The sequence below is a fragment of the Oceanibacterium hippocampi genome, assembly GCF_900172325.1.
Classification (GTDB): Bacteria; Pseudomonadota; Alphaproteobacteria; order Sneathiellales; family Sneathiellaceae; genus Oceanibacterium; species Oceanibacterium hippocampi.
Genome location: NZ_FWFR01000001.1, coordinates 734318 through 789564 on the forward strand (window position 1 = coordinate 734318; position 55247 = coordinate 789564).

At 67.2% G+C, this 55247-nt stretch carries 53 protein-coding genes and 1 other RNA gene (2 of these 54 running past the window's edge); 25 read left to right on the forward strand and 29 right to left on the reverse strand.

All coding sequences use genetic code 11. The annotated features are described in order from the left end of the window. Together OCH7691_RS03400 and OCH7691_RS03405 are read right to left on the reverse strand one after the other, a co-directional pair. Window positions 1-595: the 5' portion of an HlyD family secretion protein gene (locus tag OCH7691_RS03400; RefSeq protein ID WP_085883471.1), read on the reverse strand. The gene continues 578 nt to the left of window position 1, outside the view; the window shows 595 of its 1173 coding nt (coding positions 1-595); its start codon is at window positions 593-595; its stop codon lies beyond the left edge, outside the window. Between the two features lie 63 nt (window positions 596-658). Continuing rightward, on the reverse strand, window positions 659-1138 hold the full coding sequence (locus tag OCH7691_RS03405; RefSeq protein WP_085882000.1) for a MarR family winged helix-turn-helix transcriptional regulator: 480 nt from the start codon (window positions 1136-1138) through the stop codon (window positions 659-661). A gap of 136 nt (window positions 1139-1274) precedes the next feature. Between OCH7691_RS03405 and OCH7691_RS03410 the strand changes: the two genes are divergently transcribed. Both OCH7691_RS03410 and OCH7691_RS03415 read left to right on the forward strand, forming a co-directional pair. Further along, a complete protein-coding gene (locus OCH7691_RS03410; protein ID WP_085883472.1) occupies window positions 1275-1742 on the forward strand; it encodes a flavodoxin family protein in 468 nt (155 codons plus the stop codon). A 68-nt stretch (window positions 1743-1810) separates the two neighbouring features. Continuing rightward, window positions 1811-2236: an HIT domain-containing protein gene (locus OCH7691_RS03415; RefSeq protein ID WP_085883473.1), complete on the forward strand. Its 426-nt coding sequence runs from the start codon at window positions 1811-1813 to the stop codon at window positions 2234-2236. A 149-nt stretch (window positions 2237-2385) separates the two neighbouring features. Here OCH7691_RS03415 and OCH7691_RS03420 read toward each other — a convergent pair whose 3' ends face one another. After that, window positions 2386-2703 carry a hypothetical protein gene (locus tag OCH7691_RS03420; RefSeq protein ID WP_085882001.1) on the reverse strand — a complete coding sequence of 106 codons (318 nt, stop codon included), beginning with the start codon at window positions 2701-2703 and terminating at the stop codon, window positions 2386-2388. Between the two features lie 131 nt (window positions 2704-2834). Here OCH7691_RS03420 and OCH7691_RS03425 point away from each other — a divergent pair, with 131 nt between their 5' ends. Beyond that, window positions 2835-3299, forward strand: coding sequence for a YtoQ family protein (locus OCH7691_RS03425; RefSeq protein WP_085882002.1), 465 nt, complete (start codon window positions 2835-2837; stop codon window positions 3297-3299). A gap of 3 nt (window positions 3300-3302) precedes the next feature. On the opposite strand, the gene OCH7691_RS03430 is transcribed toward OCH7691_RS03425, so the two are convergent. Beyond that, window positions 3303-4589, reverse strand: a complete 1287-nt coding sequence (locus OCH7691_RS03430) for a DEAD/DEAH box helicase (protein WP_217807771.1) — start codon at window positions 4587-4589, stop codon at window positions 3303-3305. Window positions 4590-4888: 299 nt separating this feature from the next. Here OCH7691_RS03430 and OCH7691_RS03435 point away from each other — a divergent pair, with 299 nt between their 5' ends. Continuing rightward, on the forward strand, window positions 4889-6562 hold the full coding sequence (locus OCH7691_RS03435) for an isovaleryl-CoA dehydrogenase (protein ID WP_085882004.1): 1674 nt from the start codon (window positions 4889-4891) through the stop codon (window positions 6560-6562). 40 nt (window positions 6563-6602) lie between these two features. On the opposite strand, the gene OCH7691_RS03440 is transcribed toward OCH7691_RS03435, so the two are convergent. Next, on the reverse strand, window positions 6603-7133 hold the full coding sequence (locus OCH7691_RS03440) for a winged helix DNA-binding protein (protein ID WP_085882005.1): 531 nt from the start codon (window positions 7131-7133) through the stop codon (window positions 6603-6605). Window positions 7134-7150: 17 nt separating this feature from the next. Then, window positions 7151-10798 carry a hydantoinase B/oxoprolinase family protein gene (locus OCH7691_RS03445; protein WP_085882006.1) on the reverse strand — a complete coding sequence of 1216 codons (3648 nt, stop codon included), beginning with the start codon at window positions 10796-10798 and terminating at the stop codon, window positions 7151-7153. Window positions 10799-11038: 240 nt separating this feature from the next. On the opposite strand from OCH7691_RS03445, the gene OCH7691_RS03450 reads away from it, so the two are divergent. The 7 genes from OCH7691_RS03450 to OCH7691_RS03480 all read left to right on the forward strand — a co-directional run bounded on the left by OCH7691_RS03450 (window position 11039) and on the right by OCH7691_RS03480 (window position 17748). Next, complete coding sequence (locus OCH7691_RS03450) at window positions 11039-12007, forward strand: TRAP transporter substrate-binding protein (protein WP_085882007.1); 969 nt, start codon at window positions 11039-11041, stop codon at window positions 12005-12007. Between the two features lie 113 nt (window positions 12008-12120). Then, window positions 12121-12663: a TRAP transporter small permease gene (locus OCH7691_RS03455; RefSeq protein ID WP_085882008.1), complete on the forward strand. Its 543-nt coding sequence runs from the start codon at window positions 12121-12123 to the stop codon at window positions 12661-12663. A gap of 3 nt (window positions 12664-12666) precedes the next feature. Further along, window positions 12667-13971, forward strand: a complete 1305-nt coding sequence (locus OCH7691_RS03460) for a TRAP transporter large permease (RefSeq protein ID WP_085882009.1) — start codon at window positions 12667-12669, stop codon at window positions 13969-13971. A 151-nt stretch (window positions 13972-14122) separates the two neighbouring features. Then, window positions 14123-15160 carry a TAXI family TRAP transporter solute-binding subunit gene (locus tag OCH7691_RS03465; RefSeq protein WP_085882010.1) on the forward strand — a complete coding sequence of 346 codons (1038 nt, stop codon included), beginning with the start codon at window positions 14123-14125 and terminating at the stop codon, window positions 15158-15160. Between the two features lie 94 nt (window positions 15161-15254). Next, window positions 15255-15875 (forward strand): cysteine hydrolase family protein, encoded by a 621-nt coding sequence (locus tag OCH7691_RS03470; protein WP_085883474.1) that lies wholly within the window; start codon window positions 15255-15257, stop codon window positions 15873-15875. A 97-nt stretch (window positions 15876-15972) separates the two neighbouring features. Continuing rightward, the gene (locus tag OCH7691_RS03475; RefSeq protein WP_139839500.1) at window positions 15973-17355 is read left to right on the forward strand and encodes a leucyl aminopeptidase family protein; all 1383 of its coding nucleotides are present in this window, start codon (window positions 15973-15975) and stop codon (window positions 17353-17355) included. Window positions 17356-17415: 60 nt separating this feature from the next. Further along, a complete protein-coding gene (locus OCH7691_RS03480; protein WP_085882011.1) occupies window positions 17416-17748 on the forward strand; it encodes a MarR family transcriptional regulator in 333 nt (110 codons plus the stop codon). Window positions 17749-17759: 11 nt separating this feature from the next. On the opposite strand, the gene OCH7691_RS03485 is transcribed toward OCH7691_RS03480, so the two are convergent. From OCH7691_RS03485 to OCH7691_RS03525, 9 genes are all read right to left on the reverse strand, one after another. After that, window positions 17760-18593: a helix-turn-helix domain-containing protein gene (locus OCH7691_RS03485; RefSeq protein ID WP_085882012.1), complete on the reverse strand. Its 834-nt coding sequence runs from the start codon at window positions 18591-18593 to the stop codon at window positions 17760-17762. Window positions 18594-18690: 97 nt separating this feature from the next. Then, entirely contained in the window at window positions 18691-19620 is a 930-nt protein-coding gene (locus OCH7691_RS03490) for a 2-hydroxyacid dehydrogenase (protein WP_085882013.1), read from the reverse strand. A gap of 2 nt (window positions 19621-19622) precedes the next feature. Further along, on the reverse strand, window positions 19623-21245 hold the full coding sequence (locus OCH7691_RS03495) for an ABC transporter ATP-binding protein (RefSeq protein ID WP_085882014.1): 1623 nt from the start codon (window positions 21243-21245) through the stop codon (window positions 19623-19625). A gap of 11 nt (window positions 21246-21256) precedes the next feature. Beyond that, on the reverse strand, window positions 21257-22321 hold the full coding sequence (locus tag OCH7691_RS03500) for an ABC transporter permease (protein WP_085882015.1): 1065 nt from the start codon (window positions 22319-22321) through the stop codon (window positions 21257-21259). Window position 22322: 1 nt separating this feature from the next. Then, window positions 22323-23432, reverse strand: a complete 1110-nt coding sequence (locus OCH7691_RS03505) for a microcin C ABC transporter permease YejB (protein ID WP_085882016.1) — start codon at window positions 23430-23432, stop codon at window positions 22323-22325. Between the two features lie 52 nt (window positions 23433-23484). Next, on the reverse strand, window positions 23485-25347 hold the full coding sequence (locus tag OCH7691_RS03510) for an extracellular solute-binding protein (protein ID WP_085882017.1): 1863 nt from the start codon (window positions 25345-25347) through the stop codon (window positions 23485-23487). A gap of 50 nt (window positions 25348-25397) precedes the next feature. Continuing rightward, window positions 25398-27227 carry an extracellular solute-binding protein gene (locus OCH7691_RS03515; protein ID WP_085882018.1) on the reverse strand — a complete coding sequence of 610 codons (1830 nt, stop codon included), beginning with the start codon at window positions 27225-27227 and terminating at the stop codon, window positions 25398-25400. 124 nt (window positions 27228-27351) lie between these two features. Continuing rightward, window positions 27352-28131, reverse strand: a complete 780-nt coding sequence (hisN, locus tag OCH7691_RS03520; RefSeq protein ID WP_085882019.1) for a histidinol-phosphatase — start codon at window positions 28129-28131, stop codon at window positions 27352-27354. Window positions 28132-28160: 29 nt separating this feature from the next. Next, window positions 28161-28706, reverse strand: a complete 546-nt coding sequence (locus OCH7691_RS03525; RefSeq protein WP_085882020.1) for a c-type cytochrome — start codon at window positions 28704-28706, stop codon at window positions 28161-28163. Window positions 28707-28851: 145 nt separating this feature from the next. Here OCH7691_RS03525 and OCH7691_RS03530 point away from each other — a divergent pair, with 145 nt between their 5' ends. Then, a complete protein-coding gene (locus OCH7691_RS03530) occupies window positions 28852-29604 on the forward strand; it encodes a 3-deoxy-manno-octulosonate cytidylyltransferase (RefSeq protein ID WP_085882021.1) in 753 nt (250 codons plus the stop codon). A gap of 33 nt (window positions 29605-29637) precedes the next feature. Beyond that, complete coding sequence (locus OCH7691_RS03535) at window positions 29638-30540, forward strand: prephenate dehydratase (protein WP_085882022.1); 903 nt, start codon at window positions 29638-29640, stop codon at window positions 30538-30540. 25 nt (window positions 30541-30565) lie between these two features. On the opposite strand, the gene nudC is transcribed toward OCH7691_RS03535, so the two are convergent. Then, complete coding sequence (nudC, locus tag OCH7691_RS03540) at window positions 30566-31516, reverse strand: NAD(+) diphosphatase (protein WP_085882023.1); 951 nt, start codon at window positions 31514-31516, stop codon at window positions 30566-30568. 136 nt (window positions 31517-31652) lie between these two features. Here nudC and ffs point away from each other — a divergent pair. From ffs to recR, 4 genes are all read left to right on the forward strand, one after another. Then, an RNA gene (gene ffs, locus OCH7691_RS03545) (signal recognition particle sRNA small type) lies at window positions 31653-31747 on the forward strand. Between the two features lie 101 nt (window positions 31748-31848). Further along, the gene (locus tag OCH7691_RS03550) at window positions 31849-33720 is read left to right on the forward strand and encodes a DNA polymerase III subunit gamma/tau (RefSeq protein ID WP_085882024.1); all 1872 of its coding nucleotides are present in this window, start codon (window positions 31849-31851) and stop codon (window positions 33718-33720) included. Between the two features lie 3 nt (window positions 33721-33723). Then, window positions 33724-34047 carry a YbaB/EbfC family nucleoid-associated protein gene (locus OCH7691_RS03555; RefSeq protein ID WP_085882025.1) on the forward strand — a complete coding sequence of 108 codons (324 nt, stop codon included), beginning with the start codon at window positions 33724-33726 and terminating at the stop codon, window positions 34045-34047. 25 nt (window positions 34048-34072) lie between these two features. Continuing rightward, a complete protein-coding gene (recR, locus tag OCH7691_RS03560) occupies window positions 34073-34675 on the forward strand; it encodes a recombination mediator RecR (RefSeq protein WP_085882026.1) in 603 nt (200 codons plus the stop codon). Between the two features lie 8 nt (window positions 34676-34683). Here recR and OCH7691_RS03565 read toward each other — a convergent pair whose 3' ends face one another. After that, window positions 34684-35937 carry a DNA recombination protein RmuC gene (locus OCH7691_RS03565; RefSeq protein ID WP_085882027.1) on the reverse strand — a complete coding sequence of 418 codons (1254 nt, stop codon included), beginning with the start codon at window positions 35935-35937 and terminating at the stop codon, window positions 34684-34686. Between the two features lie 156 nt (window positions 35938-36093). On the opposite strand from OCH7691_RS03565, the gene def reads away from it, so the two are divergent. The 3 genes from def to truA are packed head-to-tail and all read left to right on the forward strand — an operon-like array spanning window position 36094 to window position 38299. After that, entirely contained in the window at window positions 36094-36618 is a 525-nt protein-coding gene (gene def, locus OCH7691_RS03570) for a peptide deformylase (protein WP_085882028.1), read from the forward strand. Next, on the forward strand, window positions 36618-37544 hold the full coding sequence (gene fmt, locus OCH7691_RS03575; RefSeq protein WP_085882029.1) for a methionyl-tRNA formyltransferase: 927 nt from the start codon (window positions 36618-36620) through the stop codon (window positions 37542-37544). The genes def and fmt overlap by 1 nt, the downstream gene beginning before the upstream one ends. Window positions 37545-37549: 5 nt before the next feature. Continuing rightward, entirely contained in the window at window positions 37550-38299 is a 750-nt protein-coding gene (gene truA / locus OCH7691_RS03580; protein WP_085882030.1) for a tRNA pseudouridine(38-40) synthase TruA, read from the forward strand. 4 nt (window positions 38300-38303) lie between these two features. Here truA and OCH7691_RS03585 read toward each other — a convergent pair whose 3' ends face one another. From OCH7691_RS03585 to OCH7691_RS03605, 5 genes are all read right to left on the reverse strand, one after another. Beyond that, complete coding sequence (locus tag OCH7691_RS03585; protein ID WP_085882031.1) at window positions 38304-38882, reverse strand: hypothetical protein; 579 nt, start codon at window positions 38880-38882, stop codon at window positions 38304-38306. A 3-nt stretch (window positions 38883-38885) separates the two neighbouring features. Next, entirely contained in the window at window positions 38886-40061 is a 1176-nt protein-coding gene (gene dapE / locus OCH7691_RS03590; RefSeq protein WP_085882032.1) for a succinyl-diaminopimelate desuccinylase, read from the reverse strand. Window positions 40062-40135: 74 nt separating this feature from the next. After that, window positions 40136-41875, reverse strand: a complete 1740-nt coding sequence (locus tag OCH7691_RS03595) for a caspase family protein (RefSeq protein WP_085882033.1) — start codon at window positions 41873-41875, stop codon at window positions 40136-40138. Window positions 41876-41942: 67 nt separating this feature from the next. Continuing rightward, a complete protein-coding gene (gene dapD, locus OCH7691_RS03600) occupies window positions 41943-42788 on the reverse strand; it encodes a 2,3,4,5-tetrahydropyridine-2,6-dicarboxylate N-succinyltransferase (RefSeq protein WP_085882034.1) in 846 nt (281 codons plus the stop codon). Between the two features lie 96 nt (window positions 42789-42884). Beyond that, the gene (locus tag OCH7691_RS03605) at window positions 42885-43586 is read right to left on the reverse strand and encodes a pyrimidine 5'-nucleotidase (RefSeq protein WP_217807772.1); all 702 of its coding nucleotides are present in this window, start codon (window positions 43584-43586) and stop codon (window positions 42885-42887) included. Between the two features lie 158 nt (window positions 43587-43744). Between OCH7691_RS03605 and OCH7691_RS03610 the strand changes: the two genes are divergently transcribed. Both OCH7691_RS03610 and OCH7691_RS03615 read left to right on the forward strand, forming a co-directional pair. Beyond that, window positions 43745-45469 carry a sensor domain-containing diguanylate cyclase gene (locus OCH7691_RS03610; RefSeq protein WP_139839501.1) on the forward strand — a complete coding sequence of 575 codons (1725 nt, stop codon included), beginning with the start codon at window positions 43745-43747 and terminating at the stop codon, window positions 45467-45469. Further along, entirely contained in the window at window positions 45462-46721 is a 1260-nt protein-coding gene (locus tag OCH7691_RS03615; RefSeq protein WP_085882036.1) for a DUF2336 domain-containing protein, read from the forward strand. The genes OCH7691_RS03610 and OCH7691_RS03615 overlap by 8 nt, the downstream gene beginning before the upstream one ends. A 64-nt stretch (window positions 46722-46785) precedes the next feature. Here OCH7691_RS03615 and OCH7691_RS03620 read toward each other — a convergent pair whose 3' ends face one another. The 7 genes from OCH7691_RS03620 to rpmH all read right to left on the reverse strand — a co-directional run bounded on the left by OCH7691_RS03620 (window position 46786) and on the right by rpmH (window position 53053). Further along, window positions 46786-48714 (reverse strand): PhoX family protein, encoded by a 1929-nt coding sequence (locus OCH7691_RS03620; protein WP_085882037.1) that lies wholly within the window; start codon window positions 48712-48714, stop codon window positions 46786-46788. A 134-nt stretch (window positions 48715-48848) separates the two neighbouring features. Beyond that, the gene (argB, locus tag OCH7691_RS03625) at window positions 48849-49802 is read right to left on the reverse strand and encodes an acetylglutamate kinase (RefSeq protein ID WP_085882038.1); all 954 of its coding nucleotides are present in this window, start codon (window positions 49800-49802) and stop codon (window positions 48849-48851) included. A 19-nt stretch (window positions 49803-49821) separates the two neighbouring features. Continuing rightward, window positions 49822-50523 (reverse strand): ribosome biogenesis GTP-binding protein YihA/YsxC, encoded by a 702-nt coding sequence (gene yihA / locus OCH7691_RS03630; protein ID WP_085882039.1) that lies wholly within the window; start codon window positions 50521-50523, stop codon window positions 49822-49824. Further along, window positions 50484-52220 carry a membrane protein insertase YidC gene (gene yidC / locus OCH7691_RS03635; protein WP_085882040.1) on the reverse strand — a complete coding sequence of 579 codons (1737 nt, stop codon included), beginning with the start codon at window positions 52218-52220 and terminating at the stop codon, window positions 50484-50486. Before yidC ends, yihA begins: the two co-directional genes overlap by 40 nt. A 24-nt stretch (window positions 52221-52244) precedes the next feature. Beyond that, window positions 52245-52523, reverse strand: coding sequence for a membrane protein insertion efficiency factor YidD (yidD, locus tag OCH7691_RS03640; RefSeq protein WP_085882041.1), 279 nt, complete (start codon window positions 52521-52523; stop codon window positions 52245-52247). After that, complete coding sequence (rnpA, locus tag OCH7691_RS03645) at window positions 52520-52903, reverse strand: ribonuclease P protein component (protein WP_085882042.1); 384 nt, start codon at window positions 52901-52903, stop codon at window positions 52520-52522. The genes yidD and rnpA overlap by 4 nt, the downstream gene beginning before the upstream one ends. 15 nt (window positions 52904-52918) lie before the next feature. After that, window positions 52919-53053: a 50S ribosomal protein L34 gene (gene rpmH, locus OCH7691_RS03650; protein WP_085882043.1), complete on the reverse strand. Its 135-nt coding sequence runs from the start codon at window positions 53051-53053 to the stop codon at window positions 52919-52921. Window positions 53054-53293: 240 nt separating this feature from the next. Between rpmH and OCH7691_RS03655 the strand changes: the two genes are divergently transcribed. The 3 genes in view from OCH7691_RS03655 to OCH7691_RS03665 are tightly spaced (at most 18 nt apart) and all read left to right on the forward strand, a layout consistent with a single transcriptional unit that may run on beyond the window. After that, window positions 53294-54217 (forward strand): DUF547 domain-containing protein, encoded by a 924-nt coding sequence (locus OCH7691_RS03655; protein ID WP_085882044.1) that lies wholly within the window; start codon window positions 53294-53296, stop codon window positions 54215-54217. Beyond that, on the forward strand, window positions 54201-55004 hold the full coding sequence (locus tag OCH7691_RS03660) for a TVP38/TMEM64 family protein (RefSeq protein WP_217807774.1): 804 nt from the start codon (window positions 54201-54203) through the stop codon (window positions 55002-55004). Before OCH7691_RS03655 ends, OCH7691_RS03660 begins: the two co-directional genes overlap by 17 nt. A gap of 18 nt (window positions 55005-55022) precedes the next feature. Beyond that, window positions 55023-55247: the 5' portion of a dihydrolipoyl dehydrogenase family protein gene (locus OCH7691_RS03665; protein WP_085882046.1), read on the forward strand. Its footprint extends 1194 nt past the window's final position; 225 of the gene's 1419 nt are visible here — the first part of the coding sequence; the start codon lies at window positions 55023-55025; its stop codon lies beyond the right edge, outside the window.

Here is a 55247-nt window from a genome sequence, read left to right on the forward strand (position 1 = left end):
CTGCCCGATAGCTCGCATGCTGTTCGACCGGGCTCGCCGGGTCGCCGCCCAGCTGGGCGCGGATCTGCGCCAGTTGCTGGTCGATGATCGGCAGCTGCAGGCGGGCGACATCGAGCGCGTGGCGGGCCGTGTCATACTTGCTCTCCGGCGTCGCCCGGCTCTTGAGCAGCGATGCCTGGCGCTCGAACTCGCGCTGCGCGAAGGCGATATTGGCTTTCGCGAGACCACGCTCCTCGACCTTCTGGCGATAGACCGCCTTCAGGTCGGCGATCTGGTCGCGAACGCCGGCGAGCTTCGCCTCGGCCTCGTCGAGGGCGATCCGGTAGGAGCGGTCGTCGATCCGGAACAACACGTCGCCTTTCGCCACATGCTGGTTCTCGCGCACCGCGACCTCGGTCAGAAGGCCGGTGACCTCGGCGCTGATCATCACCTTGTCCGCCTTCAGGTAGGCATTCTCGGTCCCAACGAAGCGGCTGCCCGTCAGATAGACGTAACCCCCGGCGGCAATCACCAGCAGCGGACCGAGCAGAAGCATGAGCGGGCGCAGCCAGCGACGCCGCCGCCGGCGCGGCGGATCGGCGAGCGCCGGGGTCATCGATGGTTTCGATTCGATGGGGCGATCCGGCCCGGCCGGGCCTGTCACTTCCTGTTCCATGGTTCACGCAGACCGGTTGTACCTGCTGGGCGGGCAGCCCGCGCCGCGCCCCTCGGCGTCGAGCAGCCGCTCCTTCATATGTTCGAGGCCGGAAACGAGTGCCTTCCGCTCCGCCTCGGACAATCCCTCCATGGCCTCCTCGCGGCTTTCGCGGGCGAGCGTCCACATCTGATCGAGCAGCGGTTTCGCCTTGGCCGTCAGGAACAGGCGGAAGGCGCGCCGGTCGGCGGGATCGGGGCGCCGTTCGACCAGTTCCGCCTCGGCCAGCTTGTCGATGAGCCGGGCCAGCGTGATCGGCTGCACCTCCATGCTCTCGGCGAGCGTCGCCTGATTGACCCCTTCCTGCCGCGCCAGGTGGAAGAGCGCCTTCCACTGGGCCTGGGTCAGGCCATGCTCCTGCGCGCGGCGGAGGAAATTGCGGCGCAACAGGCGGGAAACATCGCTCAGCATGAAACCGACGGGCGGTTGCTCTCTTGCGGTCATTCGACGGGGCGTCCGGCCATGAGACTGTGGAGTAGTATGTGTTCAATATAGTAAGCTATGCGTATCAATTTTCAAGAACGGTCGGACGGCCGGATTCACCCTCGGATTGATTCACCCGCCGGCCCATATGGGAATCATGACTGACAAGCTTCTGCTGATCGTTGCGCATGCCCCGTCCGAGAATACCCAGCGGCTGCGCGACGCCGTGCGGCGCGGCGCCGGCCATGCCGATATCGAAGGTGTCCGGGTCCGCGTGCTGAGCCCCTTCGAGGCCGGGCCCGAGGATGTCCGGGCAGCGGATGGAATCATCCTCGGGACAACCGAGAATCTCGGCTACATGAGCGGCGCGCTGAAGGACTTCTTCGACCGGATCTATTATCCCTGCCTCGAGGAGACCCAGGGGCGCCCCTACGCGCTCTATATCCGCGCCGGCCACGACGGTACCGGCACCCGCCGCGGCGTCGAGACCATCGTCACCGGCTTGCGCTGGCAGGCGATCCGCGAACCCCTGCTCTGCCGGGGTGAGTATCGCGAGGCCTTCGAGGGCGAATGCGAGGAACTCGGGACCCTGATGGCGGCCGGCCTGGAAGCCGGGGTCTTCTGATCCCGCATCCCGTGACCAGCCCGCGTTCGGTGCTTGCGCCGATGTTGCCGGCGGGTCAGCATGGCGACATGTTCACACTCGATCCCCGTCTTGAGGCCGACACGGTGCCGTTCGGCGCCTTCCCGGTTTCGCGCCTGTTGCTGATGCGCGATGCGCGCTATCGCTGGTTCATTCTGGTTCCGGAACGGGATGACCTGCGCGAGCTCCATCGCCTCTCGGTGGCGGATCGTCATGCCGTTTCCGACGAGACCGCGGCGGTCGCCGACATGCTGGAACGGCTCTGCGCGCCCGACAAGATCAACGTCGCGGCGCTCGGCAACATGGTGCCGCAGCTTCATGTTCACGTGATCGCCCGCCATGTCGGCGACCCGGCCTGGCCGGGGCCGGTCTGGGGCCGGGGCGAGGCCGTCCCCTATCGCGACGAGGAAGTCGAGGCCTTGCGGGAGCGGGTCACCGGGGCGCTCGCCGGCAGCGGCTTCACGCCGGTCGGCTGATCGCGATTTCCCGGCTGTCGAGACCGACTTCCAAGGCGACACCATAGGCGATTCCGTCGAGCGGCGGGGCGAGGATCTCGAGCAGCGAAGGCGGCGGCATCGCGGCATAGGCCGCCTTGGTTTCCGGGCGCGGGTAATAGACCAGTCCGTCATGCTCGCCTCAGGCGACAGGGCGAAAAGGAGAAATCCTCCGCCGGCATGTCCGGATGCCAGTCGATGCCGCGCAGGGTGAGGAGCGGATCGACGAAGGCGAAGGTGAGCGGCGAGGCGTCGACATTGATCGTCGCCCGGGCGAATCGGCGAAGGTCCAGTCCGCGCGCCAGGAAATGCGGAAACTGCGCGTTCAGGCTGCCGCCGAGTTCCCGGTACTCCCGCGCGCCCGAGGCGGCGCCGCGGCCCGCCACGACGCGCCCGGCAACCCAGTCCGGCGCATGGCGGAGGGCCGGCGGCGGCGTTTCAGCGGTCATGACCGTCTGTTCCGGCGGCCGGACATGTATCGATCATCATGGGAAACGAGGGTCGCGGACTCGACGCCGGCAGGCAAGCGGCTTATCCAGAGGCGGAACCCGAGCACCCGAACCATTCGAGGACCGTCCCGATGCAGCCATTGACCGTCTATCTGTCCGGCGAGATCCACACCGACTGGCGCACGCAGGTCGCGCGCGGCGCCGAGGCCGAGGGCCTCGACATCGAGTTCACCATGCCCGTCACCGATCATGAGGCGAGCGACGATTGCGGGGTCGCCATTCTCGGCGGCGAAGAGACGCCGTTCTGGAAGGACCACAAGGGCGCGAAGTTGAACGCGATCCGGACGCGCACGCTGATCGAATCGGCGGACATCGTCGTCGTCCGCTTCGGCGACAAGTACAAGCAGTGGAATGCCGCCTTCGACGCCGGCTACGCGGCGGCGCTCAACACGCCGCTGATCGTGCTGCACGATCCGGCGCTGACGCATGCGTTGAAGGAAGTCGACGCGGCATCGCTCGCGGTCGCCGAGACGCCGGCGCAAGTTGTCGAGATCCTGCGCTACGTCCAGCGGGGCGAGCTCCGCCGCGCCGGCTGATCCTCAGGCCGCGGCGCGATCCGGCCGGCGGTTGTTGCGACCGCCGTTGTTGCTGGACCGATTCGGCCGGGCACCGTTGCCGTAGGGCTTGTTGCCGCCCGGGCGTCCGCCGCCGCGGTTGTTCTTGCCGCGTCCCGGCGGCGGCGTGAAGACCTTCGAGGGCTCGCCGCTGGCCACCGCTACCGGCTGCTTCAGCAGCTTCTCGATGGCCCGGAGGTAACTTTCCTCCGACGGCTCGCAGAGCGAGATCGCGATGCCCCGGGCGCCGGCGCGCGCGGTGCGGCCGATCCGGTGGACATAGTTCTCCGGCTCGTTCGGAAGCTCGAAGTTGATGACATGGCTGACGTTCGGCACGTCGATGCCGCGGGCGGCGATGTCGGTCGCGACAAGGATCCGCGCGTCACCGTTCCGGAACCGCTGCAGCGCCCGCTGACGGGCATTCTGCGACTTGTTGCCGTGCAGCGAATCGGTGCTGATGCCATGCTTCTCGAGCTGCAGGGCCAGCCGGTCGGCGCGATGCTTGGTGCGGGTGAAAACGATCACCCGGTTCAGGCTCTCGTCGGCCAGGATCTCGCCGAGCAGGCTCTGCTTGCGCCCGGCATCGACGTAGTGAACGCTCTGGTCGATAAGGTCGACCGTGATCGCCTTCGGCGTCACCTCGACCCGCTCCGGGTTCTTCAGGATGCGTGCGGCCAGTTCGGCGACGCTTGCCGGCATGGTGGCCGAGAAGAGCAGCGACTGGCGCCGCATCGGCAGGGCCTTCAGGATCTTCTGGACGTCCCGCTGGAAGCCCATGTCGAGCATCCGGTCGGCCTCGTCGAGGACCAGGTGGCTGACCTCGTCCAGACGCAGCGAACCATGCTCCATATGGTCGAGCAGACGGCCCGGCGTGGCGACCACGATGTCGACACCGCGCGACAGGCTGCGGTTCTGGTTCTTGTGCGGCACGCCGCCGAAGATCACCGCATGGCGGAGGCCGACATGACGGCCATAGGCACGGATCTGTTCGCCGATCTGTACCGCGAGCTCGCGCGTCGGCGCCAGGATCAGTGCCCGCGTCGTTTTCGGCTGCGGGCGGGCCGGTTCGGTGATCAGGTGATGCAGCAGCGGCAGGGCGAAGGCCGCCGTCTTGCCGGTGCCGGTCTGGGCGATGCCCAGCATGTCCCGTCCTTCAAGAAGAAGCGGAATCGAGCGGGCCTGGATGGGGGTGGGTTCGGCGTAGCTGAGATCGTTAAGCGCACGCAACAGGGGCTCGGCGAGACCGAGCGCCGTAAAAGTCGTGGAATCCAAAAAACTGTCCTTGTTCAGAAACGGCATGGGGCGGCGGCATACAAGCCGCAAACGCGCCATGTACCCAACCTTTTCACGCGCTTCTGAGCAGGCAGGTGTTCTAGGGGATGTGACGAGATGAAGGCACTGGAATGGGTCCGGCGCTCTTCGCGCGATCTCGAAGACCCTCGCTACATGCGCGTTCGCACCTGCAATGTCAAGCTGCATCGCAGCGAAGCCCGGCCGCTCGCGCCGGCACGCTTGATCCGTTCGGGTTGTCGCGCCAGTGTGATGGAGACCAATTCCTGGAGCGACGAACCATGTCCGATGCCGCGCGCAAGGCCGTGTTCACCACCCACGAAGTCCTCAACCAGCCGCCTCCCTTCGAGGACGTCAATCTCTTCGATGGCGACCTCGCGCTCGGCGAGGCGCTGAGGCGGGAAGGCGGCGACTGGGCCTGGGCCGAGGCCTCCCGCTTCGGTGCCCGCTGCGGCAGCGCCGAGACGCGTGAACTGGCGCGGCTCGCCAACCGGCATGAACCGGAACTCAAGCTCTTCGACCGTTTCGGCCACCGCATCGACGAGGTCGAGTTCCATCCCGCCTATCACCGGCTGATGCAGACGGGGATCGGCGCCGGCTGTTCGGCGCTGGCCTGGGATGCCGGCCGCGACGGCGCCCATGTCGCGCGGGCGGCGCGCTTCTATCTCCACAATCTCGCCGAGAACGGCACCGCCTGTCCGATCACCATGACGCATGCGGCGCTTCCGGCGCTCGAGAACCAGCCGGAGCTTGCCGCCGAATGGCGACCGGCGATCCTCTCCCGCGACTATGACCCGCGCTCCCTGCCGGTCGCCGAGAAGGCCGGCGCGACGATCGGCATGGCGATGACCGAGAAGCAGGGCGGTTCGGACGTGCGCGCCAATTCGACCCGGGCGGAGCGGGTGGCCGCCGGTGGTCCCGGCGGCGAGTATCTGCTGACCGGCCACAAGTGGTTCTGCTCGGCGCCGATGTGCGACGCCTTCCTGACACTCGCCCATACCGAGCAGGGGCTGTCCTGTTTCCTGGTGCCGCGCTGGCTGCCGGACGGCAACCGCAACCGATTCCTCATCCAGCGCCTCAAGGACAAGCTCGGCAACCGCTCCAACGCGTCGAGCGAGATCGAGTACGACCGGACCTGGTGCCGCATGATCGGCGAGGAGGGCCGCGGCGTCGCGACCATCATCAACATGGTCCATCATACCCGGCTCGACTGCATCATCGGGTCGGCCGCGATTATGCGCGGGGCGGTCGCAGAGGCGCTGCATCACACCGCCTACCGGAGCGCCTTCCAGCGTCACCTCATCGAACAGCCGCTGATGCGCAACGTGCTTGCCGACCTGGCGCTCGAGCAGGAGGCAGCGGTTCAGCTCTTCATGCGTCTCGCCCGCGCCTACGATCAAGGGACCGCGGCCGGGCCGGAGCGGCTGTTCGCTCGGATCGCCACCGCCGTCGGGAAATACTGGGTCTGCAAGCGGACCCCGGCGGTCGCCAACGAGGCGCTCGAATGCCTGGGCGGGGCCGGCTATGTCGAGGAGGGTCCGATGGCACGGCTCTACCGGGAAGCGCCGCTCAACGCGATCTGGGAAGGCTCGGGCAACGTGATCTGCCTCGACGTGCTGCGTGCGATCCAGCGCGAGCCGGAAAGCCTCGAGGTATTGCTCGGCGAGATCGCCTCTGCCGCGGGCGCCGACCGGCGCTTCGATGCGGCGCTTGCCGCACTGAAGGAAGAGTTCGCCGACCTGGCCGGCCTGGAAGGACGCGCCCGCCGGGTCGTCGAGAGGCTTGCCGTGACCCTGCAGGCATCGTTGCTGATCCGGAACGGCCCGCCGGCGGTTGCCGACGGGTTCGTCGCGTCGCGTCTTTCGGGTGATGGGGGGGCGCTGTTCGGGTCGCTCCCACCGGGCCTGGATATCGATGCGATCGTCGAGCGCGCCCGCCCGCAGGCGGTCGATTGAGACGCCTCGCGTCAGGCGACCGTCGGTCCCGTCCTGTCGGTCAGAGCGAGGTCGCCGCGCGCGCCGCCTGATCGTAGAGCCCGGAGAGTGCCCGGAGCCGGTCGGCGAGATCGCCGATCGATTCGTTCTCCAGCCCGATCGCGCTGAGCGAGGCGATCAGGCAGTTCTCGCGGATATCCCGGTAGCGCAGGCAAAGCTCCCGGCCGAGTTCCGAGGAGATGTAATAGACTTCCTTGCCGCTTCGCCGCCGGTCGACGAGGCCGGCCTTCACGAGCTTCTTCAGCGAGTAGGTGATCGTGTGGCTGTCCTCGATATGCAGCACGAAGCAGATGTCGTTCAGGCGCTTCTCCCGCTCCCGGTGGTTGACCGAGTGCAGGACGAGGATATCGAGGGAACTTAGTTCCTTGTTGCCCGACGCCTCCATGCAGCGTTGAACCCACCGCATGAAGGCGTTCGAGGCGACGATCAGTCCATACTCGAACTCGGACAGCTCCGCCGATTCCTCGGACATCAGATGCGCCGAGGACACGATCGGTTGCTTTCGGGCGCTGGCCGCTTTCTCAACACTCATGGGATGTCGTTCTCCCGTTATTCTCCCGACGGGGCGCCATAGCCGCCGCCTCCCGGCGTTTCTATCACAAAGACATCCCCTTCATTGACCCGTATTTCGGCGGTGGGGCCAAGTTCCTCCACCGTGCCGTCAACGCGGACGACGTAGTTCCGGCCGGCGCTGCCCGCCGCGCCGCCCTCCAGGCCGAACGGCGCCACGGTCCGGTGCGACGACAGGATCGCCGCCGTCATCGGCGCGCGGAAGAGGATCCGCCGCACCGTGCCGTCGCCGCCGCGATGGGCGCCATCACCGCCCGAGTTGCGGCGGATCCGGAAATCGTCGACCAGCACCGGGTAGCGCCATTCCAGGACCTCCGGATCGGTCAGCCGGGAGTTTGTCATGTGGCATTGCACGGCGCTGGCGCCCGGATGGTCGGGGCCGGCCCCGGTACCGCCGGCGATGGTCTCGTAATACTGGTAGGTCTCGTTGCCGAAGGTGAAGTTGTTCATCGTGCCCTGCGCCCCCGCCATCCGGCCGAGCGCGCCGTAAAGCGCGTTGGTCACCCATTGCGAGGTCTCGACATTGCCGGCGACGACCGCCGCCGGATAGCGCGGCTTCAGCATCGAGCCGTCCGGGACTACGAGGGTGAGCGGCTTCATGCAGCCTTCGTTGAGCGGGATGTCGTCGTCGACGAGGGTGCGGAAGACGTAGAGCACCGCGGCCCGGGTAATCGCCTCCGGCGCGTTCGTGTTGCCGGGACGCTGGTCGGAGGTCCCGGTGAAGTCGATGATCGCGCCGCGCGCCGCGTGATCGATGGTCACGGCGACGCGGATGACGCTGCCGTCGTCGACACGAAGCTCGAAGCGCCCGTCCCGCAGCCTGTCGATGACCCGGCGAACCTGCTCCTCCGCATTGTCCTGGACATGCTGCATGTAGGCCTGGACCGTGGCGAGGCCGAACTGGCGGATCATGCGTTGCAATTCGCGCATGCCCTTTTCGTTGGCGGCCACCTGGGCCTTCATGTCGGCGATGTTCTGGTCCGGGTTGCGGGCCGGGTAGCGCCCGCTCTTCAGCAGCTTCCGCATGCTTGCTTCCTGGAAGATTCCGGCCGCGACCAGGGTCAGGTTGTCGATCAGCACGCCCTCCTCCTCGACGCTGGTCGAGAGCGGCGGCATCGAGCCCGGCGTCGTGCCGCCGATATCGGCGTGATGGCCGCGGCTGGCGACATAGAAGAGCACGTTCTCCCGGCCGCGCGCCTCGGTTCCGGCGCCGAAGACCGGGGTGATCGCGGTGACGTCCGGCAGGTGCGTGCCGCCGGCATAGGGGGCGTTGGTGACAAAGACGTCACCCGGCCCCATCTCCGCGCCGTGCCGCTCGATGACCGCGTGCACGCTCTGGCTCATCGAGCCGAGATGGACCGGAACATGCGGCGCGTTGGCGACGAGCTGGCCGTCCCGGTCGAAGATGGCGCAGGAGAAGTCGAGCCGTTCCTTCACGTTGACCGAGTAGCTGGTGTTTTCCAGCGTCGAGCCCATTTGCTCGGCGATCGACATGAAGAGATTGTTGAAGATCTCGAGCATCACCGGGTCGACCTCGGTGCCGACTGCCATGTCGCGGCGAAGCGGGGTGACGCGGGTCAGCACGAGATCGCGGGTGGCCGTCATTTCCGCCGCCCAGCCGGGCTCGACCACGTTCGTGCCGGTCGCCTCGACGATCACCGCCGGGCCGGAGACGCGGGCCCTGGAGGGAAGCGTCTCCCGCCGATAGACCGGGGCGTCGTGATCGGCGCCGCCGGAATGGAAGCGGATCAGCGCCGCCGGCGCGACGTCGTCCTCGGGCTTCTCCCCGCCGATGACCGCGCCCTGCGGCCCTTCGTTGCCGCCGACGACCTCGACCGAGATCGCCTCGACGACCAGCTCGGTATCGGCAACGACGAAGCCGAAGCGCTGGCGATGGGCTTCCTCGAAATTCCGCCGGGTGCCGTCGGCGCCGTCGAAATCGACCAGCAGCGGCGCATCGGTGCCTTCATATTTGACATGCGCCTTGCGGAGCACGGTGAGCGACCCGGCCTCGACGCCCTGGTCGAGGATCTCGCGGCGGCCGTCTTCCTCGAGCGCTGTATAGGACGGCTCGAGGGCCGCCGCCAGGCCCTTGTCTAGGCGTTCCTCGACCGCCTGCTGGCGCATCGTCGAGAGATCGGCGAGACCCATGCCGTACGCCGACAGAACGCCGGCGAAGGGATGCAGGAAGATCCGCTTCATGCCGAGCGCGTCGGCGACCAGGCAGGCGTGCTGTCCGCCGGCGCCGCCGAAGCAGCAGAGCGTGTAGTCGGACACGTCGTAGCCGCGCTGGATCGAGATTTCCTTGATCGCGTTCGCCATATTCTCGACGCCGATGCGGAGGAAGCCCTCGGCGACCGCGCGCGGATCGCGGGTGTCGCCGGTCGTCTCGCGGATCTCCTCGGCCATGGCCGCGAACTTTGCCCGGACCGTTTCCAGGTCGAGCGGCTGGTCCGCGTCGGGGCCGAACACCTGCGGGAAGAAGGCCGGGTCAAGCTTGCCCAGCATGACGTTGCAGTCGGTCATGGTGAGCGGCCCGCCGCGCCGGTAGCAGGCGGGGCCGGGGTTGGCGCCGGCCGATTCCGGGCCGACCCGGTAGCGGCTTCCGTCAAAGCGCAGGATCGAGCCGCCGCCGGCTGCCACCGTGTGGATCTGCATCATCGGCGCCCGCATGCGGATGCCGGCGACCTCGGTTTCGAAGGCGCGCTCGTACTCGCCGTCATAATGGGACACGTCTGTCGAGGTGCCGCCCATGTCGAAGCCGATGATCTTCCCGAAGCCGGCCATCGCGGCCGTCTGAACCGCGCCGACGATGCCGCCGGCCGGCCCGGAGAGGATCGAATCCTTGCCCTGGAACAGCGAGGCATCGACGAGGCCGCCGTTTGATTGCATGAACATCAGCCGCGCCCCGCCGAGTTCGCTCGCAACCCGGTCCACGTAGCGCCGCAGGATCGGCGAGGTATAGGCGTCCACCACGGTGGTGTCGCCGCGGCTGACGAGCTTCATCAGCGGGCTGGTCCCGTGGCTCGTCGAGACCCGGGCAAAGCCGATTTCCTCGGCGATCGCGGCCACCTGGCGCTCGTGCTCCGGGTAGCGATAGCCATGGATGAAGACAATGGCGACGGCCGGAATGCCGTCCTCGTGCGCCTCACGCAGGACCTTTCGCGCCGCGTCGAGATCGACGGGAACGAGCTCCTCGCCTTCGCTGCTCATCCGGCCGCCGACCTCGGCGACCCGCTCGTAGAGCATTTCGGGCAGCAGGATATGCCGGTCGAAGATGCGCGGCCGGTGCTGGTAGCCGATCCGGAGCGAATCGCGGAAGCCCGGCGTGGTCAGCAGCAGGGTCCGTTCGCCCTTGCGTTCGAGCAGGGCGTTGGTGGCGACGGTCGTACCCATCTTCACCGCCTCGATCCGCTCGGCCGGGATCGCCGCGGCGCCGTCCAGCCCGAGCAGCTCGCGGATCCCCTGGAGCGCCGAATCCCGGTAGCGCTCGGGATTCTCGCTCAACAGCTTGTGGGTCACCAGGACCCCGTCCGGACGCTTGGCGACGATATCCGTGAAGGTCCCGCCACGGTCGATCCAGAACTGCCATTTGCCATCGGATTTCAACGCCACCTGCTCGTTCATCGATCCCTCCGCCGTTTCTTGTGAGATAAACTGTCAATAAAGTGTTGTCAAATTAAGAACGTTATGTCAATAAAATGATATGGTGTGGAATCGAGTTGCGGGGCGGAGGCCTGCTTCCGGTTCCGAACGACAACCGCACCGGAGGGGGCGGCCGGGCACGAGATGCGAGGAGAAGCAGGGGTCCGGACGTCGAAACAGACCCGCTTGGCGGGCGTACAGGGAAAAGAGAGGAAACAAGAAATGCTGCGTGAAATGGTGACCGGCATCCTGACTGCCGGACTGATGACGGGTGCCGCGGCGGCTGCCAGCTGGGACATGCCGACCCCGTATCCGGACAACAACTTCCACACCATGAACATCAAGGAGTTTGCCGAGGACGTCGCGAAGGCGACCGATGGCGCGCTTGAGATCCGCGTGCACAGCGGCGGATCGCTGTTCAAGCATCCGGAGATCAAGAACGCGGTGCGGAGCGGGCAGGTCCCGATCGGCGAGTTCCTGCTGTCGCGCCTGTCCAACGAGAATGCCGTCTTCCAGGTCGATTCCGTGCCCTTCCTGGCGACCTCCTACGCCGACGGCCGGCGGCTCTGGGCGGCGTCGCGCGAGAAGATCGAGGCGCTTCTCGAGAAGCAGAACATGATGGTTCTGTTCGCGGTGCCGTGGCCGCCGCAGGGGCTTTATGCGAACAAGCCGATCGAGGCGCTGGACGATCTGAAGGGCGTCAAGTTCCGTGCCTACAACACCGCCACCGAGCGGCTGGCCCAGCTCGCCGGCGCGGTGCCGACGCAGGTCGAGGCGGCTGATGTTCCGCAGGCCTTCGCCACGGGCCAGGTCCAGGCGATGATCACCTCACCCTCGACGGGCGCCAATTCCAAGGCCTGGGACTTCCTCGACCATTACTACCAGACAGCGGCCTGGTTGCCGAAGAACGTCGTCGTCGTGAATACGCGGACCTTCCGCAAGCTCGACGAGGCGACCAGGCAGGCGGTGCTGGATGCGGCCGCGCGTGCCGAGGAACGCGGCTGGGCCGCCAGCGAGGCGGAAACCAACGCCAAGGAGGCCGAGCTCAAGGACAACGGCATCAAGGTCTCGCCGCCCAATGCCGCGCTCGCAGGCTCGCTTTCCGACATCGGCAAGTCGATGGTCGCGGAATGGAAGGAGACCGCAGGCGCCGATGGCGCGGCGATCCTGGCCAAATACGAGAACAAGTAGTCCGTCCATAACGCAGGCGAGGCGGCCGGCCCCGGGTGGCGGGCCGCCTCCGCCAGAACGAACGAGGAGGGGCAGCGGGGCGCCGGCCGAGCCGTCGTTCCAGCCGAACGGCTATGCGAACATTTCTCGATGCACTCTACAGGTTGAGCGGCGCCTTTGCCGCGCTCTGCCTGATCGCGATCTGCACCATCGTACTCCTGCAGGTCGGCGCCAACCTGATCGACGCCGTCGCGGCGGCGGTTACCGGGACGGCAATCGGTCTGGTCATTCCGTCCTACGCGGAATTCGCCGGGTTCTTCCTGGCGGCGGCGAGCTTCTTCGCGCTCGCCTACACGCTCAGGACCGGCGGCCATATCCGGGTCACCCTGTTCATCCAGAAAATGACGGGTCTGCCGCGCCGGATCGTCGAGATCTGGTGCACCGGCACCGGGGCGGCGATGGCCGGCTACCTGGCCTACTACCTGGTCCTGCTGGTGGTCGAATCGTGGGAATACAACGATCTTTCGACGGGCATGGTGGCGATCCCGATCTGGATCCCGCAACTGCCGATGGCCCTCGGGGTGATCGTGCTGACGATTTCGCTCACCGACGAATTCCTTCGTGTCCTCCGCGGCCTGCCGCCGAGCTACGAAGGCCTGGAATCGGGGGAGGGCTGAGCCATGTCGACGATTCTTCTCACGGTTCTCCTGATCGTCATCATGTTCGCCCTGCTGGCCAGCGGCCTCTGGGTGGCGCTGTCGCTGCTCGGCGTCGGCATGGTCGGCATGGTGTTCTTCACCGACGCGCCGACCGGCCAGATCATGGCAACGACGATCTGGGGGGCGAGCAACTCCTGGGCGCTTGCCGCGCTGCCGCTGTTCATCTGGATGGGCGAGATCCTGTTCCGCTCGCGATTGTCGGAAGAGCTGTTCTCAGGTCTCGCACCCTGGATGACCCGGCTGCCCGGCCGTCTCATGCATGTGAACATCATCGGCTGCGGGATCTTCGCGGCGGTCTCCGGCTCCTCGGCGGCGACGGCGGCGACGATCGGCAAGATGTCGATCCCCGAACTCAACAAGCGTGGTTACGCGGAGCGGATGATCATCGGCACGCTGGCCGGCTCCGGGACCCTCGGCTTGCTGATCCCGCCCTCGATCATCCTGATCGTCTACGGCGTTGCGACCGAGGAATCGATTGCCCGGCTGTTCGTCGCGGGTGTGCTGCCGGGAATCATGCTCGTGGTCTTCTTCATGGGCTATGTCGGCATATGGTCCCTGCTCAACCCGACCCAGGTGCCGCGCGAACGTTCCGACCTCGGCCTGATGCAGAAGATCTACTCGGCCCGGAACCTGATCCCGGTCGTGCTGCTCATTGCCGGCGTGATCGGCTCGATCTATGTCGGCATTGCCTCGCCGACCGACGCCGCGGCCATCGGCGTGGCAATCGCGCTCCTGTTGTCGTGGGTGTCGGGAACGCTCTCCTGGAAGACCTTCGTCGAGGGCCTGATGGGGGCGACGCGGACCTCCTGCATGATCGCGATGATTCTCGCAGGCGCCGCTTTCCTGACGGTCGCGATGGGCTTCACCGGGATTCCCCGGCTGCTCGCCGAATGGATCGGCTCGCTCGGTCTAACGCCTTACGAGTTGCTCGCCGCGCTGACCGTGTTCTTCGTCGTGCTCGGGTGCTTCCTTGACGGCATTTCGGTCGTGGTGCTGACCGTCGCGGTCATCCTGCCGCTCGTCGAGCAGGCCGGAATCGACCTGATCTGGTTCGGCATCTACATCGTCATCGTGGTCGAGATGTCGCAGATCACTCCGCCGGTGGGCTTCAACCTGTTTGTCCTGCAGGCGCTGACCGGCAAGAACATCCTCTATGTGGCGCGTGCGGCCCTGCCGTTCTTCCTGCTGCTCGTTCTCGCGGTCGTCATGGTGGTTGCCTTCCCCGAGATCGTGACCTTCCTCCCCAGCCAGCTGGACGCGTCCTAGCGGGCTGCCCACTTGCGGATCGGCGGACCTTCAATTGTGCCATTCGGTGCCTGACGGCGGTCCACCCCTTTCTGTCCGCACCGTCCGGGTATAGGATTTGATCCTCATACCCGGACGGGCCTTTTTTCCCCCAGTTATCGAGGCAGGGGCAATGGATGATCGCCGAACGACGGCTTCGGCAGCAGCGCGCCGCATACTGGCCTGGCTGCTGGTGGCCTTGGGCGTGGTCGTCCTGCCCGGACTTTCCGCGGCCCAGGATCTGCGATTCTTCCAGATCGGAACCGGCTCGACCGGCGGCACCTATTTCCCGATTGGCTCGCTGATTGCCGGCGCCATCAGCAACCCGCCCGGCAGCAGGGCCTGCGACGACGGCGGTTCCTGCGGCGTCCCGGGCCTGATCGCGACGGCGCTGACGACCCAGGGTTCGGTCGCCAACCTGCGGGCAGTAGCGAGCGGTCGGCTGGAGTCCGGCCTTGCCCAGTCGGACATCGTGCATTCTATCTTTGACGGCGGCGCCGCGAAGGTGGCGGACGACCAGCCGCTCGACGACATCCGGGTGATCGCCAATCTCTATCCCGAGAGCGTTCACGTCGTCGTTCGCGAGCAGCCGGACCTGATCGCGATCGGCGATCTTCGCGGCCGCCGGGTCTCGCTCGACCGGCCGGGGTCGGGCACGCGAATCAATGCCCGCAACATTCTCGACATCTACGGGCTCGGCGGCGACGCGGTGCAGGAATTTGCCGTGTCGCCGGAAAAGGCCGCGGACATGCTGCTGGCCGGCGAGCTTGACGCCTTCATCTTCGTTGCCGGCTATCCGACCCCGGTGGTGACCGAGCTTGCCGATCTCGGCGCAATCCGGCTGCTGCCGATCGAGGGCGACAAGGCGGCCGAGCTGCTCGCCCGCTATCGCTTCCTATCGCCGGATCACATTCCCCGGAACGCCTATCCGCTGCTGCCCGACGTGCCGACCGTTGCGGTGGTGACGCAATGGGTGGTCTCGAAGGATCTCGACGAGGCGCTTGTCTATGATGTCCTGACCGCGCTGTTCCATCCGAGCAACCGGGCGCTTCTCGATTCCGGGCATCCGAAGGGGCGGCAGATCCGCGTCGATTCGGCCGTGCCGGCCGAGGGGCCGCCGCTCCATCCCGGCGCGCGCCGCTTCTACCAGGAGCGCGGACTGCTGAAATAGACGGCGTCGAAAATTCTGGCTGACAGCGGCGACCGCGTCTGAGAATCTGCGGTTGCATTCAGTCATCCCCCTGCATTTCGGGAGTCTCCCTTTCATGACTGCTTCGACGACCGGCGCCGCCGCGCCCAGGACCCTTCGCCAGTTGGCCGGCGCGCCGAACGACCCGCCGGCCCTCGCCGATGCCGCGCTGGTGCTGATCGACTGCCAGAACGAATATGTCGACGGCCGTCTCGCGCTGCCGGGCGTCGCGCCGGCGCTGGCAGAGGTCGAGAAACTCCTCGCCGTCGCCCGGGCGGCCGCCATGCCGATCTTCCACATCGCCCATCGCGGCCAGCCCGGCGGGCTGTTCGACCGGGGCGGCGCCGGCGGCGCCATCGCTGATGCCGCGGCCCCGGCGGGAAACGAGACGGTGATCGAGAAAGGGTTGCCGAACGCCTTTGCCGGAACGTCCCTGCAGGCTGCGCTCCAGGCAAGCGGCCGCAAGCAGATCGTGGTCGCCGGCTTCATGACCCACATGTGCGTAAGCTCGACGGTGCGTGCGGCGCTCGACCTCGGATACGGCTCGACGGTCGTTGCCCGGGGCTGCGCGACGCGGGACCTGCCGGCGCCCGACGGCGGTGTGGTCGGGGCGGCCGAACTGCACCGGGCCAGCCTTGCCGCGCTCTCCGATCGCTTTGCGCTGATCGTCGCCGATTCCGGCGCCTGGCAGGGCTGATCCCCCGACGACCATTTCCCGAGAGAGGCGAATTGCCGCGGCGCGGTGATTGCCGTATTTTGTTGCGGATCGACAACGAATTCTCCCGGAGGTTCTGGTGGTTCCCCATGTCGCGACCGACGCGCCCGAAGGCGCCGTTCCGCTCAGGCTCGTCGCGGCGAACGAACTCGAAAGTTGGCTCGCCGGCCGGACGGCGGCCGAACGGCAATGGCTTTCCCGTCATGGGTTCGCCGCCAAGAGCGGGGAGTGGCTGGCGCTGCCCGGCGCCGACGGCGCTGTTGCCGAGATCGTCGCAGGGGTCGAGAGGCCGCTCGATGTCTGGTCTATCGCCGGCCTTCCGGGGGTCCTGCCGGCCGGTGCCTACCGGCTGGCCGATTCGCCCGGGGCGGAGAGCGCCACGGCGCTGGCCACCGGCTGGGCGCTCGGCACCTACGAATTCACTCGCTACAAGACGGGCCGAGGCTCGTTCCCGACCCTGATCGCGCCGGAAGGCACGGATCTCGCCGAGGTCTCGCGGGTCCGCGAGGCGGTTTTCCTTGCCCGCGACCTGATCAACATGCCGAGCGAGGACCTGGGGCCGGCGGAACTCGCTGCCGTGGCCCTCGACTTGGCGGGGCAGTTCGGCGCCGAATCGGAGGTCATCGTCGGCGACGATCTGCTCGTCCGGAATTTCCCGATGGTCCATGCGGTCGGCCGCGCCGCGACGGGGGCGCCGCGCCTGATCGATATCCGCTGGGGCGACCCGACGGCACCCCGGATCACCCTGGTCGGCAAGGGTGTCTGCTTCGATTCCGGCGGCCTCGACCTGAAAACGGCCGAAGGCATGCGCTGGATGAAGAAGGACATGGGCGGCGCCGCGGCGATGCTGGGCCTTGCCCGCATGGTGATGGATGCCGGGCTGCCGGTCCGCCTCCGCCTGCTGGTGCCCGCGGTCGAGAATGCGGTCGCCGGCAACGCCTTCCGTCCCGGCGACATCCTGCGCAGCCGGCTCGGCAAGACCGTCGAGATCGGCAACACCGACGCCGAGGGGCGGCTGATCTTGGCCGACGCGCTCGCCTACGGGGCGGAGGAGCAGCCCGAGCTGATGATCGACGCGGCGACGCTGACCGGTGCCGCCCGTGTCGCCGTCGGGCTCGAGCTCGGCGCGACCTTCACCGACGACGACGATCTTTGGCAGGCCCTCGAGCGTCATGCCCGGGCCGAGCGCGATCCGCTCTGGCGGATGCCGCTCTGGCAGCCCTACCGGAAATCGATGGAGAGCCGGATCGCCGATATCGACAATGTCGGGACCAGCCGCTACGGCGGCGCCATCACCGCGGCGCTGTTCCTCCAGGAATTCACCGGCGGGGCGAAAAGCTGGGTCCATTTCGATATCATGGGCTTCAACATGACGCCCCGGCCCGGCCGCCCGGTCGGCGGCGAGGCATTCGCCATCCGCGCGCTCTATCGTCTGCTTGCCGAGCGCTTCCCGAAACCCTGACCCCGGCGCGGAAGGAGGCCCACGATCTCAGGCGAAACAAGCACCCGCATCCTGCTGAACATGTGGCGCGAGGCCCTTGTCGACAGTGTCCGCGGGGCGACGCCGGACCTCTCGGCCCGGCAGCTCGCGATCATGCTGACGGTTTATCTGGAGCCGCCGCCGCACACCGTGCGGGGACTCGCGGCCGAGCTGCAAATCTCCAAGCCGGCGGTGACCCGTGCCCTCGACACGCTCAGCCAGTCCGGCCTGATCCGGCGCAAGCGCGACGAGGAGGACAAGCGTTCAGTGCTCGTCATGCGGACCATCAAGGGCTCGGTCTTCCTGACCGATTTCGCGAGCCAGATAGAGAAGGCCGCGAAACGCGCGTTCAGCGCGCCGGCGGCGGTCGAGTAGACCGCCGACCGCTAGACCCGCCCGGCGGTCCCGCCGAGGATCTCCGTGGCGAAGCTGTCGGTCGCCTTGTCGGCGGGAAAGAAGCTTTCGATCCTGAGTTCCTGCATCGTCACGTCCTGCGGGGTGCCGAAGGTGGTGATCGTCGTGAACCAGGAATGCCGCGCCTCGCCGCGCACGAAGGTGAGCGGCAGCAGCGGCAGTATCGGCTTGTCGGGAACCGCTTCCAGCCAGTCGGCCGGCGGCAAGTCGTCGCCCAGGATCTCGCGAAGCGCCTCGTGTGCATTGCCGGCGCCGAGTTCGGCAAGGTCGCGCTGGGCACGGACCAGCATGGCGCGGGCGGCGGTTTCCCAGTTCTCGACCCGCTGACGCAGGCCCCGGGGGGCGAACAGCAGCCTGAGCACGTTCGCCGGCCGACCGTCCTCGCCGACGGCAAGGCCGAGCCAGCCGATCAGCAGCGCCGCCGCCTGGTTGGTCATCACGATGTCGAAGCGGTGGTCGACGACCAGCGCCGGCCAGGGCTCATGCTTGGCGAGCAGCCGTTCCAGCATGTCGCGAACCATGGCGAACTCGTCCGCGGAGAGTGCTGTCTCGCGGTAACGGGCGGCGAAGCCCGCCGACGCCATCAGGTCGTTCTGATAGCGTAACGGAACAGCCAGCGTTTCCGCCAGCCGGAGCACCATGCCACGGCTGGGATTGGCCCGGCCGGTCTCCAGGAAGCTCAGGTGCCGGGTCGAGATCCCGGCCGCCATGGCGAGGTCCATCTGGCTGAGGCCCTTGCCCTTGCGCCAGCGCCGAAGCGCCGCGCCGAAGGGCGTCGCATCGCCTGACGTGTCGTCGTGGGACATCGCGTTCTCCCCGTCTTGCCGCAATCGACCCGGAGTCTAGGCGAACCGGGTAGGGTGCGCGATTACCCCGGAGGGAATGGCAGGACCGCTTTCGCGATCAGTAGCCACGCGCCAGGTCGACGCGGTTGAGCAGCGGCTCGCCGGCCTGGTCCCGGCGGATATTCTCGGCGACCTGGTCGGCGATGGTGCGCGGATCGGAAATGCTCGCGACATGCGGCGTGACGACGATCTTCGGATGGCGCCAGAAGTCGTGATCGGCGGGCAGGGGCTCGGTCCGGAAGACGTCGAGCACGGCGCCGGCGAGATGGCCGCTGTCCAGCGCGCGAATCAGGTCACCCTCGACCAGGTGGCCGCCGCGCGCCGCGTTGATCACATAGGCGCCTTCCGGCAATTTCGCGAACAGCCGGCCGTCGAGCATGTCCCCGGTCTCGGGTGTCAGGGGCAGCAGGCAGACGAGAATGTCGGTGCGCGCGAGGAAGGCGTCGAGTTCAGCTTCGCCGGCGAAGCATTCGACGCCCGGAACCGCGTGCCGCGAGCGCCGCCAGCCGGCGACCGGGAAGCCGATCTGGACGAGCTTGCTGGCCGCATCCTCTCCGAGCACGCCGAGGCCCATGATCCCGACCCGCCGTTCGCCCGCCGTCGGCGTATAGCATTCCGCCCAGACCGTTTCCCGCTGCTGGCGGTCGTATTCGCGCTGGCGGCGATGGCAGGCGAGAACCTGCTGGACGACATACTCGGTCATCCGCTGGGTCAGGTTGGGATCGACGACGCGGGTCAGCGGCACCGACTTCGGCAGCGCCGGGTCGCAGAGGATATGGTCGACGCCGGCGCCGAGGGAGAAGATCGCGCGCAGCCTGTCGCAGCGCGCCAGCAGCCCCGGTTTCGGCTTCCAGACGAGCGCATAGTCGATTTCCGAGGGATCGCCGATCTCCGGGTAGCGGCGCAGTTCGAGATCCGGAATCCGCTTGGTCAGCTCTGCCCGCCACCAGTCGGCGCGATCGGCTGTACTCGTGAACATCATCTTCATCGTCAGGTCCTCACGACCCCGCCCGAGGTCGCCTCCAGTTCGAATGCCGCCCGCATCAGCGCCCGGGTGTAGCCGCTTTCCGGCGCGTCGAAGATCTGCGCGGCGGGGCCCTGCTCGACCACCCGGCCGTCCTTCATGACGATGACGTGGTTGGCGAGCGCGCGGACGACCCTGAGATCGTGGCTGATGAACAGATAGGCCAGCCGGTGGCGGCGCTGCAAGTCGCGGAGCAGGTCGACGATCTGTGCCTGCACCGACATGTCCAGCGCCGAGGTCGGTTCGTCCAGCACCAGGAAGCGCGGCTTCAGGACCAGCGCCCGGGCGATCGCGATCCGCTGCCGCTGGCCGCCGGAAAACTCGTGCGGGTAGCGGTCCTGGGCGCTGCCGGGAATGCCGACCTCGTCGAGCGCCGCGGCGATCAGCGCCCGCCGCTCCGCGGCATTGCCGCCGAGCTTGTGGACGAGCAGGCCTTCCTCGACGATCTGGCCGACCGAGAGCCGCGGGCTCAGGCTGGAATAGGGGTCCTGGAAGACGATCTGCATTTCCGCCCGCAGCGGCCGGAGCTGGTTCCAGTTGAGGCCCTGCAGCGCCGTCTCGCCGAATCGGATCTCGCCTTCGGAGCGGGTCAGCCGGAGCAGGCCCAGGCCGAGCGTCGTCTTGCCCGAACCCGATTCGCCGACCACGCCGACGGTCTCGCCCTCGCGCACGGTCAGGCTGATGTCGTCGACGGCGCGGACATGGTCGACGGTGCGTTTCAGCAGGCCACGCTTGATTGGGAACCAAACCTTGATATTGCGGACATCCATAACCGTCGGCGATGTCGGGTCGCTGTGCGGCGGCGTGCCGGTCGGCTCGGCCGCCAGCAGCATCTGCGTATAGGGATGCTCGGGATGATCGAAGACCCGCGCGGTCTCGCCGCTCTCGACGATCTCGCCGTCGGTCATCACCGCGACCCGGCCAGCCATCTTGCGGACGATGCCGAGATCGTGGGTGATCAGCAGCATCGCCATGCCGAGCGTTTTCTGCAGCGATTTCAGCAGTTCCAGGATCTGCGCCTGCACGGTGACGTCGAGGGCCGTGGTCGGCTCGTCGGCGATCAGCAGGTCGGGCTCGTTGGCAAGCGCCATGGCGATCATCACGCGCTGGCGCTGGCCGCCGGAAAGCTGGTGCGGGAAGGCGTCAAGACGCTTCTCCACGTCGCCGAGGCCGACGAGCGTCAGCAGTTCGACGATCCGCGCCCGCGCCGCCCCCTTGCCCATCCGCCGATGCAGGGTCAGCATCTCGCCGATCTGCTGCTCGACCGTGTGCAGGGGGTTGAGCGAGGTCATCGGCTCCTGGAAGATCATCGAGACGCGCGCGCCGCGCACCGAGTGCATCACCGCCTCGGACGCGCCGATCATCTCCTGCCCGTCGACCCGGATCGAACCCTTCGGGTGCGAGGCCATGGGATAGGGCAGGAGCTGCAGGATCGAGAGCGCGGAGACCGACTTTCCGGAGCCGGATTCGCCGACCAGCGCCATCGTCTCGCCGCGCTCGATCGAGAAGGAGACGCCCTTGACCGCCCGCACCTCGCCCGATTCCGAGCGGAAGGAAACCGCGAGATCCTCGACGTCGAGAAAGGCCATGTTCTACGCCCTCACCGGAAGGTCTTGCGCGGGTCGAAGGCGTCGCGCACCGCTTCCTGCATGAAAATCGCCAGGGTCAGCATGATCGAGAGCACGAGGAAGGAGGTAATGCCGAGCCAGGGCGCCTGCAGGTTGGCCTTGCCCTGGGCGAGCAGTTCGCCGAGCGAGGCCGAGCCCGGCGGCAGGCCGAGGCCGAGAAAGTCGAGCGAGGTCAGGCTGATGATCGAGCCGGTCAGGATGAAGGGCAGGAAGGTCAGCGCCGAGACCATCGCGTTCGGCAGGAGATGCTTGAACATGATGACCGTGTCGCGGACGCCGAGCGCGCGGGCGGCGCGCACGTAGTCGAAATTCCGGGCGCGCAGGAACTCCGCCCGGACGACGCCGACCAGGCTGGTCCAGGAGAACAGCAGCAGCAGGACGAGCAGGATCGTGAAGGTCGGCTCGATCACCGCCGCCAGGATGATCAGGATGTAGAGCGCCGGCATGCCGGACCAGATCTCCAGGAAGCGCTGGAAGCCGAGGTCGACCCAGCCGCCGAAATAGCCCTGCACGGCGCCGGCGGCGACCCCGATCAGCGAACTCAGGATCGTCAGGATCAGGCCGAAGGAGACCGATATCCGCCAGCCGTAGATCACCCGGGCGAGCACGTCGCGGCCCTGGTCGTCGGTACCGAGCCAGTTGACCAGCGACGGCGGCGCCGGCGCCGGGACCGGCAGATCGTAGTTGATGGTTGAATAATCGAACGGAATGGGTGGCCAGAGAATCCAGCCCTTCTCGTTGATCAGGTCGCGGACGAAGGGATCCCGGTAAACCGTTTCGGTTTCGAAATCGCCGCCGAAGGTGGTCTCCGGATAGGCGACGAAGACCGGAAAATAGTAGCCGCCGTCGTAATTGACGAGGAGCGGCCGCTCATTGGCGATGAACTCGGCGAACAGGCTGAAGAAGAACAGCCCGAAGAACAGCCACATCGCGACATAGCCGCGCCGGTTCGATTTCAGGTTCAGCCAGCGCCGGTGGTTGAGCGGCGACACGGGGATGCCGAGCAGGCGGTGGCGGACGGGGGCGATCGTCGTCATCTCAGGCGTCCCGCGCCTCGAAATCGATCCGCGGATCGACCAGGACATAGGTGAGGTCGCCGATGAGATTCATCACCAGGCCGAGCAGGGTGAAGAAATAGACGGTGGCGAAGATCACCGGATAGTCGCGGTTGATCGCCGCCTCGAAGCCGAGCAGGCCGAGCCCGTCGAGCGAGAAGATGATCTCGATCAGCAGCGAGCCGGTGAACAGGATGCCGACGAAGGCCGAGGGGAAGCCGGCGATCACGATCAGCATCGCGTTGCGGAAGACATGGCCGTAAAGCACGCGCCGCTCGGACAGGCCCTTGGCGCGCGCGGTCTGGACATATTGCTGGCCGATCTGGTCGAGGAAGGAATTCTTGGTCAGCATGGTCAGCGCCGCGAAACCGCCGATCGAGAGCGAGAGGACCGGCAGCACGATATGCCAGAGATAATCGAGGACCTTGCCGGCGAGGCTCAGTTCGCTCCAGTTCTCCGAGGTCAGGCCGCGCAGCGGGAACCAGTTGAAATAGGAGCCGCCGGCGAACAGCACGATCAGCAGGACCGCGAACAGAAAGGCCGGGATCGCGTTGCCTATCGAGATCACCGACGAGGTCCAGACGTCGAAGCGGCTGCCGTCCCGGACCGCCTTGCGAATGCCGAGCGGGATCGAGATCAGGTAGATGATCAGCGTCGTCCAGACCCCGAGCGAGATGGAGACCGGCATCTTCTCCAGTACCAGGTCGACGACGTCGCGGTCGCGGAAATAGCTCTGCCCGAAATCGAAACGGGCGTAGCTCCACATCATCTGCAGAAAGCGTTCGTGCGCCGGCTTGTCGAAACCGAACTGCTTCTCGAGGTCCTTGATGAAGGCCGGGTCGAGGCCCTGGGCGCCGCGATACTTGCTTTCCGCGCCGGTTGCCGGACCGCCGGCCTGCCCGCCCGAGGCGCTGTCGCCGCCACCGCCGCCGCCGATCCGCGCGGTCGCGTCCACGGCGGTGCCCTGCAGCTCGGCGAGCACACGCTCGACCGGTCCGCCGGGGGCGAACTGCACGATCGCGAAATTGATCACCATGATCCCGAACAGGGTCGGGATGATCAGCAGCAGGCGCCGGACGATATAGGCGGTCATCGGCGCGCGCCCTCGGGGTGCCGGTGATTTCCGCGACGAGACGTTCCGGCGTTCATTGCTGCTCCGCGCTCCGCGCCAGCCCGGCATCGATGGCGGCCGACTGCACCGGGTCGTACCACCAGGTCGAGAACACGCCGCGATCGTATTTCGGCTTCACCTCCGGACGTCCGAAACGGTCCCAGTAGGCAACCGAGTGGGTCGCCTTGTACCAGTTGCCGATGATCGTGTGGTTCCACATGATGACCCGGTCCAGCGCCCGGCAGGCGGCGCGCAGTTCTTCATAGCTGTCGGCCTTGACCGCGGCGTCGATCAGCGCGTCCACCGCCTCGCTCTTCAGACCCGCGAAGTTGCGGCTGCCGGACGTGTCGGCTGCGCCCGAGCCCCAGAGATTGCGCAGTTCGGCGCCGGGCAGGGTCGGCTGGCGATGGGCGACGCCGACGAAGTCGAAATCGAAGTCGTCCATCCGGTTCTGGAAACTGGCGGAATCGACGACACGGATCGACGACTTCACGCCGAGCCGTTCCAGATTCCGGATATAGGGCTGGATGATCCGTTGCGTGGTCGAATCGTAGAGCAGGAACTCGATCTCGAACGGCTCGCCGGTCTCGGTATTGGTGAGGACGCCGTCGCGAACCTCCCAGCCGGCATCCTTGAGCAGCCGGATCGCGACCCGCAGGTTGCCCCGGATGTTGCCGCTGCCGTCGTTGACCGGGGCCTGGTAGGCATCGCCGAAGACTTCCGGCGGCAGGCTGGCCCGGAAGGGTTCGAGCAGCGCCACCTCGTCCGGACCGGGCGGACCGACCGCGGCGAAGTCGGAGTTCTGGAAGATCGAGTTGGTGCGCTGGTAGAGGTTGTGGAAGAGCTGTCGGTTCAGCCACTCGAAATCGAAGGCCAGGTTGAGGGCCTCGCGCACCCGGATGTCGCTGAACTTGTCGCGCCGCATGTTGAAGTAATAGGCCTGCAGGTTGGCCGGCGAATCGTTCGGTAGGTCCTCGAGCTTGATCAGGCCGGCGCGGACGGCGGCATTGTCGCGATACTCGGTCGCCCAGCTCTTCGAGGTATATTCCTCGCGGAAATCGTACTCGCCGGCGAAGAACGCTTCCCGCGCGATCGCGCGGTCGCGGTAGTACTGGACGACGATCTGGTCGAAATTGAAGCGACCGCGCATCACCGGAAGATCGCGGGCCCAGAAGTCCGTGACCCGCTCGTAGACGATGCTCCGCCCGGTCTCGACCTGGCCGACACTGTACGGGCCGGAGCCGAGCAGCGGATCGAGCGTCGTCCTGTTGAACTCGCGCTCGGCGAAGGATGCCTTCGAAAGCACCGGCAGCGAGGCGACGAGCAGCGGCAGGTCGCGCTTGCGTCCTTCCGGCCTGAAATCGAACCGGACCCGGGAGGGGCCCTCGGCGACCGCACCGGCGACATCGGCGAGCAGGATCCGGTATTGCGGATGTCCCTCCGCGACGAGGGTTTCGAAGCTGTAGACGATATCCTCGGCGGTGATCGGGCTGCCGTCGTGGAAGCGTGCCTCGGGGCGGATGTTGTAGGCGACCCAGTTACGCTCGGGGTCGAGCTCGGCGCTCTCCGCGACATAGCCGTAGGCCGTCGCCAGTTCGTCGTCGGCCGCCGCCATCAGCGTCGCGAAGGTCAGCGTCGGGACCATACCGGCGGGATTGCCCTTCAGGATGAAGGGATTCAGGCTGTCGAAGCTGTTCGCCGCGAACTGCTGGTTGACGACGATCCGCCCGCCCTTCGGCGCCGCCGGGTCGACATAGTCGAAATGCGTGAACCCGGCCGGGTATTTCGGCTCGCCGAAGGTCGTGAGCGCATGCCGGGCCTCGCCTGTCGCGGTGCCGGCCACGAACGGCAGCACGACCAGAACGAGAGCGGCGAGGATGCTCGGAAGTCGTTTCATATCAAGACGTTCGCATGTCGCCCCGAGGCCCGCAAGGGATTACTCGGGGTTTACCGGGCGCTCGATTCCGACGCCTTCAGTCTGGCCGCCTTGTCCGCGTCATACCACCAGGCGATGACCGCGACACCATAGCGGGGCGTGACCTCGGGATGGCTGAACTTGTTCCAGTAGGCGATCCGGTCGCTGGTGATGTGGAACAGCGGGATCAGGTAATGGCCCTGCTGCAGGACCCGGTCGAGTGCCCGCGAGGCGGCGACCAGATGTTCCCGGTCCGGGGCGGCGATCAGCTTCTCGATCAGTTCGTCGACAGCCGGGTCCTGGATGCCGATCAGGTTGCGGCTGCCCGGCTGGTCCGCGGCGGCCGAGCCCCAGAATTCGCGCTGCTCGTTTCCGGGGCTTTCCGACTGGGGAAAACCGGCGGCGATGACGTCGAAGTCGTAGTCGTTCAGCCGGCTTTCATACTGGGCGCTGTCGACCGTGCGGACCCGGGCGACGATCCCGAGCCGGGCCAAGTTCTTCACGATCGGATTGACGACGCGCTCGAAATTGGGCTGCACCAGGAGGATCTCGAAGGCGATCGGCTGGCCGCTTTTCGGGTCGATCAGCTTGCCGTCCCTGAGCTCGTAACCCGCCTCCTTCAGGATCGTGAGCGCGTTGCCGAGCGACTTCCGGATGTTGCCGGTGCCGTCGGTGACCGGCGGCTGGTAGGCCTCGCCGAAGACATCGTCGGGAATCCGGCCCCTCAGCGGCTCGAGATACTCGAGTTCCAGTGCGCTCGGCTTGCCGGTCGCCGCCAGGTCCGAGTTCGAGAAGTAGCTCTTCGTCCGGGCATATTGCCCGTAGAAGAGCTGCCTGTTCGACCATTCGAAGTCGAAGGCATGGTCGAGCGCCTCGCGGAGTGCGGGATTCTGGAAAATCGGCCGGCGCAGGTTGAAGACCAGCCCCGACATGCCGGTCGGCTGGTAATGGCGGATCTCCTCCTTCTTGACGAGACCGGCCTCGCGCGCCGGGAAATCGTAGGCGGTCGCCCAGGCCGAGGCGGAATTCTCCGACCAGTAATCGAACTGGTGCGAGGTGAAGGCCTCGAAGGCGATGCTCCGGTCGCGGAAATAGTCGTAGCGGATGCGGTCGAAATTGTGCAGGCCGCGACGCAGCGGCAGGTCCCTTGCCCAGTAGTCCTCGACCCGCTCAAGCTCGACGAAACGGTTGCTCTCGAACTTGCCGATCCGGTACGGGCCGGAGCCGAGAAACGGGGTGAGCGAGGTTTCAGCGAAGGCATGGGTCTCGTAATAGCGCTTCGAGAGAACCGGGAGCTGGCCGAGGATCTGTGCCAGTTCCTTGTTCTGGTCGGTGGCGAAGTCGAACCGCACGCTGTGGGCATCCAGCGCGGCGGCGTTGGTGACGTCGTTGTAATAATGCCGGTAGATCGGGCGCCCGTCGGTCTTCAGCGCGTTGAACGTCCAGATGACGTCCTCGGCGGTAATCGGGCTGCCGTCGTGGAAACGGGCTTCGGGGCGGAGATGGAAGACGACCGAGAGATTGTCCGGCGCGACCTCGATCGATTCGGCGATCAGCCCGTATTCGGCGCTCGCGTCATCCATCGTCTGTTCCATCAGGCTGTCGACGGTCAGTCCGACGCCGGCGGCGACATTGCCGCGCACGATGAACGGGTTGAAGCTGTCGAACCCGCCGATCGCCGAGAGCCGGAGCGAGCCGCCCTTCGGCGCGTCCGGGTTGGCATAGTCGAGATGGCTGAAGTCGGCCGCATACTTCGGCTCGCCAAGCAGCGACAGGGCGTGTCTGGGCTCGGCCATCGCGGGCGCGCCGAGCATCCCCTGAAGGGCGAGAATTGCGGCCAGAAGGCTCGCGGATCGGAACATGCGCAACGTCTCCCGTCGTCGTCGCGGTCTGCCGGTGTCGCGGCGCCGCCGATGTGGCAACAGATGGGCGGCGTGACGCCCGCCATCAAGGTTGCGTCCGGACGCTCGCGGATCCGTGACGGCGTCAGTCGCGGACGAGCGCCAGCACCGTCTCGTGGAGGCGCCGGTCGCCGGCGGCGATGACCCTGCCATCGCTCCCGATCGTCAGCCGTTTGCCCTGCCAGTCGGTCATGATACCGCCGGCGCCCTCGACGACCGGCTGAAGGGCGCAGAAATCGTGCGGCTTCAGCCCGTCCTCGACGACCAGGTCGACGAAGCCGAGGGCGAGCAGACCGTAGGCATAGCAGTCGGCGCTGAAACGCATCAGCTTGACCCGGCGGAACAGCGCCCCCAGGATCGCGCCCGCATCGCCGTCGAGCGCCTCGATACCATAGGAATAGCAGGTCGCGTCCTCGATCCGGGTGCAATCGCGGACCCCGATCGGCTGGCCGTTGTGATGCGCCTGGCCGTTGGCGCCGACCCAGCGTTCGCCGGTCATCGGATGGTCGATGACGCCGAGGATCGGCTGACCGCGATGGACCAGGCTGATCAATGTCCCGAACAGCGGCGAGCCGGAGATGAAAGAGCGCGTGCCGTCGATCGGATCCAGCGACCAGACGAAATCGCGATCCATCCCCTCCTCGCCGAATTCCTCGCCGGCGATGCCGTGATCGGGATACCGGCGCGCGATCAGGTCCCGCATGCGCCGCTCGGTCTCGCGATCGGCGACGGTCACGGGGCTCTGGTCCGCCTTGTCGTCGACCGGGATCTGCGTCCGGAAATAGCGTCGGACGACCTTTCCCGCCTCGTCGGCCAGGTGGCCGGCGAAGGCGACGAACTCAGGATCGCAGGATCGTTCCGCCATCGTCGGGTCGCCGGGCGGCGACGCGAGCGCTACTCGGCCGCGGGCAGGGGAACGTCCTGGTCGCCGAGGCTGCGCAGATAGAGGATGAGATCGGCCCGGTCGCCCGGCTTCTTGAGGCCGGCGAAGGCCATCTTGGTGCCCTGGATGAAGCCCTTCGGATTGGCGAGGAAGTGGTCCAGATCCTCGTAGGTCCATTCGCCCGGATGCGACTTCAGGGCGTCCGAATAGGCGAAATCGGAATGCACGCCGCGGGCATTCATCAGCACGCCATAGAGATTCGGACCGACCTTGTTCGGGCCGCCCTCCTCGAAGCTGTGGCAGGAGGCGCACTTCTTGGCGACCTTCTCGCCCTTCGCGGCGTCGCCCTCGGAAAGCAGCACGGCGAGACTCGGACCGGCTTCCTCTTCCGTGGCGTCACCGTCGGCGTCCGAGCTCTCGGCGACCTCGATCACGTAGCCGGGCTGATCCGGAATCGTGGGATGAACGAGTATACCCGACAGGTTCACCAGCCCGACCGTGATCAGCAGGCAGAACAGGAACGCGCCGATGAATTTATTGAGCTCGAAGGAGTCCATTACGATGCACCTCTTTACGGGCGCGGCAGGAGGGCCACATTTGCCGAAATCGAGCGGGACATTACTTAATTTCCCGCCGCGGGCGCAAGCCGTATAAATCGCCAAGGCCCGGCATCGGGCACCCGGCCGGTAATCGGAGCAGAGCATGACGGCATCCAATCCCTCCCTGATCATCGTTCCCGCGCGGATGGCCTCGACCCGCCTGCCGGGCAAGCCGCTGGCCGACATTCTCGGCGAGCCGATGATCGTGCATGTCTGGCGCCGGGCGGTGGAGGCGGATGTCGGCCCGGTCGTGGTCGCCTGCGCGGAGGCGGAGATCGCCGACGCGGTACGCGCCGCCGGCGGCCACGCGGTGCTGACCCGGCCGGACCATCCGTCGGGCTCCGACCGGATCGAGGAGGCGGCGAGGATCTTCGACCCGGACGGCCGGCACGAGACCGTCATCAACCTCCAGGGTGACCTGCCGACCCTCGATCCGGCGGCGATTCGCGCCGTCGTTGCCCCGCTTGACGACCCGGATGTCGACATCGCGACCCTGGTCGCCGAGATCGTCGACCCGGAGGAGCGCGACGATCCCAACGCGGTGAAGGCCGTCGTCAGTCTCGCCGGGGGCGAACGCCAGGGGCGCGCGCTCTGGTTCACCCGCCTGCCGGCGCCGGGCGGCGAGGGGCCGTGCTGGCACCATATCGGGATCTACGCCTATCGGCGGAGGGCACTGGAACGCTTCGTCGCGCTCGCCCCGACGCCGCTGGAGAAGCGCGAACGGCTCGAGCAGCTGCGCGCGCTGGAGCACGGCTTTCACATCGCTGCGGCGGTCGTTGACACCGTTCCGCTGGGTGTCGATACTCCGGCCGACCTGGCGCGAATCCGCGAAATTGCGGCTGCGCGCGCGACATGACGCGCGGCCCTCTGGCGGCGCTGGAGATGGACAATGAGCGGATCCCAGAACGTGGAAAAAGCGGCGAAGACGGCGCCGGCTGCCGAGCCGGAAACCTCGATCTCCTACCAGGGCGCGCCGGGCGCCTTCTCGAACCTTGCCTGCCGCCAGGTTTTTCCCGATCTGACGGCCGTGCCGTGCAACACGTTCGCCGAGGCGCTCAGCGCGGTTCATGATCGCCGCGTCCGGCTGGCGATGATCCCGATCGAGAATTCGCTGGGCGGCCGGGTCGCCGACATTCACCGCCTGCTGCCGGGTTCCGGGCTGTTCATCATCGGCGAGCATTTCCTGCCGGTGCATCACTATCTGCTGGCGCCGAAGGGCGCGACGATCGAGACCGTGAAGCGGGTGCACAGCCACGAGCAGGCACTCGCCCAGTGCCGCGACCTGATCCGCGAGCTTGGCATCGAGGCCGTCGTCCATGCCGATACCGCGGGCGCGGCGCGCGACATCGCTGCGGCCGGCGACCCGAGCGATGCGGCGATCGCCTCCAGTCTTGCCGGCGAGGTCTACGACCTGCAGGCACTGCGGAGCCGGATCGAGGACAAGCTCAACAACACCACGCGCTTCCTCGTGATGTCGCGCGACCGGGTCGAGCCGCCGGTCGACGGCCAGCCCTGCATGACCAGCTTCATCTTCGAGGTGCGCAGCCAGCCGGCGGCGCTCTACAAGGCGCTCGGCGGCTTCGCGACAAACGGCGTCAACGTCACCAAGCTGGAGAGCTACATCACCGATGCGAGCTTCCAGGCGGCGCAGTTCTATGCCGAGCTCGAAGGGCATGTCGCCGAACGCCATGTTGCCCGGGCGATGGAGGAATTGCAGTTCTTCTCGTCGCGGCTGCGGGTGCTCGGCGTCTACCCGGCGCATTCCTTCCGGCGCCAGTTCCGCACCGAGTAGCCGGCGGCGCGCCCCGGGGCCGGCCTCAGGCCGGCTCGCGCCCCTCGATCCAGGCCTTGGCGAGCTGGTGGGCGAGCGACAGCGGCGGCGGTATCCTGAGCGGCGCTTCCATGTCGAGGCTTCGCTCCATCATCGCCCGGACCTGGTCGCGGTCGAACCAGCGCGCATCCTCGAGTTCGTCGTCGGCGAGATCGATCGCCTCGCTCGTCGCCTCGGCGAAACAGCCGATCATCAGCGACGACGGGAACGGCCAGGGTTGCGAGGCGTGATAACGGACATGGCGCGTGGCGATGCCGGCTTCCTCCATGATCTCCCGGCTGACCGCCTGTTCGATGGTCTCGCCCGGCTCCATGAAGCCCGCGAGGCAGGAATAGGAACCCTTCGGGAAATGCCGGCTGCGACCGAGCAGGCAGCGGTCGCCGCGGGTCACCATCATGATGACGACCGGGTCGGTGCGCGGGAAATGGCTCGCCTTGCAGGTATCGTTACGGCAATGGCGCGAATAGCCGGCATCCGCGACCTGGGTCGGGTTGCCGCAGCGGGCGCAGAAGCCGTGCCGGTCGTGCCAGTCGATCATCGAGCGTGCCTGGGCGAGCGCTGCCGCCTCGCCCGGCTTCAGGTCGGGAGCGATGGAACGGACATCGATGAACTTGCCCCAATCGGCGAACGGCGGTCCCTTCGGATCGTCCGCCGCCGAAACATCGACCGCGAAATGACCGGCAAAGTCGGCCATGCCGAGAAAGATCGTCGTCGCGCCCTGATCGAGCCAGGGACGGACATCGATCGCGCCGCGCCAGCCAAGCGTCGGCCCGCCGTCGAGCTCGATCAGCCCCCGCAACTCGTGCATGGGCAGGAACCGGCTGCTCGGGTCGCTCAGCCGCGACGCGAGCCAAGCCTTGTCGGTGCGACGCGCGCTGGCGCGGTCGAATCGGCCGCCGGTAAAGGTGATGGGGCGCGGGATTGCAGGATGATTCATGTCCGGGCGAGATTTGCACAAGCGGGCCGGGGCGGCAATGGCCCGAATGGGTTGGCGCCCGGCGCGCCGCTCAAAGCTATTATTCGCCCCATCTCCCCTTGCGGAACATGGCGTCATGTTTGATATAGTGCCTTCGGGAGGTTGGCGGTGGACGAACTATTCGCCAACCCGGTCAGATCCGGAAGGAAGCAGCCGTAACGAAATTCGTTCGGGTCGCTGCCAACCTCCCACCGATTTCCCAGCGAGCCACGGACCGGATATCGCGTGACTGCGCCCGCTCTCCATTTCCCGTTCCATCGACTGTCCGCCCGGGCCGGCAGCGGCCGTCGCTCATGAGCGAGGCAGGGCAGGCCGCCTACCGGGTTCTGGCGCGGAAATACCGACCCCGCAATTTTGCCGAGCTGATCGGCCAGGAACCGATGGTCCGGACGCTCCGGAACGCCATCGAGACCGGCCGACTCGCCCATGCCTTCGTGCTGACCGGCGTGCGCGGCGTGGGCAAGACGACGACCGCGCGGATCATCGCCCGGGCGCTCAACTGCATCGGCGCCGACGGCGGCGGGGGGGCGACCATCGAGCCCTGCGGGGTTTGCGAGAACTGCGTCGCGATCGCCGAGGATCGCCATCAGGACGTGCTCGAGATGGACGCGGCGAGCCGCACCGGCGTCGACGACATCCGCGAGCTGATCGACGGCGTGCGCTACCTGCCGGTCGCCGCGCGCTACAAGATCTACATCATCGACGAAGTGCACATGCTGTCGCGGAACGCCTTCAACGCGCTCCTCAAGACGCTCGAGGAGCCGCCGGCGCATGTGAAGTTCATCTTTGCCACCACCGAGATTCGCAAGGTGCCGGTTACCGTGCTGTCGCGCTGCCAGCGTTTCGACCTGCGCCGGGTCGAGGGCGCGCGGCTGGTCGACTATTTCCGCGAGATCACGGCGAAGGAAACGGTCGAGGCCGACGACGAGGCGCTGGCGCTGATCGCCCGCGCCGCCGAAGGCTCGGTCCGCGACGGGCTCTCGCTGCTCGACCAGGCGATCGCCCACACGGGCGGTGCGATCGGTGGCGACGCGGTGCGCGACATGCTCGGCCTTGCCGACCGGGCCCGGACGCTGGAGCTGTTCGAGGCCGTGCTCGGCGGCGGCATCAAGGCGGCGCTCGCCAACCTGCGCGCCCAGTATGCGGCCGGCGCCGACCCGATGGTCGTGTTCCAGGACCTGCTCGCCCTCTGTCACTGGGTCACCGACGTCAAGATCAATCCCGATGCTGGCGGCGACGTCACGGTTTCGGAAGCGGAACGGGTGCGCGGCCAGGCGCTCGCCGGCCAGCTCGGGATGGCCGACCTGGCGCGGGCCTGGCAGATGCTGCTGAAAGGCCTGAAAGAGGTACAGGGCGCGCCGCAGCCGATCGCGGCGGCTGAAATGGCGCTGATCCGCCTTGCCTATGCCGCCGACCTGCCGTCGCCGGCCGACCTGGTGACGCGGCTGACCCGCGACGGCGGCCAGCCGTCCGCCTCCGCCGGTGCCCCGGCTCAGGCGACGACCTCGCCCCCGGCCCCGTCCGGCAGTGGCCGTTCCGCTGGAGATGGCGGGGCGACCCGTGCGGTGGCGAGTTCGGCGGTTCGGGGGGGCGCCTCGGTCGAGAGCGCGCCGCGCGCGCTTGCCCGTCCGCAGGCGGAGCCGGCGGCCGACGACTTTCCCGACGACGATCCCCGGTTCGCGGCTGAGGCGATGAGCAGCGTCGAGGCGGCGCCCGACGGTGGGCCCGGGATCGCGCCGGACGCGGCGCCCGACGGCGAACGCCCGCAGCCGACGACGCTCGAGGAGGTGGTCGCCCTGCTCACCCGTCGCGACGACCTGCGGCTCCAGGCCAACCTGGTCAATTTCGTCCGCCTTGTCCGTATCGAGCCCGGCCGGATCGAGTTGCACCCGCTCGAGAATGCGCCGCGCGACCTGGCCGCTCAGCTTGCCGGCCGGCTTGACGAGATTACCGGGCGGCGCTGGATGATCTCGGTGACGACGAGCCAGCCTGGCGAGCCGACGCTGGCGGAGCAGCGCCGCGAACGGGCGGAGACGGAGCGGGCGCGAATTGCCGCCCATCCGATGGTGCGCGCTGTGATCGATCAGTTCCCCGGTGCGGCGATCGATGCGTTCCGTGCGAGCGATGCCCCGGACGACAACCCCGATGAAGACGGAGAGCGCTGAATCATGAAAAACCTCGCGAACCTGATGAAGCAGGCGCAGGAGATGCAGGGCAAGATGGCCGAAATGCAGGCGAGCCTCGAAGGTCACGAGGAAACCGGCTCGGCCGGCGCCGGCATGGTCGAGGTGACGCTCAACGGCCGGAGCGAGCTTCGCCGCGTCAAGATCGATCCGAGCCTTGCCAATCCGGACGATCTGGAAATGATCGAGGACCTGCTGGTCGCCGCCCACAAGGACGCCAAGGCGAAGGTCGAGGCCTTCTCGGCCGAGAAGATGCAGGAGCTGACCGGCGGCCTGCAACTTCCCGGCGGTATGAAGCTGCCTTTCTGAACCCGGGCCGAAGCGGGAAATCCTCATGGGTGGCGCCGAGATCGAGCAGCTGATCCGCCTGCTCGCCAGGCTGCCGGGGCTCGGGCCCCGGTCGGCCCGGCGCGCGGCCCTGCAACTGATCAAGCAGCGCGAGGCGTTGATGCTGCCGCTCGTCCGGGCGATCACCGAGGTCGCCGAGACGGTCACCGCCTGCTCTGTCTGCGGCAATGTCGACAGTCGCGATCCCTGCGTCATCTGCGCCGACCAGCGGCGCGACGGCAGCCTGCTCTGCGTCGTCGAGGATGTCGCCGATCTCTGGGCGATCGAACGCAGCGCCGTCTATCGCGGCCGCTATCACGTGCTGGGCGGCACGCTTTCGGCGCTCGACGGGGTCGGCCCGGAGGATCTGAAGATCGACCAGCTGATCGCCCGCGCCGCCGAACCGGGCGTCGAGGAAGTCGTGCTCGCCACCAACGCCACCGTCGACGGTCAGACGACGGCCCATTACATCACCGACCGGCTGGAGGGTTCCGGCGTCAGGATCTCGCGCCTCGCCTCGGGCGTTCCGGTCGGCGGCGAGCTCGACTATCTGGACGACGGCACGCTCAGCGCCGCGTTCCGCACCCGGCGCCCGGTCGCCGGCGAGTAGGCGCGCCCTCAGGCCTCGCCGGCAGAGGCCCCGTTGCCGAGCAACCGCCCGTCCGGACTTGAATCCTGCGGGCCGGATTCGGGCGGTGCAGCAATCCCGGCCGCCTCGGCGCTTCCGGATTCGTCGCCAAGCTGCAGTTCCTCGATCCGTTCGCCCTTGCGCTTGATCTTCTGGCTCGAGGTCTCGATGTCGCGGATGTCCTTCTCCGCCTGGGTGAAGTGTCTTCTCAGGTTGTCGACCCGGTCGTCCAGTCGCTCGACATCCTTGAGCAGTTCAAGGACCTGTTTCTGGATGACGCCCGCCTGTTCCCGCATCCGGGCGTCCTTGAGCACGGCGCGGACGGTGTTGAGCGTCGCCATCAGCGTGGTCGGCGAGACGATCCAGACCCGGGCCCGGTAGGAGCGTTGCAGGGTCTCCGGGAAACCGGCGTGGATCTCGGCATAGACCGCCTCCGACGGCAGGAAGAGAAGCGCCGATTCCGCGGTTTCCCCGGGCACGATATAGCGTGCCGCGATGTCGTCGATATGCTTCTGCAGCGCCGAGCCGAAGGCGCGCCGGGCCAGCGTCTTCTCGGCGTCGGTCTCGGCTTTGCGCAGCTGGTGGTAGCTTTCCAGCGGGAATTTCGCATCGACCACGATGGAGCCCGGTGGCTTGGGCAACTCGATCAGGCAGTCGGCCCGCTTGCCGTTCGAGAGTGTCGCCTGCATCGAATAGGCCGACGGCGGCAGGGCGGCGGCGACCAGATCGTTGAGCTGCAGTTCGCCGAAGGCGCCGCGCGCCTGCTTGTTGGCGAGGATGTCCTGCAACCCGACCACCTGGCCCGACAGTTCGGTGATGTTCTGCTGGGCCCGGTCGATAACCTCGAGCCGGGTCTTGAGCTCGCCGATCGTCTTGCCGGTCTTCTCGGTCTGCTCGCTCAACCCGTCGCCGAGTCGCTTGCTGACCGTGTCCAGCCGCTCGGTCAGCGTCCGGTTGGTCCGTTCGGTGGATTCGGCCAGGCTGTCGCCGAGCCGTTTGGTCACATGGTCGAGGCGCTCGGCAAGGGTCTTCTGGATCTCGCCCTGGGCATACTGGTTCGCCTGCGACAGGCTCTCGACCTGGCCGAACAGCCGCTGCTGGGTCTCGGCCATCTGCTGGGTGAGGAGCTTCAGCGCCTCGGTCTCCCGGCGCGCCTGCCGGGCGCCGCGAAGCACCGCCAGCCAGGCGATCGCCAGCACGAGGACGACAATCGCGGCAATGCCGACAAGGATGGTTTCGTTCATCGATTTCCCGCTTTCCGGCGGCAGGCCGGTTCCCGCTATGGTTGATTCGGGGCGAGCCTAGCATGGCCGCCCGGCACGGTCACATGCGCCGGCGCTTGACCTCCGGCCCGCCGCCGCCTACCTAGGCTTTCGTGAATAACCGTAGTGCGTGAGACCATGTCGCTGTTGCCGATCATCGAAGCGCCCGACCCGCGCCTGAAAGTCATCTCGGACAAGGTATCCGTGGTCGACGACCAGTTGCGCCGCCTCGCCGACGACATGCTGGAGACGATGTATGCCGCGCCCGGCGTCGGCCTCGCTGCGATCCAGGTCGGCGTGCCGAAGCGGCTGCTCGTGGTCGATACCGCCCGACAGGGGGAGGCGCCGGATCCGCGGGTGTTCATCAACCCGGAGATCGTCTGGCTGTCCGACGAGGACAACACCTACGAGGAAGGCTGCCTTTCGGTGCCCGAGCATTACGCCGAAGTGACCCGACCGGCGGCGCTCCGGGTGTCCTATCTGGATCGCGATGGCAAGGCGTCGGAGGTCGAGGCCGACGGCCTGCTCGCCACGGTCCTCCAGCACGAGATGGACCATCTCGATGGCATCCTGTTCCTCGACCATATCTCGGCGATCAAGCGCAACATGATCCTCCGCAAGATGGTCAAGGCGAAGAAGCAGAAGGCCAGCGAGAGCGCCTGATGCCGGCGCCGCTCAAGCTCGCATTTCTCGGCACCCCGGATTTCTCGATACCCGTTCTGGACGCGCTCGTCGCTGCCGGCCACGAGATCGCCGTCGTCTATACCCAGCCGCCGCGCCCGGCGGGCCGGGGCAAGAAGGACAGGATCTCGCCCGTGCACGAACGGGCAATGGCGCTCGGCATCGAGGTCCGCACGCCGAAGAGCCTGCGCGATCCCGACGCCCAGGCGGCCTTCTCCGCGCTGGATCTCGATGCCGCCGTCGTCGTCGCCTACGGCCTGATCCTGCCGAAGGCGATCCTCGACGCGCCCCGCCTCGGCTGCATCAATGTCCATGCCTCGCTGTTGCCGCGCTGGCGCGGCGCGGCGCCGATCCAGCGCGCTGTCATGGCCGGTGACGCGGAAACCGGGATCGCCATCATGCAGATGGCGGAGGGTCTCGATACCGGGCCCGTCCTGATGGAAGCGCGCTGTCGGATCGGATCCGGAACGACTGCCGGCGAGCTTCATGACCAGCTTTCCCGGATGGGGGCCGAGCTGATCGTGCCGGCCCTGGAGGGGCGGGCGGCGGGCACGCTGCGGGCGGTTTCCCAGGACGAGGCCGGCGCCAGCTACGCGAAGAAGATCGAGAAGGCCGAGGCGCGCATCGACTGGGATCTGCCGGCGGTCGAGATCGAGCGCCGGATCCGCGGTCTCAATCCGTCGCCGGGTGCCTTCTTCGAAACGGGCGCCGAGCGCATCAAGGTGCATCGCGCGGAATTGGTCGAGGGGACCGGCCGACCCGGCGAAGTGCTCGACGAGCAGCCGACGATCGCCTGCGGCGAAGGCGCGCTCAGGCTGATCGAGGTGCAGCGCCAGGGCAAGGCGCCGATGGCCGCGGCCGATTTCTGGCGCGGCTTCCGGCTGCGCCCGGGCGAGCGGCTCGGCTGAGCCGGATGGCCCGCTACAAGCTCACCGTCGAATATGACGGCGGCCCCTACGTCGGCTGGCAGCACCAGGAGAACGGCCGGTCGGTCCAGCAGGCGCTGGAAGAGGCGGTGCGGGCCTTCTGCGGCGAGACCGTCCGCATCGTCACCGCCGGACGGACCGACGCCGGGGTGCACGCGCTGGGCCAGGTCGTCCATCTGGATCTCGCCCGTGACTGGCCGGCAGAGACCGTGATGCATGCCATCAACCAGCATCTGAAGCCGGAACCGGTCGCGGTGCTGGCATCGGTGGCGGTGTCGGAGGATTTCCATGCCCGGTTCTCGGCGCTCGCCCGGCATTACCGCTACCGGATCGTCAACCGGCGGGCGCCGCTCGCCCTCGAGCACGACCGGGCCTGGCGGGTATCGCGGCCGCTCGACGCGGCGGCGATGCACGCGGCGGCGCAGGTCCTGATCGGACGGCACGACTTCACCACCTTCAGGGCCGCCCAGTGCCAGGCGAAGTCGCCGCTCCGCACGCTCGACCGGCTCGCCGTCCGGCGCGAGGGCGAGACGGTACTGATCGAGGCGAGCGCGCGCTCGTTCCTGCACAATCAGGTCCGGGCGATGGCCGGCACCCTGTCACTGGTGGGCGAGGGAAAATGGAGCGCCGGACGGCTCGCCGAGGCGCTCGCGGCGTGCGACCGTGCCGCCGCCGGTCCGAACGCCCCGCCGCACGGGCTCTATCTCGTCGCCGTCGACTATCCGCCCGAAAGTTAGTTGGTCAGCCGAGCAGGCGCCCGGTCAGGGCGAGCAGCAGCAGGCTCACCAGGGTTTCCACGGCGACCAGGAGCCCGGCAAACACCGGCGTGACGCCGAGCGCGCTCCGGGTCACGAACCAGAGGAAGAAGAGCAGGATTCCCTGGACCAGAAAGATTGCCATCGCGAGCAATCCTTCCGAGAGAATCCCGGAATAGATGATCGGCGTGTAGAGCAGGACGGCGCCGATGATCGCCGCCTTGCACCAGTTGTAGGCGACGATGTAGCGCACATAGACATGCTTCAGGTGGTAGTTCCAGGCGATCACGGCCATGACTGCCGGAAAGGCGATCCAGTCGAGGCTGTAGGCGACGAACTCGGCGACAAGGTAATCGGTCGCGGTCGAGCCGTCGTCGGTGGCCAGCGGCGAGACGGCGCGCAGCAGGATGATCAGGAGAAAGAGCGGCGCCGCGTAGATCGCCGCTCCGAAGGAACGCCAGAAACCTGTGAAGCTGGCGTCGAAACAGCCGAGCCCCTTCGGGTCGAGATGGGCGAGCCGCCAGACGCCGTAAAGTGAGAGCAGGGCCTCGCGCAGGGTCGGCATCGCTCAGGTGAAGAAACGCGCCAGGACATCGTGATAGATGTCCGTCAACGCCGCGATGTCCGACAGCTCCGCCCGTTCGTCGATCTTGTGCATGGTTTCGCCGATCATGCCGAACTCGACCACCGGGCAATAGTCCTTGATGAAGCGCGCGTCGGAGGTCCCGCCGGTGGTCGACAGTTCGGGCGTCCGGCCGAGCCTGGTCTCGACGGCGGCGACGACCACTTCCGCGAGCTTGCCGGGCGGCGAGAAGAAGGGCTCGGAGTTGCGCCGGATATCGAGGTCGTAGGCGATGCCGGATGGCGCCGCCTCGGCGACGCGGGCACGCAGCCAGGTCTCCAGGCTCTCGCCACTGTGCGTGGTGTTGAAGCGGATGTTGAAGGTCGCCCTGGCCTCGCCCGGTGTCACGTTGGTCGCCGGATTGCCGACATCGACGGTGGTGATCTCGAGGTTCGAGGCCTGGAAATGCTCGGTCCCCTCGTCCAGCACCGGCTCGGCGATCGCCTGCAGCATCTTCATGAGCGGCGGGATCGGGTTGGCCGCCAGGTGAGGATAGGCAACGTGGCCCTGCACGCCGTGCACCGTCAGAAAGCCGGTCAGCGAGCCGCGTCGGCCGATCTTGATCATGTCGCCGATCGCCTGCGGATTGGTCGGCTCGCCGACCAGGCAGGCGTCCAGAGTCTCGCCCTCGGCAGCGAGCGCCTGCAACATCTTGACGGTGCCGTTGACCGATGGGCCTTCCTCGTCGCCGGTGATCAGCAGGCTGATCGAGCCGGGGAAATCGGGCCGTTCGCCGATGAAGCGGGCGCATGCGGCGGTGAAGGCGGCGATCGCCGTCTTCATGTCGGTGGCGCCCCGGCCATAGAGGACGTCGTCGCGGATCTCGGCGGCGAACGGATCGCTTGCCCAGTGATCGACCGGGCCGGGCGGAACCACGTCGGTATGGCCGGCGAAGCAGAAATTCGGCGCGCCCGAGCCGAAGCGGGCATAGAGATTGTCGACGTCCGCCGTGCCGCTCTCGCTGAAGCGGAGGCGCCGGCAGGCGAAGCCCAGTTCCCCGAGCGTCCGGCCGAGAATGTCGAGCGCGCCGGCATCCGCCGGCGTCACGCTGGGGCAGCGGATCAGCGCCTGTGAGAGCGCGACCGCATCGATCCTGTCACTGATCGGGTTGTTCTCGTTCATCGGTCCCGAATACAGACCGGGCCGGCAAGCGTCAACGGCGATGGTCGGGACGAACCGCGTCGCCGAAGCGATGTTCAGGGCAGGCGCACCAGATCGAACCGGCAATTGTTGATCTCGGCCGGGGCGAACTCGCTCAGCCCGTCGAAACTGACCTTCAGCAGCGTCTTGAACTTCGGATCGCGGATCGACAGCGCCCCGTCGTCGCCGATGGTGCCGCGCGCCTGGCTGGCCACCTCGCGTCCGTAGGTGACCCGGTAGAAGGTCGCGGCGACGTTGCGGCCGCGCACGACCAGTTCGACGCGCGGCGGTTCCTGGTTGTAGCCGCTGGCGATCTGCGGACAGCGGCCGACCCCGCGGCTCCGCCAGCGCCCGGTATAGGGCTCGAACGCGGGTGCCTGGTAGACCGGCGCGGCGACGGCCGGCGGGGCAATGCTTGCCGTCTGCTGCTGTTGCGGACGAGCTTCCGCCGCCTGCAATTCGGCCAGCAGGGCGCGGGCCTCGCCGGAATAGGCGCCGGTCGGATACTTGCCGAGATAGGTCTGGATGACCTTCATGCTGGCGCTGTCGCGGGCCAGTTCCCAGAGATCGCGTTCCCGCGCCGCCTCCTGCATTGCCTGGTTCCGGTCGACGCGAAGCGCGTCAAGGCGGAGCCGGGCGACATTGGCATAGATGCCGTCGGGGAACTCCTCGAGGAAGCTCTCGAGCAGGATCGGCTCGTTGCTGTCGCGGATCTTGCCCCAGATCTTCTGTTCCTGCTCGCGCGCCGCCTTCTCCTCCGGCGAGAGCGTGCTGGCGTCGCCGGTCCCGCGGGTCAGTGCGCCACCGGCCCGCAGTTCCTCGAGCCTGAGCGCGGCAAGGGTGGCGAAGCGGCCCTCGGGATATTTCTCGAGGTAGCTTTCGACCATGGCCGGGTTGCTGCTGTCCTTGACCGAGGCCCAGTAGGCGAGTTCGGTCGAGCCGTCCCCGCCGGCGGTCAGCATGGTCGCGGCATCGAAGTTCGCAGGTACGAACAGGAAGTCGCCGCCCTGGTCGTTGGCATAGGGGATCGGGTTGTAGCGCGGCGTCTGCTCGGCGTTGGCGACGACGTTCGAGCGCAGGTTGTCGAACAGCTGCTGCCCCTCCATGACCCCGGGATTGTCGCCGAGGGCCCGCAGCAGCGCATAGGTGAAGACCGAATGGCCGTCGGTCCCGGTGTCGAGCACCGGTTCCTCGCCGCCGGAACTCATGACCCGCCGGGTCCGCTTCTCCGACAGCCGGCGGAGCAGCGCCATGCGGCTTTCGCTGGCGTTGAAGCTGGTATCGACGCTGCGGGTGAGCGCCCCCGAATAGCAGGAATCGGCGATCACCAGCGCATGCTTGGCGGCCATCGCGCGCAGGTTCCCGGTGATCGCGGACGCGGAGACCCAGTTCGCCTGGTCGTCGAGCGTGGCGTCGATCGGCAGCCAGAAGCCCTCGTCGGCGCCCTCGTCGAGAATGCCGTGCCCGGCGTAATAGAGCAGGAAATTGTCGCTCTCGCCGAGGATCTTCCGGTAGTGGCCGATGCGGGCGATGATCTCGCTCCGCGTCGGGTTGATCAGAAGCTCCGACTGGAAGCCGTATTTCTCGGTCAGCAGCTTGTGCACCGCCGTCGCGTCCGAGATCGCCGTCTTCAGCTTGTTCAGATTGGGGTAGTCGTTGATGCCGATGACCAGCGCGTGGTAGCGGCCGAACTGGATACTCTCCGAATCGGCCGCCGCGCGCGCCGCGCCCGGAATGGCAACGGCGAGAAGGAAAAGGGCGCACAGACCGGCGGCAAGACGTCGAGCGATTGTCATGGGGCCAATTTACGCCCGCCGCTCCTGCCGGTCCAGTGTCACCAATGAGGCGCTGAACGGGCCCGTTTCAGGCGCGCAGCAACTCGTTGATCGAGGTCTTCGAGCGGGTCTTCTCGTCGACCCGCTTGACGATGACCGCGCAATAGAGGCCCGGTCCCGGCGTGCCGTCGGGAAAGGGCTTGCCCGGCATGGTGCCGGATACCACCACCGAATAGGGCGGTACGCGGCCATACATGACCTCGCCCGTCGCGCGGTCGACGATCTTGGTCGAGGCGCCGATATAGACGCCCATCGAGAGCACCGAGCCTTCACCGACGATGACCCCTTCGGCGACCTCGGCGCGGGCGCCGATGAAGCAGTTGTCCTCGATGATGACCGGACCGGCCTGCAGCGGCTCCAGAACGCCGGCGATCCCGGCGCCGCCCGAGATATGACAGTTCTTGCCGACCTGGGCGCAGGACCCGACGGTCGCCCAGGTGTCGATCATGGTGCCGGAATCGACATGGGCGCCGAGATTGACGAAGGACGGCATGAGCACGACGCCGGGCGCGATATAGGCCGAGCGGCGGACGACGCAGTTCGGCACGGCGCGGAAGCCGGCGGCGCGGAAGCGCGCCTCGTCCCAGCCCTCGAACTTCGACGCGACCTTGTCGAACCAGGGCGCGGCCTCGCCCGGACCGCCCGGGATCGCCGTCATGTCGTTGAGACGGAAGGAGAGCAGCACCGCCTTCTTCAGCCACTGGTTCACGTGCCAGTCGCCGTCGCGCTTCTCGGCGACCCGGAGCGCGCCGGTATCGAGCCCCTCCAGGGCGTCCTCGACGGCGTCGCGGATCTCGCCCCTGGTCGCGGTCGTGACGGTGTCACGGTTGTCCCATGCCTGATCGATGACGGCGGCGAGTTGCTCCATGCTCATGGCAGGGTTCCTTGTCTCTGGACTCTGGTGGCGGTCGACCGGTGAAAGGATCCGGCGATACGGGGTCGCCGCAAGATAGCCGCCGTCGACCGGCTGTCAATCGGCGGGCGCGCCGTGCGCCGCCAGCCATTCCGCGAGATCGTCCGCGACATAATGGACATGCTCGCCCTCGGCGCCCTCGGCCGCCCAGTCAACGGGACCCGGTATCCACAGCGTGGTCATCCCGAGGTCATGGGCCGGTACCAGGTTCTTGGCGATATCCTCGGCCATCAGAGCCGTTTCCGCCTTCGCCCCGAATCGCTTCAGCATGGCCTCGTACGGACCCCGTTCCGGTTTGGGAACGAAATCTGCGGCGACGATGTCGAAGATTCCCTCGAAGATGTCGGCGATGCCGAGACGGTCGAGGATGCGCTCGGCATGGGCCGTGGAGCCGTTGGTATAGACGACCAGGCGGCCCGGCAGGGCGGCGAGCGCGGCGCCGAGCGCCGGTGCCGGTTCGAGGACCGAGAGGTCGATATCGTGGACATAGTCGAGGAAACGCTGGGCATCGATTCCATGCTCCAGCATCAGCCCTCTCAGGGTCGTTCCATGCTGCCTGAAATAGTGTTTCTGCATCGCCCTCGCGGCCTCGAGATCGACGTCGAAATGGCCGGCGATGAATTCGCCCATGCGGCGAGAGACCTGGGGGAACAGGTTGCTGCTCGCCGGATAGAGCGTGTTGTCCAAATCGAAGACCCAGAATCGGACGTGGGCGAGGTCGGGTTTCCTGCTGTCGGCAGCGTTCATCGCGTTCTTCATGGCGCCATTCTCGACCGCCGGCGCGGCCCCGGCAAGTGCCTGCGCGCGGGGCCGCGCCGGCGGAGCTTAAGCGGGCGTTAATGCTCTGGTCGCTATGGTTGCAGAGCTTTTCTGCGCTGGCATCGACGGGACAATGGCCGCATGGATAGGAAACACAGTTGAACGTTCCGCTTGGTTTGGAGGCTTGGGATTCGGCGGCGGATGCAGCCCTGCCCGAAGCCCTGGCCAATCTCATCGAGATGTTTCCCGGTCCTGCTTTCCTGGTCGACGGCGACGGCGTGCATATGCATGGCAATGTCATCGCCGAACCGTTGCTCGCGGTGCTGGACAGCCTGCCGCTCGACGCACCGCTCCGGCGCAGCCTGATCCAGGTCGTTCGCAGCGGGAAGAGCGTGCAGCGCTCGATGAAGCTGCCGGACCTGATGCCCGAACGGGTCTACGACCTGTCGCTGATCCCGATGCCCGGAGACGGGCAACCGGTCAGCCTCGTGCTCGGCCGCGATGTCAGCGTCGAGCGCAATCTCAAGACGGCGCTGATCTCGGCCCGCGAGATGTACAAGAGCCTCGTCGAATGCTCCGCCGACTTTGCCTGGGAGACCGACGCGAGGGGGCAGTTCTCCTTCGTCTCGCCGCGCGGCGCGCTTGGCTACAGCGCCTCGGAACTTGCCGGCTCGCCGGTCGCCCGGCTGTTCCGTCCGGCGGCCGACGAGATCGATCCGTTCCAGAGCTCCGAGCCGGTCGATGCGCACGAGATCGTCGCCGAGCGGGCCGACGGCAAGGAAGCTGTGCTCGTCGCCTCGAGCCGCCCCTATTTCGGTGCGGGCGGCGCCTGGCGCGGGTGCCGCGGCGTCTGCAAGGACGTGACGGCCGAGCGCCGGCAGGCCGCCGCGCTCGCCCGGGCCGACGAGCGGGAGCGGCTCCTCGGCGGCATCATCGCGGCCATCCGGGCGGAGGTCGAGGCGTCCGACATGTACGACGCCTGCCTGCAGCGCCTGGTACCGGCGATGGCCGCCGGCGGTGCGATCATCTTCCGCTGGCCGCATGCCGCGGGCGAGGGACCTGTTGCGGTCGCACGCCTTGGCGTCAAGGCGCGCGATGCGCTGGCGGTCGCACGCACCCTGCCGCGCGATCCGGACGGCCGGGCGACGATCGAAATGCGGTCCGACGACGACAACTGGCTCTACGCGGTCTGCGGCACGGGCAAGGCGCCGCTCGGCGGCATCGCGGTCCGGCGCGACCGGTCCCGGGAAACCTGGAACGGCGACGAACGGAACCTGCTCGAGCGCGTCGGCGGTCATCTCGGGATCGCCCTCGAGCAACTCGATCACCGCGAGGAGCTGCTGCGGCTGGCGCGGACCGATCCGTTGTCCGGGTTGCTCAACCGGCATGCCTTCGAGAGCGAACTCAAGATGCGCCTCGAACGGTTCTCCGAGCCGCATCATGCCGGCGCGCTGCTCTATGTCGATCTGGACGGCTTCAAGAAGATCAACGACGAGCTCGGCCATCACGCCGGAGACGAGGCGCTCGTTAGGGTTGCCAGCATCCTGCGCACCGGCAGTCGGGCGGCGGACCTGGTGTCCCGCTATGGCGGCGACGAATTCGTCGTCTGGCTGCACAAGACGGATCTGGACGGGGCACGAAAGCGGGCGGCGCGCCTGCTGTCCGACATCGCCGAACTGCGCGCAAGCAACCCGTCACTTCCGTCGACGTTCGGCGCCTCGATCGGGATCGCGGTCGGCAGCGGGGCCGGATTGAAGACGGTCGGCGCGCTGCTGCAGGCCGCCGACCGGGCGATGTACGAATCGAAACACAAGGGCCGCAACATGATCAGCGTCATGGACGACGCGGCACTGCGGCCCGGACGGGGGAAGGGCGATGCTTAAGCGGCTACTGAACCGGAGCAGGGCGCTCGATCGCGCGAAATCCGAAACGGAACGTTACGAGATCAGCCGGGAACTGCTGGAAGGCGCGGACCCGAAAACGCGCGCCGACATGGCCCGCCGTGAGGATGTCCGTCCCGAGGTCCTCTATTATCTGGCGGGTGACGACGAGGCGGTGGTACGTCTCGAGATCGCCGGCAACGCCAAGACACCCGCCCAGGCAAACCTGCTGCTCGCCAGCGACCGGGACGACGAGGTCCGTTGCCAGCTTGCGCTCAAGATCGGCCGCCTTCTGCCGACGCTTGACTGCGAAACCCAGGTCGTGGTGCGCGAGCGGACGATCGAGGTGCTCGACATTCTCGCCAACGACCAGTTGCCAAAGGTCCGGGCGATCCTGGCCGAGGAGCTCAAGACCTGCGTCGCCGCGCCGAAGTCGGTGATTCTCAAATTAGCGCAGGATATCGAGGCGATCGTTGCCGCGCCGATCCTGGAATACTCGCCGCTGCTCAGCGACCAGGATCTCCTGGAAATCATCGCGGCGGGTGTTGCCGAGGGCGCGATGCCGGCCATTGCCCGGCGCCGTGACCTGCCGGCGGAGGTGAGCGATGCCGTCGTCGCCTCGCTCGAGATTCCGGCGATCGCGGCCCTGCTCGCCAACCCGTCGACGCAGATCCGCGAGGAGACCCTCGACATGATCCTCGACCATGCGGAGGATCTCGAATGCCTGCACGAGCCAGTGGTGATGCGGGCCGACCTGTCGGTGCGCGCGATCAAGCGGATCGCCGGTTTCGTCGCGGCGTCGCTGGTCGATATCCTGGTCTCCAATAACGAGCTGCCGGACGATGTCGAGCAGGATCTCAAGGAGGCCGTCCGCAAGCGGATTGCCGAGGCGGAGGCGGCACCGAACGATGACGATCCGGGCGAGGTCGAGGCGCAGAGGCTGAGCAGCCTCGGGAAGCTCGACGAAGAGGCGATCACCTTCGCTCTCGACGCAAATCATGCCGAGTTCGTGATCCATGGACTGGCCCTGCGGTCGGACATCGCGCCGGGGACGGTGCGGCGGATCTTCGCGGCACGGAACGCCAAGGCGATTACCGCGCTGGCCTGGAAGAGCAATCTGTCGATGCGCTGCGCGTTGAAGATGCAGAATTTCGCCCGGGTGCCGCCGAAGGAGCGGGTCAATGCCCGGAACGGCGTGCATTTCGCGCTCAAGCCCGAGGACATGGAATGGCAGCTCTCGTTCTTCGTCGGCTGAGCCCGGAACGAGAGGCCGGGGCGCCCGCCGGACGCCCCGACCCCGCTGCCAATGATGCCGCGGATCAGCCCATCGGGCCCTGATCCTTCCGCGTGATCGCGATGATCGACGAGCGCGGCACGGCATTGCCGCCGCCGGGGAAGTGGCTGTCGCCCTTTTCGCCCGGATGCTGGATGCCGACGAACATCGTCGACTGGTCGGCGCTCCAGGCGATGCCGGTCACCTCGCATTGCTTCGGCCCGACCAGGAAGCGGCGGATCTCGCCGGTCTCCGGGTTGCCGAGCAGCATCTGGTTGTTGCCCTGCCCGGCGAAGTCCTTGTCGTTCGAGTAATTGCCGTCGGTCTGGATCCAGAGGCCACCCCGGCTGTCGAAGATCAGTCCGTCCGGCGAATTGAACATGTTCTCCGTCGTCACGTTCGACGAACCCCGGCGCGCATCGTCATGGACCGCCGGGTTGCCGGCGACGACATAGAGGTCCCAGTCGAAGCCCCGGGCCGCGTGATCCCCGCCATCGGGCCGCCAGCGCACGATCTGGCCGAACAGGTTGGCCTCGCGCGGGTTCGGCCCGCTGACCGGCGTCGCGTCCCCGCCGGCATTCGGCTTCTGGCCGCGATTCTTGTTGTTGGTCAGACAGCAATAGGCCTCCGCCTTGTGTGGATTGGCGGCGACCCATTCGGGACGGTCCATGGTCGTCGCGCCGACCGCCGAGGCGGCCTGCCGGGTATGAACGCAGATGTCCGCCCGGGAGGCCATGCCGGTCGCCTGGGGCGTGAGTTCGAGCCATTCGCCGCGACCGTCGTCGGAGAATTTCGCGACATGAAGGCTGCCATCCTCGAGCAGGTCGCGGTTGTCGCTGCCCTCGGTGTAGATACCGGCGGAAACGAAGCGATAGAGGAACTCGCCCCGCTCGTCATCGCCAAGATAGACGACGACCTTGCCGTTCCGGGCGATCACCAGTTCCGCGTTCTCGTGCTTGAAGCGACCGAGCGCCGTGCGCTTCCTCGGTGTCGAGGCGGGATCGAGCGGATCGATCTCGACGACATAACCGGCCCGGTTGGGCTCGTTCGGATGCTTCGAGATATCGAAGCGCTCGTCGGTCCGGGCCCAGCCATAGCCCCAGTCCTTGTTGCCCACGCCGTAGCGGGCGAGCTCCGCGGACGGCTTGTTGTCCGGATCGCTCGAGGAGAAGTAGCCGTTGAAATTCTCCTCGCAGGTCAGGTAGGTGCCCCACGGCGTGCGGCCGTTGCCGCAATTGTTCCAGGTGCCGAGCGCGACGGTGCCGGTCGGATCGGCCTGCGTCTTCAGAAGGTCGTGGCCGCGCGCCGGGCCGGTGATCGCCATCGGGGTATCGGGAGTGATGCGCCGGTTGACCGGCGAATCGGCCACCATCCGCCACTTGCCGTCCTGCCGGGCGATCTCGATGACGCTGACGCCGTGGCCGTTCTTGCCCTTGCGCACGTCGTCGTCGGTCTCGGGCGTGCCCGATGCCCGATTGCCGAAGATGATCGCGTTGTTCACATACTCGTTGTTCACCGCGAGGATCGAGCGGCCGACGTCGGTGAACAGGGCCATGCCGTCGTTGTTGTCACCGAAGGCGAGCGCCTGGGACGCGGCGGTGCCCCGCGTCGCGTCGTCGAAGGCCACTCCCTTCGCCCACATCGGATCGCCCCAGCTCACCAGGAGCTGCCAGTCGAAGCCGTCCGGGAGCGTGATGGTATCCTCGCCGTTCGCGGCGATCGGCGTGAAGTCGAGCCAGTTTCCGGCCCCTGCGGCGAGTGCCCGGGACGAGGTCAGGCAGCCGGCGCCGAGCACCAGCGCCGAGGCGCCGATCGCGGCCGAACCGGCCAGGAAGCCGCGCCGGTTGAGAAGCCGTTCCGCGATGGCGTTGAAGGCGGGCTCCGCGGCTGGCGGTTTGTTGGCGTCGTCGAATTCGTCGAACGATAGGTCGGATCGGTTGGTCACGGGCTTGTCCCTTTTCCCCGGATGCTGCATGCCCGCCTGACCCGGGGCGCGCCGGAGGGCGCACCGTCGGCCGCGGGCGTCGCATCTCAGCAGGGTGCTGTTGCAGTGGTGGGACCGATGCGTGACGGGACCGTGACGGCGTGGCCGGGCCGTGCGCGGCGACGCTATTCCTCGTCGTCGTCGGCGGCGCGCGGTTCGCTGATCATCGTCCCGATGCCGTGCTCGGTGAATATCTCGAGCAGCAGTGCGTGCGGGATCTTGCCGTTCAGGACGTGCGCCGCGTCGACGCCGTGCTCGACCGCGTAAAGGCAGGTCTCGAGCTTCGGGATCATGCCGCCGGAGATCACGCCGTCATCCTCGAGCTGGCTGATCTCGGCCGGCGTGAGATTGGGGATGAGCTGCTTGGCCTCGTCGAGGACGCCGATGACGTCGGTCATCATGATCAGCTTGCTGGCCCCGATCGCCGCGGCGATGTGACCGGCCGCGGTATCCGCGTTGATGTTGTAGGTCTCGCCCTTGGTGCCGATGCCGATCGGCGCGATGACCGGGATCAGGCTGCTTTCGGCAAGGCTGATCAGGATTTCCGGATTGATCCGGAAGGGTTCGCCGACGAAGCCGAGATCGAGGATCCGCTCGATGTTGGAATCCGGGTCGCGCGCCGCGCGGCGAAGCTTGCGCGCCTCGATCAGGCGGCCGTCCTTGCCGGAAATGCCGACGGCGGTGCCGCCGGCGCCGTTGATCTCGGTCACGATCTGCTTGTTGATCGAGCCCGAAAGGACCATCTCGACGATCTCGACGGTTGCTTTGTCGGTGACCCGGAGGCCGTCGATGAACGAGCTCTGGATCTTCAGCCGCTCCAGCATCTTGCCGATCTGCGGCCCGCCGCCGTGCACGACGACGGGGTTGATGCCGACCTGCTTCATCAGCGTGATGTCTTCGGCGAAGAAACGTCCCAGATCCTCGTCGCCCATGGCATGGCCACCGAACTTGACCACGAAGGTCTGCCCGGTGAAACGCCGCATGTAGGGCAGGGCCTCGGCGAGAATATGGGCCTTGGCCATCTGGTCCTTGTTGTAGGCGGGCAGGGCCCCGCCGTCGGTCGTCGGCTTGTCGTTCATGGCGGCTCTTATAGTTGAATCACCCGGCTTCGGCCAGCGCCGCCAGTTCGGCGCGCAGGCTCTCGATGCCATGTCTGGTTTCCGAACTGGTGACGGCGATGTCGGGATGTGCCGCCGGTCGCTTGCGAAGCGAGGCCTCGACCGTCTCGCGCACCTGGGCGAGGGCCGACGCACCGACCTTGTCGGCCTTGGTCAGGACCACCTGGTAGACCACGGCCGCCTGGTCGAGCATCGTCATGACCTCGATGTCGGTCTCCTTCAGCCCATGCCGGCTGTCGACCAGGACGAGCACGCGGCGCAGCACCGGCCGGCCTTTGAGATAGAGACGGATCAGTTCCTGCCAGGCGCCGACCTTGGCCTTGGAGGCCTTGGCGTAGCCGTAGCCCGGCAGATCGACGAGGCGCATCCGGCCGCCGAGATCGAAGAAATTGATCTGCTGCGTGCGGCCCGGCGTCTGCGAGGTCCGGGCCAGGCTGCGCCGGCCGGTGAGCGCGTTCAGCAGGCTCGACTTGCCGACGTTCGAGCGTCCGGCGAAGGCGATCTCGATGATATCGGATGGCGGCAGGGCGGATTCGGTCGCGGCCCCGGCGACGAACTCGCAGGGGCCGGCGAAGAGCAGCCGCCCGGCTTCGAGGCGGGCGGTCTCGTTCGCTTCCGCGCCAGCCGGCTCGTCGGGGGTACTCAGGTCTTTTTCACCTTCATGCGATGCATGATCAGCCATTGCTGGCCCATCGACAGCAGGTTGTTGCAGGTCCAGTAGATCACCAGGCCGGCCGGGAAGCTGGCCAGCAGGAAGGTGAACATGATCGGCATGATTAGGAAGATGCGGGCCTGCATCGGATCGACCGGCTGCGGGTTCAGCTTCTGCTGCAGGAACATCGAGACGCCCATCAGGAGCGGCCAGATGCCGAGATGCAGGAAGCTCGGGGCGTCCCAGGGGATCATTCCGAAGGCGGTGAAGATGTTGGTCGGATCGGGCGCCGAGAGATCCGAAATCCAGCCGTAGAAGGGCTGGTGACGCATCTCGATCGAGACGAACAGCACCTTGTAAAGGGCGAAGAAGACCGGGATCTGCAGCAGGATCGGCAGGCAGCCGGAGGCCGGGTTGACCTTCTCCTTCTTGTAGAGCCCCATCATCTCCTGATTGAGCTTGGCGCGATCCTCGCCGTAGCGTTCGCGCAGCTTCATCATTTCCGGCTGCAGGTTCTTCATCTTGCTCATCGACACGTAGGATTTGTGCGCGAGCGGAAGGAAGACGATCTTGATCGCGATGACGAGGATGATGATGGCGAGGCCGAAGTTGCCGACGACGCCGTAGATGTAATCGAGGGCGTAGAAGATCGGCTTGGTCAGGAAGTAGAACCAGCCCCAGTCGATCGCGAGGTCGAAGCGCTGGATGCCGAGGGAATCCTCGTAGCCCTCGAGGACGCCGACCTCCTTGGCACCGGCGAACAGCCGGTTGGTGGTCTCGGCGCTGGCCCCGGCGGGAACCGTTACCGCGTCCTTCAGATAGTCGGCCTGGAATTTCTCGCCGGCGGGGCTGTGCCGGAAGCTGCCCTCGAAATGCTCGCCCTGCGACGGCACGAGCGCGGTCAGCCAGTATTTGTCGGTGATCCCGAGCCAGCCGTCATTCGACGATTCGCGGACCCGGCCGTCCTCGGCGATGTCGTCGTACTTCTCTTCCAGCAGCTTCTCGTTGAACACCCCGAGGAAGCCTTCATGCAGGATGTAGAAGCCGACCGTCTTCGGCATGCCGTGCCGGGAGACGAGGCCGTAGGGATAGAGCGTCACCGGCTCTTCCCCGTAGTTCACGACGCTGTCCTTGACGGTGAACATGTACTGCCGGTCGAGCGCCACGACGCGCTCGAAGCGCAGGCCCTCGCCGTTGTCCCAGGTGAGCTTGAGCGGCGAGGCCGGAGTGAGCGGGCCGCCCTCCGCCTGCCAGAGCGTGCGCGAGGTCGGTACCTTGACATCGCTGCCCGGTTCCGGTGTCCAGCCGAATTCGGCGTAGTAGGGATTGGCCGAGCCGACCGGGGAGAGCAGGGTGATCTCCGGGCTCTGCTTCTCGACGGTCACGTGGTAGTCGGCCAGCGTCAGATCGTCGATCCGCGCGCCCCGCAGGGCGATCGAGCCGTGCAGCCGGGGCGAATTGATGGCGACCCGGGGGCTGGCGGCCATCGCCGATTCCGCGGTCGCCGCCGGCGCCTCGGCGCTGCCCGAGGCGGGCGCGTCCGGACCGGGCTTCAGCGGGTCGCTCGTCGCCTCCGGGCCCGGGGTCTGCGTGCCGGAGGCCGCGAGCTGACGGGCCTGTTCGGCCTGCTGCTGCTCGGTCCGCGGTACTTCATAGAAGAACTGGAAGCCGAGCAGGATGGCAACGCTCAGGGCGATCGCAACGATCAGGTTTTTCTGATCCGACATGGGTTCTGCTTTCGTCCTTGCAATTCAGGCCGTCAGGTCGCGCGCGCTGGTGGCGTCGCGGCCGACAGTGCCGTGGTCGAGGGATTCGGGTACCGGGTCGCAGCCATGGCCGCCGAACGGGTTGCAGCGCAGGATCCGGCGTGTCGCCAGCCAGCCGCCGCGCAGCGGACCATGCCGTTCGATGGCTTCCGCGGCATAGGCCGAGCAACTCGGGTGATAGCGACAGGAGCCCGCCATATAGGGAGAGATGCAGTAACGGTAGAACGCGATCAGGGCCTGCAGGAAGACAGCGACGATCTTCATGGTCTGCTTCCGTCATCCTGCGCGTGATTCGCGGCGTCGGCACGCTCGTCGGCCCAGACTTGCAGCTTGCGCATCGATTTTTCCAGGTCCCTGCGAAGCGCGTCGAACGGCCGTCCCGGCGTCGTCCCGCGCCCGATCAGGACGTAGTCATAGTCGCTGTGCGCATGCGGTGCGAGGATTTCCATCGCCAGCGCACGCAGGCGGCGCTTGGCGCGGTTCCGGGTGACCGCGTTGCCGACCTTGCGTGTGACGGTGAAGCCGATGCGGGGTCGTTCCTCGTGGCGTGACAGCGCCGCTTGCAGAACCAGCCCGGGCGCCGCGCATTTGCGACCCTTCGCGGCAATCCTGAGGAAGTCCGCCCGCCGTTTCAGATGTCGCATGCGGGCGACCTCGATCTAGGCCGAGAGGCGCTTCCGGCCCTTCGCGCGACGCTGTGCGAGCACGCGGCGTCCGCCGACAGTGGCCATGCGCGCACGAAATCCGTGGCGCCGCTTGCGCACCAGCCTGCTGGGTTGAAAAGTCCGTTTCACTTGCCCACTCCGTGGAACGAGACACGCCCCAGAAGTCGGGGCGCGCACTTGGTCAATGAGATAAGGGTCGCTGTATACGGATTAGACTGCCGCAAGTCAATGCGCGACGCCCGCGCCGCCGTCCGGCCGGATTCGACGTCATCCGGCGGTCACTTGCTCTCACGTTTGAGTGATGCGCGCTATTGTTCGCTCGACGGCTCGCTATGTTCGCGAAGGGCGACGTTGCGCAGGGATCGATGCATGGGAATTCAAGGATGCGGGCGGACCGGGTGGGCCTCGAAACGATGCCTTTCCGAATCGACGCTGGCGCTGTCTCTGCTGCTGCTTGTGTCCCTGGTGGCCGCACCGGCCGGTGCGGCGCCCGCGGCGGAACCCTGGCCGCGCTGGGAACGGCACGACCCGGACTCCACGGCGACTGTGGATCATGACGCCTGGGACGATCTTCTCGACCGTTACCTGGGCGCCGAGCAAGACGGACTGCGGCGTTTCGACTATGGCGCGGTCAGCGCGGCCGACCGGGCCCGGCTGGACGGATACCTCGGGGCCCTCCAGGGCATCGCGATTTCCGGGTTCAACCGGGCCGAGCAGATGGCCTACTGGATCAATCTTTACAACGCGCTGACGGTGAAGGTCGTGCTCGATCACTATCCGGTCGCCACGATCCGCGATATCGACATTTCCCCGGGCCTTTTCTCGAACGGCCCCTGGGACGCCGCGTTGGCCACGGTGGAAGGACAGGAACTGACCCTGAACGATATCGAACATCGAATCCTGCGGCCGATCCTCCGCGATCCCCGCGTCCATTACGCGGTCAACTGCGCGTCGGTGGGCTGCCCGTCGCTGGCGCCGCGAGCCTGGCGGGGCTCGGCGCTCGACAGGATGTTCGACGAGGCCGCCGCCGCCTACGTGAACTCCAGCCGCGGCATCCGCGCGGTGGCGGGCGGCATCGAGGTGTCGCGAATCTATGACTGGTACCGGGACGACTTCCCGCCGGGCGAAGCGGGCCTGCTTGGGCATTTCAGGCGCCACGCGAAGGCGCCCCTGGCCGGGCTGCTCGCCGAGCGGCCGACGATCGAGGGCCATTTCTACGACTGGTCGCTGAACGGAATCACCGGCCCGGACGCCGGTACCAAGAATGGAGGGTCGGTTGACGGCCAACGATAACCTGTCCCGCCAGCCGGCATCCTGGGCGCGCCGCCTGTGGGCCCCGGCGCTGCTCGTCCTGGCCTTCGCCGCGGTTTTTGCCCTCGGCCTTGACGATTATCTGTCGTTCCGGGCGCTTTCGGACCATCGCGACCAGTTGAAGACCTTCGTCGACAACCATTTCGTGGCCGGGTTGCTGATCTATGCCGGACTTTACGCGGTGGCGGTGGCGCTCTCGCTGCCGGGCGGACTGCTGCTGACCGTGTCCGGCGGCTTCCTCTTCGGCTGGTTCGCGGCGGGCTCGGTCACCGTGCTCGCGGCCACGGTCGGCGCCACGGCGATCTTCCTGATCGCCCGGACCTCGCTTGGCGAGCCGCTGCGTGCGCGCGCCGGCAACACCCTGAAGCGGCTCGAGGCGGGCTTCCGCGAGGATGCGATGCATTACCTGCTGTTTCTCCGGCTGGTCCCGCTCTTCCCCTTCTGGCTGGTCAATATCGCGCCGGCGTTCCTCGGCGTCCGGCTGCGGACCTTCTTCCTGGCGACTCTCTTCGGGATACTCCCGGGCACGTTCGTTTTCGCGTTCCTCGGAACCGGGCTCGACAGCGTCATCCGCGAACAGCAGGCCGCGCACCAGGCGTGCCTGGACACCCACGCGGCGGACGGCGCATCGGCGGCGGCCACGGCCTGCCCGTTTGATTTCGACCTCGGGGCGCTGGTCACATGGGAGATTCTGGTTGCCCTGGCCGGCCTCGGGGTGATCGCGCTACTACCGGTGATCTTCAAGAAATTGCGGGCGCAGCGCGCCTGATCTGGGCAGGGTGACAGGATGAACGAACGCATCGAAGCCGATATCTGCGTGATCGGCGGAGGCTCCGGCGGGCTCACCGTCGCAGCCGGCGCGAGCCAGATGGGCGCCAGTGTCGTGCTTATCGAACGCGGCGAGATGGGCGGCGACTGCCTGAACTACGGCTGTGTTCCCTCGAAGGCGCTGCTGTCGAGCGCCAAGGCTGCCTATCGGCGGCACGGTCTGACGCCGGAAGAAGGCGCCGCG

What these genes read in the sequence shown, in the direction of transcription:
- OCH7691_RS03405 (WP_085882000.1), bottom strand. Translation starts at nt 1,138, where the DNA reads ATGACCGCAAGAGAGCAACCGCCCGTCGGTTTCATGCTGAGCGATGTT.
- OCH7691_RS03410 (WP_085883472.1), top strand. Translation starts at nt 1,275, where the DNA reads ATGACTGACAAGCTTCTGCTGATCGTTGCGCATGCCCCGTCCGAGAAT.
- OCH7691_RS03415 (WP_085883473.1), top strand. Translation starts at nt 1,811, where the DNA reads ATGTTCACACTCGATCCCCGTCTTGAGGCCGACACGGTGCCGTTCGGC.
- OCH7691_RS03420 (WP_085882001.1), bottom strand. Translation starts at nt 2,703, where the DNA reads ATGACCGCTGAAACGCCGCCGCCGGCCCTCCGCCATGCGCCGGACTGG.
- OCH7691_RS03425 (WP_085882002.1), top strand. Translation starts at nt 2,835, where the DNA reads ATGCAGCCATTGACCGTCTATCTGTCCGGCGAGATCCACACCGACTGG.
- OCH7691_RS03435 (WP_085882004.1), top strand. Translation starts at nt 4,889, where the DNA reads ATGTCCGATGCCGCGCGCAAGGCCGTGTTCACCACCCACGAAGTCCTC.
- OCH7691_RS03440 (WP_085882005.1), bottom strand. Translation starts at nt 7,133, where the DNA reads ATGAGTGTTGAGAAAGCGGCCAGCGCCCGAAAGCAACCGATCGTGTCC.
- OCH7691_RS03445 (WP_085882006.1), bottom strand. Translation starts at nt 10,798, where the DNA reads ATGAACGAGCAGGTGGCGTTGAAATCCGATGGCAAATGGCAGTTCTGG.
- OCH7691_RS03450 (WP_085882007.1), top strand. Translation starts at nt 11,039, where the DNA reads ATGCTGCGTGAAATGGTGACCGGCATCCTGACTGCCGGACTGATGACG.
- OCH7691_RS03455 (WP_085882008.1), top strand. Translation starts at nt 12,121, where the DNA reads ATGCGAACATTTCTCGATGCACTCTACAGGTTGAGCGGCGCCTTTGCC.
- OCH7691_RS03460 (WP_085882009.1), top strand. Translation starts at nt 12,667, where the DNA reads ATGTCGACGATTCTTCTCACGGTTCTCCTGATCGTCATCATGTTCGCC.
- OCH7691_RS03465 (WP_085882010.1), top strand. Translation starts at nt 14,123, where the DNA reads ATGGATGATCGCCGAACGACGGCTTCGGCAGCAGCGCGCCGCATACTG.
- OCH7691_RS03470 (WP_085883474.1), top strand. Translation starts at nt 15,255, where the DNA reads ATGACTGCTTCGACGACCGGCGCCGCCGCGCCCAGGACCCTTCGCCAG.
- OCH7691_RS03480 (WP_085882011.1), top strand. Translation starts at nt 17,416, where the DNA reads ATGTGGCGCGAGGCCCTTGTCGACAGTGTCCGCGGGGCGACGCCGGAC.
- OCH7691_RS03485 (WP_085882012.1), bottom strand. Translation starts at nt 18,593, where the DNA reads ATGTCCCACGACGACACGTCAGGCGATGCGACGCCCTTCGGCGCGGCG.
- OCH7691_RS03490 (WP_085882013.1), bottom strand. Translation starts at nt 19,620, where the DNA reads ATGAAGATGATGTTCACGAGTACAGCCGATCGCGCCGACTGGTGGCGG.
- OCH7691_RS03495 (WP_085882014.1), bottom strand. Translation starts at nt 21,245, where the DNA reads ATGGCCTTTCTCGACGTCGAGGATCTCGCGGTTTCCTTCCGCTCGGAA.
- OCH7691_RS03500 (WP_085882015.1), bottom strand. Translation starts at nt 22,321, where the DNA reads ATGACGACGATCGCCCCCGTCCGCCACCGCCTGCTCGGCATCCCCGTG.
- OCH7691_RS03505 (WP_085882016.1), bottom strand. Translation starts at nt 23,432, where the DNA reads ATGACCGCCTATATCGTCCGGCGCCTGCTGCTGATCATCCCGACCCTG.
- OCH7691_RS03510 (WP_085882017.1), bottom strand. Translation starts at nt 25,347, where the DNA reads ATGAAACGACTTCCGAGCATCCTCGCCGCTCTCGTTCTGGTCGTGCTG.
- OCH7691_RS03515 (WP_085882018.1), bottom strand. Translation starts at nt 27,227, where the DNA reads ATGTTCCGATCCGCGAGCCTTCTGGCCGCAATTCTCGCCCTTCAGGGG.
- hisN (WP_085882019.1), bottom strand. Translation starts at nt 28,131, where the DNA reads ATGGCGGAACGATCCTGCGATCCTGAGTTCGTCGCCTTCGCCGGCCAC.
- OCH7691_RS03525 (WP_085882020.1), bottom strand. Translation starts at nt 28,706, where the DNA reads ATGGACTCCTTCGAGCTCAATAAATTCATCGGCGCGTTCCTGTTCTGC.
- OCH7691_RS03530 (WP_085882021.1), top strand. Translation starts at nt 28,852, where the DNA reads ATGACGGCATCCAATCCCTCCCTGATCATCGTTCCCGCGCGGATGGCC.
- OCH7691_RS03535 (WP_085882022.1), top strand. Translation starts at nt 29,638, where the DNA reads ATGAGCGGATCCCAGAACGTGGAAAAAGCGGCGAAGACGGCGCCGGCT.
- nudC (WP_085882023.1), bottom strand. Translation starts at nt 31,516, where the DNA reads ATGAATCATCCTGCAATCCCGCGCCCCATCACCTTTACCGGCGGCCGA.
- OCH7691_RS03550 (WP_085882024.1), top strand. Translation starts at nt 31,849, where the DNA reads ATGAGCGAGGCAGGGCAGGCCGCCTACCGGGTTCTGGCGCGGAAATAC.
- OCH7691_RS03555 (WP_085882025.1), top strand. Translation starts at nt 33,724, where the DNA reads ATGAAAAACCTCGCGAACCTGATGAAGCAGGCGCAGGAGATGCAGGGC.
- recR (WP_085882026.1), top strand. Translation starts at nt 34,073, where the DNA reads ATGGGTGGCGCCGAGATCGAGCAGCTGATCCGCCTGCTCGCCAGGCTG.
- OCH7691_RS03565 (WP_085882027.1), bottom strand. Translation starts at nt 35,937, where the DNA reads ATGAACGAAACCATCCTTGTCGGCATTGCCGCGATTGTCGTCCTCGTG.
- def (WP_085882028.1), top strand. Translation starts at nt 36,094, where the DNA reads ATGTCGCTGTTGCCGATCATCGAAGCGCCCGACCCGCGCCTGAAAGTC.
- fmt (WP_085882029.1), top strand. Translation starts at nt 36,618, where the DNA reads ATGCCGGCGCCGCTCAAGCTCGCATTTCTCGGCACCCCGGATTTCTCG.
- truA (WP_085882030.1), top strand. Translation starts at nt 37,550, where the DNA reads ATGGCCCGCTACAAGCTCACCGTCGAATATGACGGCGGCCCCTACGTC.
- OCH7691_RS03585 (WP_085882031.1), bottom strand. Translation starts at nt 38,882, where the DNA reads ATGCCGACCCTGCGCGAGGCCCTGCTCTCACTTTACGGCGTCTGGCGG.
- dapE (WP_085882032.1), bottom strand. Translation starts at nt 40,061, where the DNA reads ATGAACGAGAACAACCCGATCAGTGACAGGATCGATGCGGTCGCGCTC.
- OCH7691_RS03595 (WP_085882033.1), bottom strand. Translation starts at nt 41,875, where the DNA reads ATGACAATCGCTCGACGTCTTGCCGCCGGTCTGTGCGCCCTTTTCCTT.
- dapD (WP_085882034.1), bottom strand. Translation starts at nt 42,788, where the DNA reads ATGAGCATGGAGCAACTCGCCGCCGTCATCGATCAGGCATGGGACAAC.
- OCH7691_RS03605 (WP_217807772.1), bottom strand. Translation starts at nt 43,586, where the DNA reads ATGAAGAACGCGATGAACGCTGCCGACAGCAGGAAACCCGACCTCGCC.
- OCH7691_RS03615 (WP_085882036.1), top strand. Translation starts at nt 45,462, where the DNA reads ATGCTTAAGCGGCTACTGAACCGGAGCAGGGCGCTCGATCGCGCGAAA.
- OCH7691_RS03620 (WP_085882037.1), bottom strand. Translation starts at nt 48,714, where the DNA reads ATGCAGCATCCGGGGAAAAGGGACAAGCCCGTGACCAACCGATCCGAC.
- argB (WP_085882038.1), bottom strand. Translation starts at nt 49,802, where the DNA reads ATGAACGACAAGCCGACGACCGACGGCGGGGCCCTGCCCGCCTACAAC.
- yihA (WP_085882039.1), bottom strand. Translation starts at nt 50,523, where the DNA reads ATGGCTGATCATGCATCGCATGAAGGTGAAAAAGACCTGAGTACCCCC.
- yidC (WP_085882040.1), bottom strand. Translation starts at nt 52,220, where the DNA reads ATGTCGGATCAGAAAAACCTGATCGTTGCGATCGCCCTGAGCGTTGCC.
- yidD (WP_085882041.1), bottom strand. Translation starts at nt 52,523, where the DNA reads ATGAAGATCGTCGCTGTCTTCCTGCAGGCCCTGATCGCGTTCTACCGT.
- rnpA (WP_085882042.1), bottom strand. Translation starts at nt 52,903, where the DNA reads ATGCGACATCTGAAACGGCGGGCGGACTTCCTCAGGATTGCCGCGAAG.
- OCH7691_RS03655 (WP_085882044.1), top strand. Translation starts at nt 53,294, where the DNA reads ATGGGAATTCAAGGATGCGGGCGGACCGGGTGGGCCTCGAAACGATGC.